The sequence below is a fragment of the Burkholderia sp. Ap-955 genome, assembly GCF_011753045.1.
In the GTDB taxonomy this organism is placed as follows: Bacteria; Pseudomonadota; Gammaproteobacteria; order Burkholderiales; family Burkholderiaceae; genus Burkholderia; species Burkholderia lata_D.
The window spans coordinates 1-55,995 of the sequence record NZ_VWWH01000011.1; the positions used below are offsets into that span (position 1 = coordinate 1).

At 66.3% G+C, this 55,995-nt stretch carries 54 protein-coding genes and 1 pseudogene (1 of these 55 only partly in view); 17 read left to right on the plus strand and 38 right to left on the minus strand.

Annotated features, from left to right (window positions below; all coding sequences use genetic code 11):
• The 6 genes from F3J15_RS08870 to F3J15_RS08895 form a co-directional block, all read right to left on the minus strand.
• The coding region (locus tag F3J15_RS08870) for a ChuX/HutX family heme-like substrate-binding protein (protein ID WP_166889854.1) at positions 1–1,084 on the minus strand (1,084 nt) is incomplete at its 3' end.
• Positions 1,085–1,133: 49 nt separating this feature from the next.
• The gene (locus F3J15_RS08875) at positions 1,134–3,401 is read right to left on the minus strand and encodes a TonB-dependent hemoglobin/transferrin/lactoferrin family receptor (protein ID WP_166889856.1); all 2,268 of its coding nucleotides are present in this window, start codon (positions 3,399–3,401) and stop codon (positions 1,134–1,136) included.
• A gap of 238 nt (positions 3,402–3,639) precedes the next feature.
• Positions 3,640–3,867 carry a hypothetical protein gene (locus tag F3J15_RS08880; protein ID WP_089448553.1) on the minus strand — a complete coding sequence of 76 codons (228 nt, stop codon included), beginning with the start codon at positions 3,865–3,867 and terminating at the stop codon, positions 3,640–3,642.
• Between the two features lie 199 nt (positions 3,868–4,066).
• Positions 4,067–4,450: a DUF6232 family protein gene (locus F3J15_RS08885; protein WP_089448552.1), complete on the minus strand. Its 384-nt coding sequence runs from the start codon at positions 4,448–4,450 to the stop codon at positions 4,067–4,069.
• Positions 4,451–4,574: 124 nt separating this feature from the next.
• Positions 4,575–4,835 (minus strand): DUF2866 domain-containing protein, encoded by a 261-nt coding sequence (locus F3J15_RS08890; RefSeq protein ID WP_011353838.1) that lies wholly within the window; start codon positions 4,833–4,835, stop codon positions 4,575–4,577.
• 212 nt (positions 4,836–5,047) lie between these two features.
• The gene (locus tag F3J15_RS08895; RefSeq protein WP_166889858.1) at positions 5,048–6,205 is read right to left on the minus strand and encodes a porin; all 1,158 of its coding nucleotides are present in this window, start codon (positions 6,203–6,205) and stop codon (positions 5,048–5,050) included.
• 307 nt (positions 6,206–6,512) lie between these two features.
• Between F3J15_RS08895 and F3J15_RS08900 the strand changes: the two genes are divergently transcribed.
• Complete coding sequence (locus tag F3J15_RS08900) at positions 6,513–7,319, plus strand: MetQ/NlpA family lipoprotein (protein ID WP_089448551.1); 807 nt, start codon at positions 6,513–6,515, stop codon at positions 7,317–7,319.
• 129 nt (positions 7,320–7,448) lie between these two features.
• On the opposite strand, the gene F3J15_RS08905 is transcribed toward F3J15_RS08900, so the two are convergent.
• From F3J15_RS08905 to F3J15_RS08920, 4 genes are all read right to left on the minus strand, one after another.
• Entirely contained in the window at positions 7,449–8,564 is a 1,116-nt protein-coding gene (locus tag F3J15_RS08905) for a succinylglutamate desuccinylase/aspartoacylase family protein (RefSeq protein WP_069252629.1), read from the minus strand.
• A 225-nt stretch (positions 8,565–8,789) separates the two neighbouring features.
• Positions 8,790–9,572: an ABC transporter substrate-binding protein gene (locus F3J15_RS08910; RefSeq protein WP_089484873.1), complete on the minus strand. Its 783-nt coding sequence runs from the start codon at positions 9,570–9,572 to the stop codon at positions 8,790–8,792.
• A gap of 226 nt (positions 9,573–9,798) precedes the next feature.
• Positions 9,799–10,719 carry a LysR substrate-binding domain-containing protein gene (locus F3J15_RS08915; RefSeq protein WP_166889860.1) on the minus strand — a complete coding sequence of 307 codons (921 nt, stop codon included), beginning with the start codon at positions 10,717–10,719 and terminating at the stop codon, positions 9,799–9,801.
• Between the two features lie 150 nt (positions 10,720–10,869).
• Entirely contained in the window at positions 10,870–11,817 is a 948-nt protein-coding gene (locus F3J15_RS08920; RefSeq protein ID WP_166889863.1) for a helix-turn-helix domain-containing protein, read from the minus strand.
• A gap of 106 nt (positions 11,818–11,923) precedes the next feature.
• On the opposite strand from F3J15_RS08920, the gene F3J15_RS08925 reads away from it, so the two are divergent.
• Both F3J15_RS08925 and F3J15_RS08930 read left to right on the plus strand, forming a co-directional pair.
• Positions 11,924–12,232: a DUF3817 domain-containing protein gene (locus tag F3J15_RS08925; RefSeq protein WP_166889866.1), complete on the plus strand. Its 309-nt coding sequence runs from the start codon at positions 11,924–11,926 to the stop codon at positions 12,230–12,232.
• The gene (locus F3J15_RS08930; RefSeq protein WP_166889869.1) at positions 12,229–12,630 is read left to right on the plus strand and encodes a CopD family protein; all 402 of its coding nucleotides are present in this window, start codon (positions 12,229–12,231) and stop codon (positions 12,628–12,630) included. Before F3J15_RS08925 ends, F3J15_RS08930 begins: the two co-directional genes overlap by 4 nt.
• A 44-nt stretch (positions 12,631–12,674) precedes the next feature.
• On the opposite strand, the gene F3J15_RS08935 is transcribed toward F3J15_RS08930, so the two are convergent.
• The 3 genes from F3J15_RS08935 to F3J15_RS08945 form a co-directional block, all read right to left on the minus strand.
• The gene (locus F3J15_RS08935) at positions 12,675–13,268 is read right to left on the minus strand and encodes a hypothetical protein (RefSeq protein WP_166889872.1); all 594 of its coding nucleotides are present in this window, start codon (positions 13,266–13,268) and stop codon (positions 12,675–12,677) included.
• A gap of 213 nt (positions 13,269–13,481) precedes the next feature.
• Positions 13,482–14,870 carry an NCS2 family permease gene (locus F3J15_RS08940; protein WP_089448547.1) on the minus strand — a complete coding sequence of 463 codons (1,389 nt, stop codon included), beginning with the start codon at positions 14,868–14,870 and terminating at the stop codon, positions 13,482–13,484.
• Between the two features lie 529 nt (positions 14,871–15,399).
• A complete protein-coding gene (locus F3J15_RS08945) occupies positions 15,400–16,077 on the minus strand; it encodes a TetR family transcriptional regulator (protein WP_166889875.1) in 678 nt (225 codons plus the stop codon).
• 48 nt (positions 16,078–16,125) lie between these two features.
• On the opposite strand from F3J15_RS08945, the gene F3J15_RS08950 reads away from it, so the two are divergent.
• The gene (locus F3J15_RS08950) at positions 16,126–16,791 is read left to right on the plus strand and encodes an O-methyltransferase (RefSeq protein WP_166889878.1); all 666 of its coding nucleotides are present in this window, start codon (positions 16,126–16,128) and stop codon (positions 16,789–16,791) included.
• Positions 16,792–16,911: 120 nt separating this feature from the next.
• Here F3J15_RS08950 and F3J15_RS08955 read toward each other — a convergent pair whose 3' ends face one another.
• From F3J15_RS08955 to F3J15_RS08985, 7 genes are all read right to left on the minus strand, one after another.
• Complete coding sequence (locus F3J15_RS08955; protein ID WP_166889880.1) at positions 16,912–17,439, minus strand: DUF3455 domain-containing protein; 528 nt, start codon at positions 17,437–17,439, stop codon at positions 16,912–16,914.
• 171 nt (positions 17,440–17,610) lie between these two features.
• Complete coding sequence (locus F3J15_RS08960) at positions 17,611–18,621, minus strand: aldo/keto reductase (protein WP_089484879.1); 1,011 nt, start codon at positions 18,619–18,621, stop codon at positions 17,611–17,613.
• 22 nt (positions 18,622–18,643) lie between these two features.
• A complete protein-coding gene (locus tag F3J15_RS08965) occupies positions 18,644–19,759 on the minus strand; it encodes an alkene reductase (RefSeq protein WP_166889883.1) in 1,116 nt (371 codons plus the stop codon).
• Positions 19,760–19,833: 74 nt separating this feature from the next.
• The gene (gene dkgB / locus F3J15_RS08970) at positions 19,834–20,640 is read right to left on the minus strand and encodes a 2,5-didehydrogluconate reductase DkgB (RefSeq protein WP_166889886.1); all 807 of its coding nucleotides are present in this window, start codon (positions 20,638–20,640) and stop codon (positions 19,834–19,836) included.
• Between the two features lie 149 nt (positions 20,641–20,789).
• Positions 20,790–21,749, minus strand: coding sequence for an LLM class oxidoreductase (locus F3J15_RS08975; protein ID WP_166889889.1), 960 nt, complete (start codon positions 21,747–21,749; stop codon positions 20,790–20,792).
• A 13-nt stretch (positions 21,750–21,762) separates the two neighbouring features.
• Positions 21,763–22,086: an adenylate cyclase gene (locus F3J15_RS08980; protein WP_166889892.1), complete on the minus strand. Its 324-nt coding sequence runs from the start codon at positions 22,084–22,086 to the stop codon at positions 21,763–21,765.
• Positions 22,087–22,115: 29 nt separating this feature from the next.
• Complete coding sequence (locus tag F3J15_RS08985; RefSeq protein ID WP_166889895.1) at positions 22,116–23,318, minus strand: MFS transporter; 1,203 nt, start codon at positions 23,316–23,318, stop codon at positions 22,116–22,118.
• 111 nt (positions 23,319–23,429) lie between these two features.
• Here F3J15_RS08985 and F3J15_RS08990 point away from each other — a divergent pair, with 111 nt between their 5' ends.
• Positions 23,430–24,365: a LysR substrate-binding domain-containing protein gene (locus tag F3J15_RS08990; protein ID WP_166889898.1), complete on the plus strand. Its 936-nt coding sequence runs from the start codon at positions 23,430–23,432 to the stop codon at positions 24,363–24,365.
• A 70-nt stretch (positions 24,366–24,435) separates the two neighbouring features.
• Here F3J15_RS08990 and zwf read toward each other — a convergent pair whose 3' ends face one another.
• On the minus strand, positions 24,436–25,911 hold the full coding sequence (gene zwf, locus F3J15_RS08995; protein WP_166889901.1) for a glucose-6-phosphate dehydrogenase: 1,476 nt from the start codon (positions 25,909–25,911) through the stop codon (positions 24,436–24,438).
• A 202-nt stretch (positions 25,912–26,113) separates the two neighbouring features.
• On the opposite strand from zwf, the gene F3J15_RS09000 reads away from it, so the two are divergent.
• Complete coding sequence (locus F3J15_RS09000) at positions 26,114–26,692, plus strand: TetR/AcrR family transcriptional regulator (RefSeq protein ID WP_166889904.1); 579 nt, start codon at positions 26,114–26,116, stop codon at positions 26,690–26,692.
• Positions 26,693–26,865: 173 nt separating this feature from the next.
• Complete coding sequence (locus F3J15_RS09005) at positions 26,866–27,741, plus strand: SDR family NAD(P)-dependent oxidoreductase (protein WP_166889907.1); 876 nt, start codon at positions 26,866–26,868, stop codon at positions 27,739–27,741.
• Between the two features lie 112 nt (positions 27,742–27,853).
• Here the strand turns inward: F3J15_RS09005 and F3J15_RS09010 are convergent, their stop codons facing one another.
• Positions 27,854–28,474, minus strand: coding sequence for an NAD(P)H-dependent oxidoreductase (locus F3J15_RS09010; RefSeq protein ID WP_166889910.1), 621 nt, complete (start codon positions 28,472–28,474; stop codon positions 27,854–27,856).
• 111 nt (positions 28,475–28,585) lie between these two features.
• On the opposite strand from F3J15_RS09010, the gene F3J15_RS09015 reads away from it, so the two are divergent.
• Entirely contained in the window at positions 28,586–29,020 is a 435-nt protein-coding gene (locus F3J15_RS09015; RefSeq protein ID WP_069252611.1) for a helix-turn-helix domain-containing protein, read from the plus strand.
• A gap of 52 nt (positions 29,021–29,072) precedes the next feature.
• Here F3J15_RS09015 and F3J15_RS09020 read toward each other — a convergent pair whose 3' ends face one another.
• The 3 genes from F3J15_RS09020 to F3J15_RS09030 form a co-directional block, all read right to left on the minus strand.
• Positions 29,073–29,651, minus strand: coding sequence for a peroxidase-related enzyme (locus F3J15_RS09020; RefSeq protein ID WP_089484888.1), 579 nt, complete (start codon positions 29,649–29,651; stop codon positions 29,073–29,075).
• 85 nt (positions 29,652–29,736) lie between these two features.
• Positions 29,737–30,720 (minus strand): MDR family oxidoreductase, encoded by a 984-nt coding sequence (locus F3J15_RS09025; RefSeq protein ID WP_166889914.1) that lies wholly within the window; start codon positions 30,718–30,720, stop codon positions 29,737–29,739.
• A 45-nt stretch (positions 30,721–30,765) separates the two neighbouring features.
• A complete protein-coding gene (locus tag F3J15_RS09030; protein ID WP_166889917.1) occupies positions 30,766–31,404 on the minus strand; it encodes a TetR/AcrR family transcriptional regulator in 639 nt (212 codons plus the stop codon).
• Between the two features lie 422 nt (positions 31,405–31,826).
• Here F3J15_RS09030 and F3J15_RS09035 point away from each other — a divergent pair, with 422 nt between their 5' ends.
• From F3J15_RS09035 to F3J15_RS09050, 4 genes are all read left to right on the plus strand, one after another.
• Positions 31,827–34,100, plus strand: coding sequence for a LamG-like jellyroll fold domain-containing protein (locus F3J15_RS09035; protein ID WP_166889920.1), 2,274 nt, complete (start codon positions 31,827–31,829; stop codon positions 34,098–34,100).
• On the plus strand, positions 34,066–36,495 hold the full coding sequence (locus F3J15_RS09040; protein WP_240158675.1) for a dockerin: 2,430 nt from the start codon (positions 34,066–34,068) through the stop codon (positions 36,493–36,495). The genes F3J15_RS09035 and F3J15_RS09040 overlap by 35 nt, the downstream gene beginning before the upstream one ends.
• A 329-nt stretch (positions 36,496–36,824) precedes the next feature.
• Positions 36,825–38,015, plus strand: a complete 1,191-nt coding sequence (locus F3J15_RS09045) for a M20 aminoacylase family protein (protein ID WP_166889922.1) — start codon at positions 36,825–36,827, stop codon at positions 38,013–38,015.
• Positions 38,016–38,070: 55 nt separating this feature from the next.
• A complete protein-coding gene (locus F3J15_RS09050) occupies positions 38,071–39,402 on the plus strand; it encodes an MFS transporter (protein ID WP_166889925.1) in 1,332 nt (443 codons plus the stop codon).
• A gap of 46 nt (positions 39,403–39,448) precedes the next feature.
• On the opposite strand, the gene F3J15_RS09055 is transcribed toward F3J15_RS09050, so the two are convergent.
• Complete coding sequence (locus tag F3J15_RS09055) at positions 39,449–40,369, minus strand: LysR substrate-binding domain-containing protein (RefSeq protein WP_166889928.1); 921 nt, start codon at positions 40,367–40,369, stop codon at positions 39,449–39,451.
• Between the two features lie 135 nt (positions 40,370–40,504).
• Here F3J15_RS09055 and F3J15_RS09060 point away from each other — a divergent pair, with 135 nt between their 5' ends.
• The 3 genes and pseudogenes from F3J15_RS09060 to F3J15_RS37740 form a co-directional block, all read left to right on the plus strand.
• Positions 40,505–41,278, plus strand: coding sequence for a transporter substrate-binding domain-containing protein (locus tag F3J15_RS09060; RefSeq protein WP_166889931.1), 774 nt, complete (start codon positions 40,505–40,507; stop codon positions 41,276–41,278).
• Between the two features lie 60 nt (positions 41,279–41,338).
• Positions 41,339–42,454 (plus strand): succinylglutamate desuccinylase/aspartoacylase family protein, encoded by a 1,116-nt coding sequence (locus F3J15_RS09065; RefSeq protein ID WP_166889934.1) that lies wholly within the window; start codon positions 41,339–41,341, stop codon positions 42,452–42,454.
• A 238-nt stretch (positions 42,455–42,692) separates the two neighbouring features.
• Positions 42,693–42,791, plus strand: a pseudogene (locus F3J15_RS37740) (DUF1016 domain-containing protein); the annotation flags it as partial.
• Between the two features lie 238 nt (positions 42,792–43,029).
• Here F3J15_RS37740 and F3J15_RS09075 read toward each other — a convergent pair.
• Positions 43,030–43,818: an IclR family transcriptional regulator gene (locus F3J15_RS09075; RefSeq protein WP_039367952.1), complete on the minus strand. Its 789-nt coding sequence runs from the start codon at positions 43,816–43,818 to the stop codon at positions 43,030–43,032.
• A 228-nt stretch (positions 43,819–44,046) separates the two neighbouring features.
• On the opposite strand from F3J15_RS09075, the gene pcaF reads away from it, so the two are divergent.
• A complete protein-coding gene (gene pcaF / locus F3J15_RS09080; RefSeq protein ID WP_166889940.1) occupies positions 44,047–45,249 on the plus strand; it encodes a 3-oxoadipyl-CoA thiolase in 1,203 nt (400 codons plus the stop codon).
• Between the two features lie 91 nt (positions 45,250–45,340).
• On the opposite strand, the gene F3J15_RS09085 is transcribed toward pcaF, so the two are convergent.
• The 3 genes from F3J15_RS09085 to F3J15_RS09095 all read right to left on the minus strand — a co-directional run bounded on the left by F3J15_RS09085 (position 45,341) and on the right by F3J15_RS09095 (position 47,365).
• Entirely contained in the window at positions 45,341–45,868 is a 528-nt protein-coding gene (locus tag F3J15_RS09085) for a DUF523 domain-containing protein (protein WP_166889943.1), read from the minus strand.
• Between the two features lie 82 nt (positions 45,869–45,950).
• Positions 45,951–46,511: an N-acetyltransferase gene (locus F3J15_RS09090; RefSeq protein WP_166889946.1), complete on the minus strand. Its 561-nt coding sequence runs from the start codon at positions 46,509–46,511 to the stop codon at positions 45,951–45,953.
• Positions 46,508–47,365 (minus strand): class I SAM-dependent methyltransferase, encoded by an 858-nt coding sequence (locus F3J15_RS09095; RefSeq protein ID WP_166889948.1) that lies wholly within the window; start codon positions 47,363–47,365, stop codon positions 46,508–46,510. The genes F3J15_RS09090 and F3J15_RS09095 overlap by 4 nt, the downstream gene beginning before the upstream one ends.
• A 324-nt stretch (positions 47,366–47,689) precedes the next feature.
• Here F3J15_RS09095 and F3J15_RS09100 point away from each other — a divergent pair, with 324 nt between their 5' ends.
• Entirely contained in the window at positions 47,690–49,234 is a 1,545-nt protein-coding gene (locus tag F3J15_RS09100; protein WP_166889951.1) for a PAS domain-containing methyl-accepting chemotaxis protein, read from the plus strand.
• A 118-nt stretch (positions 49,235–49,352) separates the two neighbouring features.
• Here F3J15_RS09100 and F3J15_RS09105 read toward each other — a convergent pair whose 3' ends face one another.
• The 8 genes from F3J15_RS09105 to F3J15_RS09140 form a co-directional block, all read right to left on the minus strand.
• Positions 49,353–49,931, minus strand: coding sequence for a TerD family protein (locus F3J15_RS09105; RefSeq protein ID WP_089448511.1), 579 nt, complete (start codon positions 49,929–49,931; stop codon positions 49,353–49,355).
• Positions 49,932–49,963: 32 nt separating this feature from the next.
• Complete coding sequence (locus F3J15_RS09110; RefSeq protein WP_069252586.1) at positions 49,964–50,539, minus strand: TerD family protein; 576 nt, start codon at positions 50,537–50,539, stop codon at positions 49,964–49,966.
• Positions 50,540–50,567: 28 nt separating this feature from the next.
• Positions 50,568–51,599 carry a TerC/Alx family metal homeostasis membrane protein gene (locus tag F3J15_RS09115; RefSeq protein ID WP_166889965.1) on the minus strand — a complete coding sequence of 344 codons (1,032 nt, stop codon included), beginning with the start codon at positions 51,597–51,599 and terminating at the stop codon, positions 50,568–50,570.
• 11 nt (positions 51,600–51,610) lie between these two features.
• Complete coding sequence (locus F3J15_RS09120) at positions 51,611–52,060, minus strand: tellurite resistance TerB family protein (RefSeq protein ID WP_166889968.1); 450 nt, start codon at positions 52,058–52,060, stop codon at positions 51,611–51,613.
• 48 nt (positions 52,061–52,108) lie between these two features.
• Positions 52,109–53,317, minus strand: coding sequence for a TerD family protein (locus tag F3J15_RS09125; RefSeq protein ID WP_166889971.1), 1,209 nt, complete (start codon positions 53,315–53,317; stop codon positions 52,109–52,111).
• Entirely contained in the window at positions 53,314–53,907 is a 594-nt protein-coding gene (locus tag F3J15_RS09130) for a TerD family protein (RefSeq protein ID WP_166889973.1), read from the minus strand. Before F3J15_RS09130 ends, F3J15_RS09125 begins: the two co-directional genes overlap by 4 nt.
• A gap of 278 nt (positions 53,908–54,185) precedes the next feature.
• Complete coding sequence (locus F3J15_RS09135; protein WP_205190749.1) at positions 54,186–55,136, minus strand: HpcH/HpaI aldolase/citrate lyase family protein; 951 nt, start codon at positions 55,134–55,136, stop codon at positions 54,186–54,188.
• Positions 55,133–55,995: the 3' portion of a cysteine protease StiP domain-containing protein gene (locus tag F3J15_RS09140; RefSeq protein ID WP_166889976.1), read on the minus strand. Its footprint extends 232 nt past the window's final position; 863 of the gene's 1,095 nt are visible here — the last part of the coding sequence; the start codon falls outside the window, past its right edge — the gene reads right to left on this strand; the stop codon is at positions 55,133–55,135. The genes F3J15_RS09135 and F3J15_RS09140 overlap by 4 nt, the downstream gene beginning before the upstream one ends.

Genomic DNA, 55,995 nt, shown 5'->3' on the forward strand with positions numbered 1-55,995 from the left:
TGCCCCCGCGTGCCGCGGCCGGCAGCGTCGCGACGAGCGTGCGCCAGTCGTCACGTTCGACCTTGCCGGGCTTGCGCTCGCCGAACAGCAGTGCGACGTGGTCGCCCTGCCGGTCGAAGAGTTCGAGCGACGTGACGATGCCGTCGCTGGTCGGCTTCTTCACGACCCACGCGGCGGCGATCAGGTCTTCGCGCACGTGCAGGTTGAAGCCCGGGTCGAGCACGTTGATCCATGCGCCGACCCCGCGCACGTTCGCGACGGGGCCCGTATGGATCTGGATCATCCCCGCGTTGCCGACGAACACCATGATCGGCTGGCCGCTCTGCGCGGCCTGCTGGAGCACGTGGCGCAGCGCATGCGCGGTTTCGACCGGATACGCGTATTGCGGATCGGCGAGCCGCAGCGCCTGCATGCGGCTTACGCCGAAGCGTTGCGTGATCCCGAAGAACTGGTGCGTGTCGGTCATCGCGTCCCACGCGGCACGGAAGCCGGCGACGTCGATCTCGGTGTCGGCGCGCTCGGGCGTTTTCGGCGCGGCGGGCGCGACGTCGAGGCCCGGCTCCTGCGACGGGGCACGCCAGCGCTCGACGAATGCGTCGTAGGCCGCGTGGTCGCTGTGCGCGCGCAGGTAGACCTTGTGGATCGCATGGCCCTGCGCGTCGAAGAACTGCAGGCTCTTCAGCGGGCCGTGCGCAGTCTCGTCGCGCACCGCGAACGCCGATACCCAGTGACGATAGAAGATGCGCAGGTCGATATCGCCGAGCGCGAGCCCGATGGGGCCGTCGTGGCTCATCTGCGCGTACTCACCATCCTTTTCGTGAACGGCCGTATCGTTGCGCGTGAGCGCCATCACGCGGCCGAGGCGCGGCATTTCCTCGAACATCGCCGGGAAGCGCGCGTCGAGCCGCACGACGTGCTCGCCGACGAACGCGGCGAGCGCCTCGCCTTCGCTGACGCCGAGTGCCTGCGCGACGTCGCGGTTGCGCAACTGGCGCTCGGTCTTGAGCTTGATGAACGCGTCGCGCAGCGCGGCGGCCGCGCGGGCCGGCGTGGCCGGTTGACCGGGAAGGGCGGATTGCATCATGTCGGACTCCTTCAAGTAACGGTTGGGGTGGCAGCGCGGGCGGCGCGCATCAGAAATCCACTTTCATGCTGACGGCGACCGTGCGTCCGGACGACGTATATGCATCGAGCACCTGCGAATCGGCTGCGATGCCGCGCACGTCCGACCAGTTCCAGTACTTCCGGTCGAACAGGTTGCGGATGCCGATCGTCGCGCTCACGTGCTTGTTGAAGCGGTAGCCGCCGCGCAGGTCGACGACGAACGACGACGGCGGCGAGAAGCACGCCTTGTTCGAGCAGTCGGACTTGTCGATGTCCTTGTCGCGTTTCGCGGCCTGGAACAGCAGGTCGGTCTGCACGTACCAGCGCTCGGTCGGCTCGTAGCGCACGCCGAACACGGCTGAGAACGGATTGACGGTATTCAGCGGCTGGCTGGCCGCGCCGTCGTTCTGCGTCGAGCCTTTCGTGAACGCCATCGCCGTCTTCAGCGTGATGCCGTTCGGCATCACCCATTCGGCGCGGCCTTCGAGGCCGTGAATGCGTGCGTCGGCGAAGTTCACGTACTGGAACACGAACGGGTCGGTTGGCCGGCCGCTGCCGGCGATCGTCGTGCGCGAGATGAAGTTGCGGTAGCGGCCCGTGAAGGCAGCGGCGCTGTAGCGCACGACGCCGTAGCCGGTGCCGGCCTTGCCGCGCAGGCCCGCTTCGAACGTGTCGCTCGTCTCGGGCTTCAGGTTCGGATTGCCGATCGACGTGTAGCCGTACACCGGGTTCGAGAAGCTGCTGTTCACCTGGTCGGGCGTCGGCGCGCGGAAGCCGTGCGCGTACTGCAGGTACGGAATGACCGCGGGCGTGATCTCGTAGAGCACGGCGACGCGCGGCGACAGTTCGTTCGCGCTCGTCGACACGGCCTTGCCGGTGAACAGCGGATCGTTTTCGGTCGGGCTCAGCCGGTACGTGTCGAAGCGCAGGCCCGGCGTGACGAGCAGGCGGCCGTAGCCGATCTGGTCCTGCACGAACGCGCCGAACAGCGTGTAGTCGGTGTCGGGGAACGCCTTGTTCGGGAATGCCTCGCCGACGCCCGGCACCGTGCCGTCGCGCATGTTCGTCACGCGCGACACACTGCCGTCGACGCCGTAAAGCAGCTTGTGCGCGAACGGACCGGTCGCGAAGCCGCTTTCGGCGAAGGCGGAGCCGCCGAACGTGCGCTCCTTGTACTGGTTGTCGCGCGAGCGCGAAGCCGCCCGGCCGCGTGTCTCGAACGCGTACTGGTCCTGCTTCGCGTCCTGGTAGTAGAACTGCACGTGCGCGGTCTGGAACCAGCGGAACGCGTCGTCGTGGAAGTCGTAGTCGACGCTGAAGCGGTTGCGCTCGAGGCGGTCGTAGGTCGTGAGGCCGAGCGTGGTCGGCGGGCTGATCGCCGACAGCACGTCGGTGCTCACGCGGCGCCGCACCGTTTCGGCGGTGAATTTGATCGTGTCGCGCGTGGTGGGCGTCAGCACGAGCTTGCCGAGCAGCGATTCCGAATAGACGTCCTGCGGGTTCGACGTGGTGCGCAGCGTGCTCGCCGAGTTGTTGCTGCCGCGCGTGTCGACCTCGTGGCCGCGCCGGCCGTCGGCGATGATCATCCCCTGCGCGCGATCGTTGCCGCCCGCGGCCGACACGGTCGCGCCGACGCTGCGGTCGGCCGAGTCGTAGCTCGGCCGGAACGAGAAGTAATAGGGCTTGTTGTAGATCGACAGCAGGTCGCGCGGATCCTTCGTGATGAAGTTCACCGCGCCGGTCAGGCCGTCGCTGCCGTACAGCGCCGAGGCCGGCCCGCGCAGGATCTCGATGCGCTTGAGCGTGTCGAGATCGGCGTAGTCGCCGCGCCCTGCTTCGAGCGGGCCGAACGAAAACGCATTCGGCAGGCGGATGCCGTCTTCCATCAGCAGCACGCGATTGCCTTCGAGGCCGCGGATGTTGATGCTCGAATCGCCGTCGCGGCCGCCGCCGAGCGCGGCGCTGCCGGGCCGGTACGCGGTGCGGCGCACGGTGACGCCCGGCTCGTAGCGCAGCGCGTCCTTGATGTTGGTGGCCTGCTGTTCTTCCAGATCCTCGTCGTTGATCACCGACACGGACGCCGCCGTGCGGCTCGCGGCCGTGGCGGTGCGGTTGGCCGTGACGGTGACGGGATCGAGCAGCGCCGCGTCGCCGCGCGTGGACGCGGCGACGAGGAGGGCGGCAGGCGGGGTGGCGCCTTGCGGCGTCGAATCGGCGTGAGCCGTGGCGGCGGACAGGCCGAACGCGCCGAACAGCGCGGCACAGATCGGCCGCCGCGCCAGCGTATAGCAATGCACAGGTGGTCTCCCATTGACGAAAACAAGCCCGAAGGCTGGCTGGGTGACGCGTTCACCTGGCTGGCCCGCCCGCGCATGGAAGGCGGCGAGCGGCGAATTGAAAGGCAACTGATAACTTTACCAGTGTAAATGAGAATTATTATCAATACAAGAACGGAGAGCAGCTCGCGTGGGTGAGCGCTCACCTGCGCGGCCCGGGCGAGCCACGACGGGAAATTCGGGAAAAAACGGGGCCTGGCTAGGCCAGCGCTTCGATGCGGATCAGCAGGTTGCGCGCATGTGTGATGAACGCGTCGTGCGTCGCGCGATCGCTGTGGCTTTCGAGGCCGGCCTGCTCGGCGAACGCGATCTGTTCGGTGTAGAGGTCGACGAGCGCACGGCGTGTGTCAGGGGGAAGCGCGCGGATCATCGACACGATCAGCAGTTCCTGCGCGCGAAGCGTGCCGGACAGCGTCTGGACGTTCATGCTGGCCTCCATGGACGATGCGGCGGCGAGCCGCTCTTTCCATACTAGGCGGTCGGCGGTCGCAGCGCAGGCGCGGTGTGGGCGACGAGGAGGCGGAATGCGATTCGACGGGGTAATCGACGCTGCCGTTGCGCGGCGCGAAACGCGCCACGCGTGGCCGGAGCACCGCGAATCGAAGCGTGCAGGGAGGCGAACGGAATCAGCCGGCCGCTTTCGCGGCCTGCGCATCGCGCACGACTTGCGCGACGCGTTCGACGAACGCGGCGTCGACGCTCGACAGCGCCTCGCGCTTGCCGTCGGGCATCTCGACCATCAGGCGATACGTGACGTCCTGCGTGGCCCATGAGAGATAGCCGACCACGACGAGCATCACGCCGACGACGAGCGCGGCGCTCGATCCGGCGATGCCGCCTGCGACGGCGGTGGCCGCGCCGATCAGCGAGATCAGCGACGGTACGAGGCGGTTCTTCGGAATCTTGACGACGTCGACCTGGCGGATGTCACGGAGTGCGAATACCTGCCCGGCGGCCGACAGGCCGTTGCGCGTGATCATCACGCCACGTTCGTTGAATGCGTTTTCCATCGTGTGTTGCGTGGACGAAAACGCGCAGCGTAGCAGGTTTCGTTGCGGCATCAAACGAGACCGACTGCCGCACGATGGGTGCGGCGCGGGTGAAACCGGGGAAGCGGATGGAGCGGGAAGGCGTTCAGAACTGCAGGCGGCCGTCGCCGTAAAGCCGGCCCGGCACGTGCGAGGCGACGACCTCGGCGATCTCTTCGTCGGTCGACTCGGCCGGCACGATCTGGCGCCGCGCGGGCGCGTCGAGATGCATCGTCCATTCGACGAGACGATATGGCCGTCCCCACGGACGCTGCATTTCGACCGATACGCGGCAGCTCTGGACCGGCATCGAGTGTTGGCACGTCAGAATCGCGTGCAGATGGCTGAAAACGGTATCTTCGATCATCATGGCCTCCGATCCTGTCTTGTCTTGTGGGCAATCGATGGCGGCGCCGTCGGCGGTTCAAAAAAAAAGCCGCCGATGTTCAGGCGGCCAACAGGGGGGGTGAGAGCATCCTCTCAGCCCAGAATTAAGCGAAACTTAAAAGCACATAAAAAAGCGCCCCGCGTGGAGCGGGGCGCTTCTTGCCGTCGTGATCCGCGAGTTAAGCGGATGCTTTAGAACTTGTGACGGATACCGATACGTGCGGCGATCTGGTTCTTCGAACCCGTGCCCGACGTGTTGAAGTAGCTCGTGCTCGAGCCGATCTGCGCTTGCACGCCCTTGCCCGATGCCTGCTGGTACACGACCAGGCCGTACACGTCCGTACGCTTGCTGAGTGCGTAGTCGGCGATACCGTTGACCTGGTTCCAGTGCCACGAATTGCCGCTCTGCGTCGCGTTCGTGTACGTGTAGCCGAGGCCGCCCGACAGCGCCGGCGTGAAGGCGTACTTCGCGCCTGCTTCATACGCGTTGTAGAACGTGCCGCCCGCGCCCGACACCGTCGAGAACTGCGTACGCGTCCACAGCAGCCATGCCGTTGCCGGGCCCCAGACGTAGCGGCCACCGACGCCGTACGTGCGCAGGTCGCGGACGTTGCCGGTCGCGATGTTCGCGATCGTCGTCGAGAACGCCGGCGTCGACTGGCTCGGGAAACGGATGTCCGTGTAGGCTGCGCCGACCGAGACCGGGCCGTTCGCGTAGTTCAGGCCGAAGCTGTATGCGCGCGACGAGCCTGCGGTCGTCGTCGTGCCCGTCGTCGTCGCCGGTGCGCCTGCGAAGTCCGTCGAGTTCGAGAAGCCGTACAACGCGCCGAACGTGAAGCCCGAGTAGTTCGCGCTCTGGAACTTCACGGCGTTGTTGATGCGGCTCGACGTGAGCTGGTCGAGGTCGTTCACGTGGTACGCGTAGTTACCCGCGACCGTGTTGCCGCCGGTCGAGTAATTCGAGCCGAGGATGTCGGTCGAGAACGAGTACTGGCGGCCGAACGTGACCGTGCCGTATTGCGACTGGCTCAGGCCGACGTAAGCCTGGCGGCCGAAGATCGCGCCGCCCTGGCCGATCGTGCCGTTACCGCTGTTGAAGCCGTTTTCGAGCACGAAGATCGCCTTCAGGCCGCCACCGAGGTCTTCGGTGCCGCGCAGGCCCCAACGGCTGCCCTGGGCAACGCCGTCGTCGTACTTGAACAGCTTGCCCGTACCGCCGTTGGCGGTCTTGCTGTGGTTCACGTAGCTGATACCGGCATCGATGACGCCGTACAGGGTCACGCTGCTTTGTGCGTGCGCCGTGCCGGCCGTTGCTGCCAGAGCGGCGATGGTCAACAGTTTCTTGTTCAAAGGGTTCTCCGAGCGAATGAATGGCGTGTCCAGTTGCGGTTCCGGCGCTCTCTCTGGGCGCTTTCACGGACCGGCGGCAACTTTATCGAGGGGCCACGTAATGAATATGACAGCGACTGTCATATGAAGAATCTGTGGCGTCGATGCGACACTGAATTCTGCCCGCTTGTATAGTCGGTGGTTATACCGATTCAGACTGAGATTCGATCGGAATCGGGAATATGCACATGAAATAAGCTTGGTTGGCGGCGTTCCGGCCCCATGCCACGATCCGTGTTCCAACAAACGACACGGGACAGAGGACACCATGCGACGTTCATTCCTGACCGGCCTCGGCGCACTCGCCGCCGCGCTGGCATTCGCGGCGCCCGGCGCGCACGCCGACCCGCAAACGCTGAAAATCGGCACGATGAGCGGCCCCGACGCCCAGATCTGGACCGAGGTGACGAAGGTCGCCGCGCGCGAAGGTCTCGCGATCAAGGTCATCGAATTCAACGACTACGTGCAGCCGAACGCGGCGCTCGATTCCGGCGATCTCGACGCGAACGGCTTCCAGCACCAGCCGTTCCTCGACAGTCAGATCAAGCAGCGCGGCTACAAGATCGTCAACGTCGGGCTCACGTACACGGCGCCGATGGGTTTCTACTCGAAAAAGCTCAAGTCGCTGAAGGACTTGCCGGTGGGGGCGAAGGTCGGGATCCAGAACGATCCGTCGAACGGCAACCGCGCGCTGTTGCTGCTGCAGAAGTACGGGGTGATCAAGCTGAAGGCGGGCGTCGGCGCGAACGGCGTGAACGCGACGCCGCTCGACATCGCCGAAAACCCGAAGAAGATCAAGATCGTCGAGCTTGATTCCGCGCAACTGCCGCGCGCGCTGCCCGACGTCGATGCCGCGTCGATCAACACCGACTACGCGGTGAAGGCCGGGCTCACGCCGGTGAAGGATGCGATTGCGATCGAGGATCTGCGCGGGCCGTACGCGAACCTGATCGCGGTGCGCGCGCAGGACAAGGACAAGCCGTGGGTGAAGAAGCTCGTCGCGGCCTATGAATCGGACGACGTGCGCAAGTTCATCGACCAGAAGTTCGGCGGCGCGATCATACCGGCGTTCTGAACGTTTTCACGTACCGGATGGCCGGACATCGACGCTCCGGAAAGCCAATCGCCCGCGCAAGCGGGCGATTTCGTTGGTGCGGGCGGGTGAGCGCGATGCGCGCCGTGCGCCGGCGCGCGGGCCGGCCGCTCAGGCCGACAGCAGTGAACCGGTGCGGATCGCGGTCGCGCCGGCAATCCGCGCGACTTCCATGCCGGCCGTCGCGAAGCGCACGATCTGGCGCGCGTACAGCACGCCCGACACGCTGCTCTTCAGCGTGACGACGCGATCGGTCAAGGGATCGACGATGTCGGCCACGGCCTGGCCGGCCTCGATCATCACGCCGACCGGCGTGCGGAACACGATCACGCCCGACACCGGCGCGACGAGCGGATCGGTGCCCGCGAGCGGCGTGGCCGGATGCGCGAGCGGCGGCAGCGGCGCCGGCGTGCCGTCGACGACCCCACGCTCGGTCAGGTATTCGACGATCGCCTGTGCGTCCTTTTCCGCGAACTCGTACGACACGTCGCGCTCGCTGCGCAGCTCGATCGTGACGGAAATCGCGCCGTTCGGGATCGGGAAGCGATCGCCGAAGCGGTTGCGCAGATCCGACCAGCAGAAGCTGTGGATCTCGTCGAACGGGTTGCCGACCGAATTCAGCGCGAGCAGCGACGCCTGCGCGTCGAGGTAGCGCGACAGCGGCTCGACGTCCGGCCACAGATCGGGATTCGTGTAGAGGTGCATCACCGCATCGCTGTCGCAGTGCAGGTCGAGCACGATATCGGCGTCGAACGACAGCTTCTGCAGCGCGAGGCGCTGCGAATCGAGCTCGGTGCGCGGCTTCTGCTCGTCGAGCGCTTCGCGCATCGCGGCACGCACGGCGACGAGGTTGTGCTGCGCGTCGTGAGTCAGGCGGTGTTCGACACGCGGCAGCACGAGCGCCGCGAGATCGTAGAAATTGCGGTTGAAGTTCTGCATCGAGCCGAGCTCGAAGCGGCCGAGGTGATCGCCGAACACGTGTTGCGACAGGCCGATCGGGTTCGGCACGGGCACGATGACGACTTCGCCGCGCAGCTTGCCGGCCGTCTCGAGCGCGGCGATCTTGCGGCGCAGCAGCGTGGCGACCAGCATGCCGGGCAGTTCGTCCGCGTGCAGCGAAGACTGGATATAGACCTTCTTGCCGCCGCGCGGGCCGTAGTGAAAGCTCGTGATCTGGCGTTCGGTACCGACGGCGGGGGAAATCAGCGGATGGGTCTGCGTTTGCATGATGGGGGAGTGCGGCGCAGCCGCGAATGTCCGGTGTGCGTGGAAGATCGATTGTACGTTGCCTTCCTCGCCGCCATCAAACCGGCGCCAGAACACGCCGTTTCTCTTTGAGAATCATCAGGTTGGGGCGGAAAAAATAACGCTGCCGGTGCGGCCCCCGCAATAAAAACGGGCTCCTTGCGGAGCCCGTTCGTGCCGAAGCGAAGCGTGCGCTTGCCAGGCGGATTACTTGCCGTAGACGTCGAAATCGAAGTACTTCTTCGCGATCTTGTCGTACGTGCCGTCCTTGCGCATGCCGGCGATCGCGCCGTCGATCTTCGCCTTCAGGTCGGTGTCTTCCTTGCGCAGGCCGATGCCGGCGCCGTTGCCGAGCGTCTTCGGATCGTCGATGTCCTTGCCGGCGAACTCGTAGTTCGCGCCGCGCGGCGTCTTCAGGAAGCCGATTTCAGCCTGCACCGCGTCCTGCAGCGCGCCGTCCAGGCGGCCCGAGATCAGGTCGGCGTAGACCTGGTCCTGGTTCTGGTAAGGCACGACGTTCACGCCCTTCGAGGCCCAGTACGTCTTCGCATAGGTTTCCTGGATCGTGCCCTGCTCGACGCCGACCGACTTGCCCTTCAGCGATTCGGCCGTCGGCATCAGGCCCGTGCCCTTCTTCGTGACGAGGCGCGTCGGCGTGTTGAACAGCTTCGCCGAGAAGGCGATCTGTTCCTGACGCGCCGGCGTCATCGACATCGACGACAGCACGCCGTCGAACTTGCGGGCCTTCAGCGCCGGGATCATCCCGTCGAAGTCGTTCTCGATCCACACGCACTTCGCGTTCATGCGGCGGCAGATTTCGTTGCCGAGATCGACGTCGAAACCCACAACCTTGCCGTCAGCGCCTTTCGATTCGAAAGGCGGGTAGCTTGCGTCGACGCCGAACCGCACGGTCGACCAGTCCTTCGCGTACGCGCCGCCGGCCGATACGGCGAGCAGGGCAACGGTCACAGCCGCAAGAATCTTTTTCACCAGGTGACTCCTCGTTTTGTTCGATGGGTGCGCGGTTGTGCCGCGCCGTAAGCCTTCGGCCCGGCGCGGCTTCGCGACAGGCTGTCCGTTTCGCCCACCCGATGCGGGCGCGCGACGTGCGGAAGATTATCAAGACAAAATACCGGCAGGGCGCCTAGGACATGCCCCGATACCGGGCCCGGCGGCGGCGCGTTGCGGGCGCAGCCGTTTCAGACACAGGAACGATTCAGCCGAGCGTTTCGTTGACCGCGCGCTGCAGGCACGTGACGAATTGCGTGACGGCGGGCGTGGGCAGCAGGTCGCGCCGCGCGATGATCGACAGGTCGAAGCGCGGCATGCTTTCGTCGAGTTCGGCCGTGCGGATGCCCAGCGGCGCGACCATCGCGGCGAGCGGGCGCGTGAAGCAGCCGATCACGTCCGAGCGCGCGACGAGCCCGAGCGTCACCGCGAACGACATCGGCGAGCGCAGCAAACGTTTGGGCAGCGGCAGCCCGTGCGCCTCGAACATCCCGACCATCACACTGTGCGGAAACTGCTCGGCGCCGACGGTGACGATCCACTCGGCATCGAGCAATTCCTCTAACCGGCGCGCATGCGCAAGCGGATGGCCTTCGCGCATCACGACGGTGAATTCGGTCGACAGCAGCGGCGATTGCGTGAAATCGCGGTCGAGCGCGGGCACATGGTGCATCGCAGCGATGTCGAGCGTTCCGTTGCGCAATTGCGCGAGCGCGTCGGGCACCGTCACTTCCTCGAGATGCAGGCTCACGTTCGGCATCGACTGGCGGAACGCCGTCACCGCGCGCGGCAGCGCGGTGAGCGCGATCGACGGCATCGTGCCGACCGCCACGCGCCCCGACATCTCGCCTTTCACCTGCTCGACGGCCTCGACCGTGCGGCGGATGTCGCCGAGCAGCTGCTCGGCGCGCGGCAGCAGCGCATGGCCGCACGCGGTCAGCTCGACGCCGCGTACGCTGCGCGCGAGCAGCTCCGCGTTCAGCGCCGTTTCGAGCTCGCGGATCGTATGCGTGATCGCGGGCTGCGTGACGCCGAGTTCGCGCGCGGCGGCGCGCAGGCTCTTGTGATGCGCGGCGGAGACGAACGCCTGGAGCTGCGCGAGGTTCAGGGGGTTGCGGATGCGGGTCATCGATGGGGTCCGGTTGGCGCGATGCTGTGGCGGGCGATGGGGTGTGGCGGCATTCGGTAGCCATCCTGACGGTTGCGTGCGCAGGTTTTTTCGCCACCGTGGCGAGGTATCGTGAGCCGGGGCGCGGTGGGGGGGGCGGTGCAGTGTGCATCATGCGCCGGACCGCGCGCGGAATGCCTGGCGATACCGCTGCGGCGTCGTGCCGACGATGCGCGCGAACCGCTCGCGAAACGCGGTGACCGAACCGAAGCCGGCCTCCGTCGCGACATGCTCGATCGACAGCGCCGTGACTTCCAGCAATTGCTGCGCATGCCTTACGCGCGCGGTCTGCAGCCATTGCCGCGGCGACGTGCCCGTCTGCTCCTGAAAGCGCCGCGTCAGCGTGCGCACGCTCGTCGACGCCTGGCGCGCCATCGCGTCGAGCGTGAGCGGCTTGCGCAGGTTGGCCTGCAGCCAGTCCATCAGGTCGTGCAGGCCGTCGATGCCGCTCGGCCATTCCGGTGCGATGAACTGCGCCTGACCGCCTTCGCGGACGCGCGGCGCCACCGCGCAGCGCGCCGCGTCGACGGCGACCGCCGCGCCGTAGTCGGCCTGGATCATGTGCAGGCACAGATCGAGGCCGGCCGCCGCGCCGGCCGACGTCAGGATCTGCCCGTTGTCGACGAACAGCACGTTCGGATCGACCGTCACGTGCGGATAGCGGCGCGCGAGTTCCGCTGCCGCGAGCCAGTGCGTCGTCGCGCGCAGGCCATCGAGCAGCCCGGCTTCCGCGAGCACGAACGCACCGCTGCAGATCGACGCGATCCGGCAACCGCGTGCGGCCGCCGCGCGCAGTGCCGCGATCACGGGGCGCGACGTGGGCGCGAGCGGCACCGACGTGCCGGGAACGACGATCGTGTCGGCATCGGCGAGCGCGTCGAGACGAAACGGGGGGCGCAGGTCGAACAGGTCGCCCGCGACACGCGCGTGCTCGCTGCACACACGCACGCGGTAGGGCTGCGCGACGGTGGGCGAACGCACGCGCGCGAACGTGTCGCACGCCATGCCCAGATCGAACGGGACGACATCGGGCAGGGCGAGAACGGCGACCGTGTGCATGGCGTTCGAGGGCTTGGCCAGAATCCGTTTAAAGATGTCATTTTAGCCAATGGCCCCGAGCGGCACCACACGCGACAATCGCCGCAGTCCAACCTGGAGGCTGCCGATGCAACAAGACGATCGCAATGCGCTGCGGACCCTGCAATACCTGTCGTTGCTGGAGGCGACCACGCTCGTCGTGCTGGTGTGCGTCGCCGTGCCGCTCAAGCACCTGGCCGGTTATCCGGCCGCGGTATCGATCATGGGCCCGGTGCACGGCATCGCGTTCGCGATGTACGTGTGGGCGGTCGTCGGCACCGCGTCGAGCGGGCTGTGGCGCAAGGCCGAGGTCGCGCGGCTCGTGCTGGCGGCCGTCGTGCCGTTCGTCGGCCTGACGAGTGCCGGATGGATCGCGCGCCGGAGGCACGCGCAATGATCTACCTGTGGCTCAAGGCCGTTCATGTCGTTGCCGTGGTCACGTTCGTCGGCGGCCTGCTGATGTTGTCCGTCGGCGTGCGCATTGCCAACCTCGCCGTGCATCGCGCCGTGCGCCGCTGGGACCGCACGGTGACGGCACCCGCGCTCGCGCTCGTCTGGATTGTAGGGATCGTGCTGGCGTTGAACGGTCACTGGTTCGGCGCGGCGTGGCTGTCGGTGAAGCTCGGGGTGGTCGCGGCGCTGTCGGCGTTGCACGGGATCCTGGCCGGCACGCTGCGGCGCATGGAACGCGACGATCTCGTCGTCGTGCCGGCGCCGTGGCTCGGGCAGGCGGCAGGTGCGGTCGTGGCCGCGACGGCGATCGTCGTCGGGCTGGTGGTGATCAAGCCGTTTTGATGCGGATGGCCCGCGCGTGCCGTCATGGCCGGCGTGGCAAGGCCCTACGCCAGCGCCATCTCCACCGCCGTCAGCGTCCGGCGCCGAATCCAGCCGCTCGCCATCCGGATCCCGAGCCAGTACGGCATGAACAGCAGCCGCGTGCGGGCGGTCGGGCAATGCACGAAGGTCTCGGTGCGCAGCATGTGCGCACCCGACGCGAGCCCGACGACTTCGAAGCGGAGCACCAGCTTCGCATCGCGCGGGTCGTCGTGCCGCACGAACGCCGCCGCGTCGGCGATCTTCAGCACGCCGAGGTCTGGGCGCCAGAAGCGGCCGATCAGGCCGAGCGACAGCGACGTTTCGTCGCGATGCAGCGGCGTGAACGCATGGAGGCCGAAGCGTTCGCGTTCGACTCGAGTGGTGCCGGGGCGCAGCGACGCGGCAACGGTAGCCGGGAATTCGCGGACGTTGAGCAGGGCGTCGACGATCGGATCCGTGCGCATGTCGAGCGTGGTGACCGTGTCGATGATGCGCGCCGGCGCGGCATCGATCGGCTTCGATTCGTGCACTTCGTGGAAGCCGAACGACGGGATGAACGGCGGCTTGCGCGCCGACGTCCGGGTGCTCGATTCGGAGACGATGCCGAGCGCGTTCATGGGGGCTCCCGAAGGCAAAGCCCGATCGTAGCACCGGGGGCGGATTCGCGCCGCGACGTTTCCGCGATGTGCGCCGCACTGCGCCCCATCAACAAAAAAAGCCTGGAAACTTGCGTTCCCAGGCCTGGAGACCATCAACGATGATGGTGGAGGAGACGATGTCGTCCCGATGCGCGCCGTCCTTCTGCCGGCGACGTCGCGCACGATTCGCGGTCAGATCGCCCAGCCGCCGAGATAGAACGTGACGAGCACGGCCGCGATGAGCACGGTGCCGACGTTGAGCTTGCGGAATTCGCCGCTGGCGATGCGGCCGATCACGAGCGTCGAGAAGCCGAGCATGATGCCCGTCACGATGTTCGCGGTCAGCACGATGAACACCGCGCACACGAGGCCCGACATCGCGTCGACCATGTCGTCCATGTGCAGCTTGCTCACGCTGCCGAGCATCAGCAGGCCGACGTACATCAGCGCCGGTGCGGTGGCGTACGACGGCACGAGGCCCGCGAGCGGCGAGAAGAACATCACGACGAGGAACAGCAGGCCGACCACGGCGGCCGCGAGGCCCGTCTTCGCACCCGCGGCCACGCCGACGCTCGACTCGATGTAGGCCGCCGCCGGCGCACCGCCGAGGAAGCCGGAGAAGATCGAGCTGAGCGAATCGGCGGTCAGCGCACGGCCGCCGTTGATGATGCGGCCGTTCTCGTCGAGCTGGCCGGCCTGGCCCGCGACCGCGCGGATCGTGCCGGTCGCGTCGAACACGGCGGTCATCACCAGCGCCAGCACGCTCGGCAGCACGGCCATCGACAGCGCGCCCTTGATGTCCATCGCGCCGATCAGCGACGCATGGCCCGGTGCGCTCAGCGACGGCAGCGCGAAGATGCCGTGGTATTTCACGCTCGGATCGAAGATCAGGCCGAAGATCGAGATCGCGATCACGACGAGCAGGATGCCGCCCGGCACGCGCCGCTTTTCGAGGCCGAAGATCGCGGCGAGGCCGATGATCGACATGATGACCGGGAACGCGGTGATCTGGCCGAGCGAGACCGGCAGGCCGGCGCCCGGGTTCTTGATCACGAGGCCGACGTCATTCGACGCGATCAGCAGCAGGAACAGGCCGATGCCGATGCCCGTGCCGTGCGCGACGCCTGCGGGCAGGTTGCGCAGGATCCACGAACGCACGCCGGTAACCGAGATGCCGGTGAACACGAGGCCCATCAGGAACACGGCGCCGAGCGCGACCGTCGGCGACAGCCCCTTGCCGAGCACGAGGCCGAACGCGGTGAACGCGGTCAGCGAGATCGCGCAGCCGATCGCGATCGGCAGCTTCGCCCACAGGCCCATCAGCAGCGAACCGAACGCGGTCGTGAGGCAGACCGCGACGAACACGGCGCTCGTGTCGAAGCCGGCCTTGCCGAACATGCCGGGAACGACGAACACGGAATAGACCATCGCGAGGAAGGTCGTGACGCCGGCAATGATCTCGCGGCGCTGCGTGCTGCCGCGCGACGAAATGCCGAAGTACCGGTCGATGACTCCCTTGGTGCCAAAGTCAGTTTCTTCCGCGCCGACGCCGACCGTCGGCTGCACCGGGGTATCACTCATGAGCTTGCTCCTTTATCAGCATGCTGAAACGGCCCGTAGCGAACCGTCGTCAGGGTGTCTCGTATCTAGTTGGGATTGTCGGCAACGTCGTGAGGACGAATGACGCGTGATCCGTGTCGTTACGTGCGAATCGAAACGATCGCGAGGGTGTCGCGTCGTGCGACGCGTTGTGGAGTCGACCCCGTCACGTGTGCTTTGCCGTAGCGAAGGTTAGGCGAACCACCCATCACGTCCCATTGGGGGAAGAGCATGCAGCGCATGTCTCAGCGCTTATATCGGCGTGCAACGGGGCTCCGTCGCGTCGACACGCGTGTATACGCCTAGTTCGAATCCGTTAAGGCGATTATTTGAATGCGGGGTCGACGGGCAAAGGGGAAGCGGGGGATGCATCGAAAATTACAAATGTCTTTCATTGTGGCCGCGCAGGCCGGTGGAGACAGGGGCCGGTGACGGGATCCGCCGCCGCGCGCAACCTGCATTCGGACGAGAGTGCCATCGCGCAGGGGCGGTTTTCGTCGTCGCCCCGGCCTCAATTGTGCGCGAGATGGTCGAGATAGGCGCGGAACATGTCGGCCATCGCGTTCGAATACGCGTCGATTTCGTCGGGCGAGCGCTCGCTTTCCGAAAACGCCTTGCCGGCCGCCATGAGCGTGGTGGTGATCAGGTCGCATGCCAGTTCGCGCGTGGCGGCCGGTGCATCGGGCAGCGCCTCGCGCATGAACGCCTGGAAGATGCGGTTGCCGGCCGCCTTCGCTTCGTGTGCCTCGGGGGCGTCGCGATAGAGCGGGGCGGCGTCGTCGAGCGCGATGCGCATCCGCGCCTCGTCGCATTCCGAACGGATGAACGCGTGAACGGCGGTGCGCAGCCGCTCGGGCGGTGTCCGGTTCACGTCCTCCAGCATCCCGCGCAGCATCTCGGCCGTCTGCCGCCATTCGTCATGCTGCAACCGGAACAGCACGGCCGCCTTGTTCGGGAAGTACTGGTACAGCGAGCCGACGCTCACGCCGGCGCGCTCGGCGACGCGCGCCATCGTGAAGCGCTGCGCGCCTTCGTTCGCCAAAACCTGAACAGCGGCCTGGAGGACGGCCTCGACGAGCTGGGTCGAGCGAGCCTGCTGAGGCTGTTTGCGCGTGGCAATCCGGGCGTTCGGGCGGTCGGTCATGAGCGGCTGGCCAATGCGAATAGTAAAACCTGAATAGTTCGTCATATTCTAATCGGGTGCAACGACGCACTCAACCTGAACCCGGAGATTCGCATGACCACCCTGACGCTCGACCCGCTGGCCTCGCTGCTCGCACGCCTGTTCGACGAAGCCGACGCCTCGTCGCCCGCGACGAGCCCGGACTTCGCCAGCCTGTCGCGCGACGAGCAAGCGCGGCTGATGCGCAGCAAGACCGGCTACACCGATTTGTATGCGCGCCTGAAGGACTATCCGCTCGCCGTGTCGCGCGAGACGGGCACGCTGCTGTACATGCTCGCGCGCAGCGGCGGCGCGCGGTCGATCGTCGAATTCGGCACGTCGTTCGGCATTTCGACGCTGCATCTCGCGGCCGCACTGCGCGACAACGGTGGCGGCCGGCTGATCACGAGCGAGTTCGAACCGTCGAAGGTCGTGCGGGCGCGGGCGAACCTGGCGGCAGCCGGGCTGGCCGATCTCGTGGAGATCCGCGAGGGCGATGCGCTGCGTACGCTGGCCGCCGATCTGCCGGATGCGGTCGACCTGCTGCTGCTCGACGGCGCGAAGGCGCTGTATCCGGAGGTGCTTGCATGCGTCGAGCAGCGGTTGCGGCCCGGCGCGTTCGTCGTGGCCGACAATGCCGATTTCAGCCCCGACTATCTCGCTTACGTGCGCGCGCCGGAGAACGGCTATCTGTCAGTGCCGTTCGGCGGCGATGTCGAGCTGTCGATGCGGATCGGCTGAGCTTCGCGGACCCTGAACGAGGGCAGGCATCCGTACATCAAGAATAGGATGACTGATCAATGTGATGCGAGAGGAGGACGCCGCCGCGACGGCACCCGGTGCTTCGGGCGCCGTCGCGCGTTACTTCAGGAACACGTAGCGCGCGAAATACGGAAAGCGGCCGACCGCATGCTCGGTCGAACACGCTGCATCCGGCGGCGTGCCGCCCGCGGTATCGAGCCGCTGCACGAAGCGCACGCCGGCGAGCGTGCCGGTCGCGCCTGTTGTGGCCGGCGTCGCGGCGAGCAGGAGTTGCGGAATGCTGCCGGCGCGCGCGCTCGGCGCTTCCGCGAGTTTCTTGCCGGTAATGCGGCTGCCGTCGAGCGCTTCCCATGACGGCCCGGCGCCGTGCCGGACGACCAGCGTGCCGCTCGCGTCGAACAGCATCGCTTCCGGGTGCTGGAACACCCACGCGAGCTTGTGTCCGGCGTCGTAGTCGCACGTGTAGACCTGTAGGCCAGCCGCAGTCGTCGACAGCACGGGCGTGGCCGGCTGGGGCGGCGCGAGGCCGGCGGGGTCGTCGGCGCGGGCGGACGACGCACAGAAGGCGAGTGCAACGCAGGCCACGGCGGCCGGTAGCATGGGGCGTTTCGGGAAGCGGCTTCGCATGGCGAGGCATCCTTTCGGGTCGGGTGACGGGTATTCGTCGACGAACCCGTAAACGCTAGACGCCAATTGCGCCGGCTGCAATGCGCAAATGGCGATCGTGGCGATAGCCGTTGCGATCGCACGCGGCCCGGGATGCGCGGCCGCTGGCTGACGCGGTCGCGCAGGCCCGATTCAACCTCGATCCGGGCCAACCGGCGTCGGCGCCTGCGCGGCAATCAGGCGTTCGGCCTTCAGCGTCTCCCACAGTTCGGCCGGGATCGACACCGCGGCAAGGCGCAGGTTGTCGTCGATGCGATCGGGCCGGCTTGCGCCGGGGATCGCGGCCGCGACGGCCGGGTGCGCGAGCGAGAATTGCAGCGCCACTGCTCGGACATCGACGCCGAATCGTTCGCAGATCTGGCGGATGCGCGCGACGCGGTCGAGCATGGCCTGCGTGGCCGGCTGATACTCGTAATGGGTGCCGCCCGCCAGCACGCCCGAGTTGTACGGGCCGCCGACGATGATGCCGAGCCCGCGCGCGGCGCTTTCCGGCATCAGCCGTTCGAGCGCGCCGGCATGATCGAGCAGCGTGTAGCGCCCGGCGAGCAGGAAGCCGTCGGGGTCCGCGCGTTCGAGCGCGAGTTCGCACGGCTCGACGCGGTTCACGCCGAGGCCCCAACCCTGGATCACCTTCTCGTCGCGCAGCCGCGTGAGCGCTCTGGCCGCGCCCGACATCGCGACGTCGAACACGTCGCGCCATGCGTCGCCGTGAAAGTCGACGGCCGGGTCGTGAATCCACACGGTGTCGAGCCGGTCGGTGCGCAGCCGCTCGAGGCTCGCGTCGATCGAGCGCAGCGTGCCGTCTTCGGTGTAGTCGTAGACGATCCGGTTTGGCAGCCCGTGGCGGAACAGGCCGCCTTTTTCGCCGAGATCGCGTTGGGATGCGTCCTCGTGTTCGTCGAGGACGAGCCGGCCGACCTTGGTGCCGAGCGAATACGCGTCGCGCGGGCGCCCCGCGAGCGCTTCGCCGAGGCGCAGCTCGGCGAGGCCGGCGCCATACAGCGGCGCGGCGTCGAAGTAGCGGATACCGCTTTCCCACGCCGCGTCGACCGTGGCCAGCGCTTCTTCGTGCGGGATGTCCCGGTACATGTTGCCCAGCGGCGCGGTGCCGAAGCCCAGGCGGGAAGGGAGCGTGATTCTCATGAGCAGTCTCGGGTATGCCGATTCAGGCCGCGGCCTGGGCCAGCGTCGGATAGTCGGTCAGCCCGCGCTCGCCGCCGCCGAACAGCGTGTTGCGGTCGTGCGGTGTGAGCGCGGCACCCGTGCGCAGCCGCTCGGGCAGGTCGGGGTTCGCGACGAACGGGCGGCCGAACGCGACGAGGTCGGCCCAGCCGGCGGCGATCGCTTCGCGTGCGCGCTCGGCGGTGTACGCGCCGGCATAGATCAGCACGCCCGGGAATGCGGCGCGCAGCAGCCGCTTGAATTCGACCGGCATCAACGGTGCGTCGTCCCAGTCGGCTTCCGCGATGTGCAGGTAGCCGACGCCGAGTTCGCCGAGCAGCTTTGCAGCGGCGAGATAGGTCGTTTCCGGATCGTCGTCGACGCAGCCGTTCAGCGTCGTCAGCGGCGCGAGGCGGATGCCGACGCGCGACGCGTCGCCCGTGCCTTCGATCAGCGCCTGCGTGACTTCGCGCAGGAAGCGCAGCCGGTTTTCGAGCGAACCGCCGTACGCGTCGGTGCGCGTGTTGGCATTCGAGTCGATGAACTGGTTCACCAGATAGCCGTTCGCGCCGTGCAGCTCGACGCCGTCGAAGCCGGCCTCGATCGCGTGGCGCGCGGCGGCGCGGTATTGATCGACGATCTCGCGGATCTCGTCGAGCGTCAGCGCGCGCGGCTCGGACGCCTGCACGAAGCCCGGCGTGCTGCCGTCTTCACCCGCGATGAACACGTTCACGCCTTTCGCCTGGAGCGGCGACGACGACACCGGCTGCCGGCCACCGAGCAGGCTCGTGTGGCTCAGCCGGCCGACGTGCCACAGCTGCGCGAAGATCCGGCCGTGCGCGGCATGCACGGCGTCCGTCACCTTGCGCCAGCCGGCGACCTGCGACGGCGTGTGAATGCCGGGCGTCCATGCGTAGCCCTTGCCGAGCGGCGCAATATAGGTGCCTTCGCTGACGATCAGGCCCGCGCTCGCGCGCTGCGCGTAATACGCGGCCATCAGTTCGTTGGCTTCGTCGCCGGGCTGGGTTGCGCGCGAGCGCGTCATCGGCGGCATCACGATGCGGTTCGGCAGCGTCAGCGCGCCGAGTCGCAGCGGTTGGAAAAGCGGGTCCTGGGTCATGGTGCTGATGTCCTGTGGGTGCCGCGGCTTTCGGGCCGCGGCGAATCAAATGTGAATGGCGGGTGGTGGCGCGGTCAGTCCCACTTCGGCGCGAGGCCGGCCGGGTCGACCTCGCGACCGTTGCGTTCGAGCGTGGCGATCTGCGCCATGTCTTCGTCGGTCAGGCGCAGCGTCTGCGCGAGCAGGTTGCTCGCGAGGTTCTCGCGCTTCGTCGACGACGGGACCACCGAGTAGCCGAGCTGCGACGCCCACGCGAGCGCGACCTGTGCGGGCGTCGCGTCGTGACGCTGCGCGATCGCGCCGATCACCGGATCGCCGAGCACCTTGCCGTATGCGAGCGTCATGTACGACGTGACGTGGATGCCTTCGGCGTTCAGGAATTCGACGAGCTTGCGGTTCTGCAGGTACGGGCTCAGCTCGATCTGGTTCGTCGCGATCGCATCCTTGCCGACGGCCGCGATCGCTTCCTTCGTCAGCGCGATGTTGAAGTTCGAGATGCCGATCCGGCGCGTGAGGCCCTGCGCCTTCGCGTCGGCGAGCGCGGTCATGAACGTGTTGAGCGCGACGCCGTTGTCGGGGGCCGGCCAGTGGATCAGCGTCAGGTCGACGTGGTCGGTGCGCAGCTTGCGCAGGCTTTCCTCGAGGCTCGGCACGAGCTTGTCCGGCGCGTAGTTGTCGACCCAGATCTTGGTCGTGAGGAACAGCTCGTCGCGGCGCACGCCCGACGCGGCGATTGCTTCGCCGACTTCGGCTTCGTTGCCGTAGATCTGCGCGGTGTCGATCGCGCGGTAGCCGACTTCGAGGCCGTTGCGGACCGAGTCGATGACGACCTGGCCTTGCAGGCGGAACGTACCGAGGCCGAATGCGGGAATCTTGCTCATCATGTGCTCCTGGGAGAGTGGAACGATTGCGATATGGAAGTCATTCTGGTGCGTTGGACTGATGAGATAAACGCCTTAAGAAGTCAAAAATATTTGATTTAAAATCAAATATTGGTCGTGCCGGGGGCGCGCGCGGGCCGTGTCCGGCCTTATGCGCCGCGCGTCTGCGGATTCGTTTTCGAATGGAACACCGGCAGCACCTCTGCCGCGATCTCGGCCATCGTCTCGTCGAGCGGACGCCGGTTGCGGCGGAAATGCAGGCCGATGTGCTGCACGCCCGCTTCGCGCATGGCCGCGAGTTCCCCGATGAGCGCGAGACGCCCCGTGCGTGCGCCGAAGCGGTGCCGCTGCAGCGGCTCGTGCGGATCTTCCGCGAGGTCGAGGTGGATGAAGCTCACGTACGGCTTGTCGCCGGCCACCGCGCGCCAGTTCGCGGCGCGGTGCCGATGGTCGTCCGGCGTGCCGGGATACGCGAGGCAGCCGTCCATGTGTTCGCCGATCCACGCGGGCGTTTGCTGCGCGAGACCCGCGACGAGTAGCGGCAGCAGCGTACGGACGGCAGGCAGCACGTCGAGGCCGGGCGGCAGGTGCCCGTGCGCGCCGTCGCGCAGCAGTGCGATCTGGTCGCGGAAATTCGCGCCGCGTGACGCGAAGTCGCGGCCGAACAGCGGATATTCGACCGGCCGGTCGCCGCTGGCGACGCCGAGCATCAGGCGGCCGCCGCTCAGTTCCTGGATCGTCGCGGCCGATTTCAGCGTGAGCAGCGGCTCGCGCAGCGGCAGCACGACGGCCGCCGTGCCGAGCAGGATGTCGTTCGTGATGCCGGCGAGGTAGCCGAGATACGAGAAGGTTTCGAACACTTGCGCGGCGTCGCCGAACGCGGGGTCGTACACCGGCACGTCGCGCACCCAGAGCGCGCGGAAGCCGAGCGTATCGGCCCGTTGCGCGAGCGTCGCGTGGAGCGCGAGGTCGGGTACGCCGGGGTAGCGACGGTCGTGCTGGCGCTTCGCGTTGCCGGCCGGCGACCAGTCGTTGTCGAGCGGCAGTTCGAGGCCGATGCTGAAGCCGCCGTCGGCGAGTTTGTCGAGTGCGGTGAGTGAAGTGGACATGGTCGGGTTCCGTTCAGATCGCGCGCAGGCTGCCTTCGAGCCGGTAGAAATCGAGCGACGACGCGGTGAAGAAAGACCGCGACGTGCCGGCGGCGAAATCGTCGATATGCACGACCGTCGCGCGGTCGGCTTCCTGCCACGAGATCGCGTAGGTTTCGCCGGCGATGTGCTGCCACGTGTATTCGATTTCACCCTTCGCGCCCGCGTACGGGCCTTCGGTGATCTCGTAGCGCATGTGGCGGCCGTCATCGTCGTACGCGTTGAGCGCGGTGAGGCCGTCGTAGCGCACTTCGAACGTCTTGCCGGCGAACGGCGGGCGTGGGGTCGATGCATTCATGTGTGCAAACTCCTGCAATACAGTGACGTTCAGTGCGCGAGCTGGACGGGTTCCGCCGTGCGTTCCGGCAGGCCCGCGCTGCGGTCGAGGCGACCGCTCAGGGCGGTGAGCGCGAATGCGCCGAGCGTGACGACGGCCGCGATCCACGGCGTATGGCCGAGGCCGACGTGTGCGACGATCACGCCGCCGAGTGCCGAGCCGCCCGCGACGCCGAGGTTGAACGCGGCGATGTTGAAGCCGGATGCGACGTCGGTCGCATCGGGCGCGAAGTGGCGCGCCTGCTTGACGACGTACACCTGCAGGCCCGGCACGTTGCCGAACGCCACCGCGCCCCATGCGAGCATCGTCAGGACAGCGAGCCATTTGACGTGGATCGTGAAGGTGAGCGCGAGCAGCACGATCGCGAGCAGCAGGAAGATCCGCTTGAGCGCCTTCACGGGGCCGACGGCGTCCGCGAGCTTGCCGCCCCACACGTTGCCGAACGCGACCGACACGCCGTAGCCGACGAGCACGAGGCTGACCTGCGACGGCGTGAAGCCGGCGATCTGCTCGAGCAGCGGGGCCATGTACGTGAACGCGATCAGCGAGCCGCCGTAGCCGACGGCCGTCATCGCATAGACCAGCAGCAGGCGCGGCTGCGCGAGCACGCGGAACTGGCGGGCGAGCGGCGCGGGCACCGTTTGGGGCAACCCGCGCGGCACGAAGGCCACCGCGCCGACGAACGCGACGAGGCCGAACAGCGCGACGACCAGAAACGTCGCGCGCCAGCCGAAATGCTGGCCGATGAAGGTGCCGAGCGGAATGCCGGCGACGAACGCGACGGTCATCCCGCTGAACATCGTCGCGATCGCGCTGGCGGCCTTCTCCTTCGGCACGAGCGTGGTCGCGATGATCGAGCCGACCGAGAAGAACACGCCGTGCGCGAGGCCGGTGAGGATGCGCGCAACGATCAGCGATTCGTAGCCGGGCGCCTGCCAGGCCACGAGGTTGCCGACGGTGAACAGCGCCATCAGCGCGGCGAGCAGGGTCTTGCGTGGCACGCGGCCGGTGAGTGCGGTGAGGAGCGGCGCGCCGATCGCGACGCTCAGTGCGTAAAGGCTGACGAGCAGGCCGGCGGACGGCAGGCTGACGCCGAGGTCGGCGCCGATCGTCGGGATCAGCCCGACGATCACGAATTCGGTGGTACCGATGGCAAATGCGCTGATGGTCAGCGCAAGCAGGGCGAGTGGCATGAGGGGTGCTCCAGGGTCCGGTGAGGATGGAGCGCAGTGTGCCGCCTTTACTTTTGCCGAAAAACAGGCTTATAAACCAAATTGTTTTGATTTGAAATCAAGAATGCAACGATGAAGATTACGCTCGACGAACTCCAGGCCTTTGCCGCCGTGGTCGACTCCGGTTCGATCACGGCGGCCGCGCAGCAGCTCGACCTCACGGTGTCGGCGACGAGCCGCACGCTCGGGCGGCTCGAGGAGAAGCTGAAGACCACGCTGCTGCGCCGGACCACGCGCCGGCTCGAACTGACCGAGGAAGGGCGCGCGTTCCTGCAGGACGCGCGCGCGATCATCGAATCGGTCGAGAGTGCGGAAGAGCAGATGCTCGCGCGGCGCGAAATGCCGTCGGGGCGGCTGCGCGTGGATGCGGCGACGCCGTTCATGCTGCACGTGATCGTGCCGCTCGTGCGCGGCTACCGCGAACGCTTCCCGAAGGTCGAGCTGGAACTGAACAGCAACGAGGGCATCACCGACCTGCTGGAGCGGCGCACCGACGTCGCGATCCGGATCGGTCGGCTGAAGGATTCGACGCTGCACAGCCGGCGGATCGGCAACAGCCGGGTGCGCATGCTTGCGAGCCCCGCGTATCTCGAAGCGCATGGTCAGCCGCGCAAGGTCGAGGATCTCGACAAGCACACGCTGCTCGGCTTCACGCAGCCCGAATCGCTGAACGTGTGGCCGATCCTCGGCGCGGACGGCGAACCGTGCCGCATCGAGCCAGACGTGTATTCGTCGAGCGGCGAAACGCTGCGGCAGCTGGCGCTGGAGGGCACGGGCATCGTCTGCCTGTCCGATTTCGTGACCGCCCGGGATCGCGAGGCGGGGCGGCTGATGCAGGTGCTCGCGCGCCAGACGCTCGATGTCCAGCAGCCGATTCACGCGGTGTACTACCGCAATACCGCGATCTCGTCGCGGATCGCGTCGTTCGTCGACTACCTGATCGAGATGCTGGGCAGCGGCAGCGATGCGCAGGCGCGGCGCAAGGCCGTGTGGATGGTGCCGCAGTAGCGATGCAGGGCAGGCGGCGCTGCCCTGCGGAGTCCGGCGTGCCGCGCGGCGGCACGCCGTCGTGCTGCGGTTACGCCTCTTCGGCCCACGACATCCCGTCGCGCGCGAGCAGCGCCGACGAAGCCGCGGGCCCGAACGTGCCGGCCGTGTATAGGCGCGGCCGGTCGCCGAGCTGCTTCCAGCCGTCGAGGATCGGTTCGACCCACGACCACGCGGCTTCGAGCTCGTCGCGGCGCATGAAGTGCGTGAGGCGGCCGCGGATCACGTCGATCAGCAAACGCTCGTACGCTTCCGCGCGCCGCTCCGGAATCGCCTGCTGCAGGTCGAGGTTCAGGCTCACGGGCACCATGTTCATCCCGCTGCCCGGTTCCTTCGCGAGCATCTGCAGCTGGATCGACTCTTCCGGCTGGAGCTGGATCACGAGACGGTTGCTGTAGTGGCGCGGGCCGGTCGGGATGATCGAGAACGGCATGTCCGCGAACTCGATCACGATTTCCGACTGGCGGCGCTGCAGCCGCTTGCCGGTGCGCAGGAAGAACGGCACGTTGGCCCAGCGCCAGTTGTTGATGTGCGCGCGCAGCGCGACGAAGGTTTCCGCGCGGCTGTCCGCCGGCACGTTGTCTTCCTCGAGATAGCCTTTCACCGGCTGGCCGTCGACCGCGCCGGCCGTGTACTGGCCGCGCACCGTGTCGCGCGCGACGTCGGCCACCGCCATCGGCCGCAGCGAGCGCAGCACCTTCAGCTTCTCGTCGCGCACCGCGTCCGGGTCGAGCGACACCGGCGGCTCCATCGCGACGATGCACAGCAGCTGCAACAGGTGGTTCTGCACCATGTCGCGCAGCGCGCCGGTATGGTCGTAGAAGCCCGCGCGACTGCCGACGCCCACCGTCTCCGCCACCGTGATCTGCACGCTGCGGATGCTCGGCGCCTGCCACAGCGGCCCGAAGATCGGGTTGCCGAAGCGCAGCACCATCAGGTTCTGCACGGTTTCCTTGCCGAGATAGTGGTCGATCCGATAGATCTGCGATTCCTCGAAGTGCTTGCCGACCGCATCGTTGATCGCCTTCGCGGACGCGAGATCGTGGCCGAGCGGCTTTTCGAGGACGACGCGCGAGTGTTTGTCGACGAGATGCGCGGCCGACAGGTTGTTGCAGATGGTGGTGAACAGCTCCGGCGACGTCGACAGGTAGAACACGCGGATCGCGTCGCCGCGTGCCGCTTCCGCGAGCCGCAGGTAGTCGTCCGGCGCGTTCACGTCGATCAGCACGTACTTGAACAGGTCGAGGAAGCGGCTCCAGGCCGCGGGATCGAACGCCTTTTCGTCGATGAACGGGCGCGACTGCTCGTCCATGAACTTGCGATAGCCGTCGATGCCCCAGTCGCGGCGGCCGACCGCGATGATGCGCGTGTCGGGCGGAAGGTTGCAGTGCAGGTGCGCCATGTACAGCGCGGGCAACAGCTTGCGGGCGGCCAGGTCGCCGCCGCCGCCGAAGATGATCATGTCGACGGGCCGGTCGGCCCCGGTCTGGGTAGGCTGATTCGTCATGGGAGGTTCGCGGTTTGAAACGGGGAACGTGAAACGAACGTCGAGGCACCGGGCGCCGATACGTGAACGCACCAGTACGTGAAAACGCTAATAGTGCACGGTTTTGATGGATTGCGTATGGGTTCCCCCGGATGTAACAGCACTTGCATTCCGTATGATCGCCCCATTATGATTGAGTGCTCACTCATTAAAGGAATCGAACGTGGCCCGACCGCGCAGTCCCGACAAGCACGAAGCCATTCTGGCCGCCGCCGCACGGGCGCTCGCCGAGGACGGTGCGACCGCGACGACCGCGCGCATCGCGCGGCTCGCCGGCGTGGCGGAAGGCACGGTGTTCACGTACTTCGAAACCAAGGACGCGTTGCTGAACGCGCTGTACGTGAGCCTGAAGGCGGACATGCGCGACGCGATGATGACCGGTTACCCGGAGCGCGCGCCGGTCGAGGAGGCGCTGCGGCACGCGTGGAACGGTTATGTGTCGTGGGGCGTCTCGAACCCGGACGGGCGGCGCGCGCTGCAGCAACTGGGCGTGAGCGGGCGCATCGACGACGCGCATCGTGCGGCTGGCGCCGAAGGCTTCGGCGGGATCAATGCGCTGTTGCGCGAGCAGGTCGCCGCGTCGGGCGCGCTGAATCCCGACGAAGCGCACACGTTCTGCGCGGCGCTGTTCGCGTCGATCGCCGAAACGGCGATGGAGTCGATCGCGCGTGATTCGGCGCGGGCCGATGCGTACCGGGAGGCCGGGTTTCGCGCGCTGTGGGCCGTGTTGCACGCGGTGTGAGGCAGGGGTTGCGGTCGTGCTGGCGTGTGCGGTTTCACGCTCACGTGCCGCGACGACGACGGGCGGCAGGTTTCAGGCAGGGCGATGAAGGTCGCGAATGACCGACACATCGCCGTTATTAATGAGTGAGTAATCATTCATTTTGTGGTTTCACTACGATCAAGGAGTGGAAAATGTCGAAAGTCTGGCTGGTAACAGGGGCCGCGCGCGGCCTGGGGCGAGCGATTTCGGAAGCCGTGCTGGCGGCGGGCGACCGGCTGGTGGCCGCCGCGCGCGATCCCGCGCGGCTGGCGGATCTGGTGGAGCGGTACGGCGATCGGTTGCTGCCGGTCGCGCTCGACGTGACCGATGAAGCGGCCGCCGAGGGCGCGGTAACGGCCGCCCGCGAAGCGTTCGGCCGCATCGACGTGCTCGTGAACAATGCCGGCTACGGTCATACGGCGCCGTTCGAGCAGATGGCCGCCGACGATTTCCGCGACCAGATCGAAACGAACCTGTTCGGCGTGATCAACCTGACGCGTGCGGTGCTGCCGACGATGCGCGCGCAGCGTGCGGGGCACATCTTCCAGGTGTCGTCGGTCGGCGGGCGCACGTCGACGCCGGGGTTGTCCGCGTATCAGGCTGCGAAGTGGGCGGTCGGCGGGTTCAGCGACGTCCTGTCGAAAGAGGTCGCGCCGTTCGGCGTGCGCGTGTGCACGCTCGAGCCGGGCGGGATGCGCACCGACTGGGCCGCGCAGGCGAAGCGTGGCGTCGATGATCTGCTGCCCGACTATCAGCCGTCGGTCGGGAAGATTCTCGAATTGCTCGGCGCGTATGGCGGCCACGAAGGCGGCGATCCTGCACGAATCGCGGCGCTGATCGTCGAGCTGTCGCGCCGCGAGGACGTGCCGATGCGCCTGCTGCTCGGCGGCGATGCGCTGTTCGTGTGCGAGCAGGCGGAGAAGCAGCGCGCGGAAGAGGCCGCGCGGTGGCGCGACACGACGCTGTCGACGCAATTTCCGGATGCGAAGCTGCCGGACGGGCTGGAGGCGCTGAAGGGGCTGGAGTGAGCGCTGACATTCGCCCGGCCGCACGGGCGAAGTGAGCGGATGACCGATGCCGGCGCGTGCACGCGGGCATCGGTCGGTAACGCCCGTGCGATCGACGGGCGCTGCCGTTGTCTCAACCGGCCTGTTCCACCAGCGCCTGCACTTCCTGCCCGGCCTTTGCGATGGCCGCTTGCACAGCATCGGCGCCCATCACGGTGCCTTCCACGCGCACTTCGCGGATGTCGGTCATCCCGATGAACCCGAGCAGATGCTTCAGATAGCCGGACTGGTAGTCGAAGGGTGCATACGGGCCTTCCGAAAAGACGCCGCCGCTGGCGGTGACCAGATAGACCTGCTTGCCTTCCAGTGTGCCGGCGACGCCGCTTTCGCCGTAGCGGAACGTGACCTGCGGCCAGATCACGCGGTCGAACCACGCGCGCAACTGCGTGGACGGGCCGAAGTTGGTCATCGCGGAGCCGATCACGACGACGTCGGCGGCGCGCAGTTCGTCGATCAGTGCTTGCGCCAGCTCGACGGCCTGCGCTTGCTCCGCGTTGCGCGCGTCCGGCGGCAGCGTGCGGCCGACGATGTATGCGTCGTCGATATGCGGCAGCGGATCGGTGGAGAGATCGCGCAAGGTGACGGCGCTGTTTGCGTCGCGCGCCGCGAGTTGCTGCGCGAGGTCGTGCGCGAAGCGCGTGGACAGGCTGTCGGTGCTGCGGGGGCTGGAGGTGATCAGCAGGATGCGGCTCATGAGCGTTCCTTTAGGGATAAGATGAGAACCCGGTAACTTTTGATGACTGAGTTACCGAAAAGCATGTGGAATGCTAGGGTTCGCGCCCGGGCCCCACAAGAACGCACAGGGTTGTGCCCCAGTCACATCGATGTTCCTGCCACCATGCCCCGACCCAGCGACAACGACTGCCAGATGACCCGCCAGATCCTCGACCGGATCGGCGACAAATGGAGCCTCTATATCATCGCGACGCTGAACGATGGTTCGCGGCGCTTCAACGAGCTGAAACGCGAGATCGAAGGGATTTCGCAGCGCATGCTGACGCTGTCATTGCGCGGACTGGAGCGCGACGGGCTGGTCACGCGGACGGTGTTCCCGACGATTCCGCCGCGCGTCGACTATGCGCTCACGCCGCTCGGCGCAACGCTGCTGGAGCCCGTGATGGCGCTCGTCAGGTGGGCGGAGAAAAACAAGCAGCCGATCGCGCAAGCGCGCGAGCGTTTCGACGAGGCGGCCAATGCGGCGCCGGAGCCGGGCGAGGGCGTCGTTTACCGGCGTCGATAGGCGAGCGACGATATCGCCGCGTCCCGTCCGCACGGCCGAACGGCGTGTGCGCTCAACGCCCCAGCGCGTAAAACTCCGCATTCGGTCGCATGTTCGTCACGTTCGCGATGCGGTTGGACATGCCGAAGAAAGCCGAGATCGCCATGATGTCCCACACGTCTTCTTCGACGAAGCCGTGCGACTTGAGCGCGTCGAAGTCCGCTTCGCCCACCTGATGCGCGGCCTGCGACACCTTCATCGCGAAGTCGAGCATCGCCTTCTGCCGGGCGGTGATGTCGGCCTTGCGGTAGTTGGCGGCGACCTGGTCGGCGATCAGCGGATCCTTCGCGCGAATGCGCAGGATCGCCCCGTGCGCGATCACGCAGTACTGGCACTGGTTCACGCTGCTGGTGGCCACGACGATCATCTCGCGCTCGGCCTTGCTCAGGTTGCCCGGCTTGTCCATCAGTGCGTCGTGGTAGGCCATGAACGCGCGAAACTCGTCGGGGCGATGCGCCAGCGTCAGGAAGACGTTCGGGATGAAGCCCGACTTTTCCTGGACGGCCGCGATGCGTTCGCGAATGTCCTCGGGCAGGTCTTCGAGCGCGGGCACGGGAAAGCGGCTGATGGGTGCGGTGTTTGCGGCGGTCATGAGGTCTCCTGGATAACGTGGCGCGGGCGCACTCGATGCGCGAGGCGTCGTCCGATCAAAGAAGCGCGGGTGGTCGTCAGCGGCGTCACGCGTTGACGTCGACGACGATGCGGCCGCGCACCTTGCCGTTGATCAATTCTCCTGCAAGCGGGATGACGTCGCCCAGGCCGACCTGGTGGCTGATCGCGCCCAGCTTCTCGACGTCGAGGTCGGACGCGAGCCGGCGCCACGCTTCCAGCCGGTCGGCGCGCGGGCACATGACGCTGTCGATCCCGACGAGCGTAACGCCGCGCAGGATGAACGGCATGACGGTCGCGGGGAAATCGAAGCCGGCGGCCAGGCCGCAGGCCGTCACGACGCCGCGGTACCGCGTGGTCGCGCACACGTTGGCGAGCACGTGGCTGCCCGCCACGTCGACCGCGCCGGCCCAGCGTTCCTTGCCCAGCGGCTTGCCGGGCTCGCTGAATTGCGACCGTTCCAGGATCTCCGCCGCGCCGAGCTGCCGCAGGTAGTCGGCATCGGCGGGGCGGCCCGTTACCGCGACGACGCGGTATCCCAGCTTGGCGAGGATAGCGGTGGCGACGCTGCCCACTCCGCCTGCCGCGCCGGTCACCACGATCTCGCCGTCGTCCGGACGCACGCCGTGCCGCTCCAGCGCCATCACGCACAGCATCGCGGTGTAGCCCGCCGTGCCGATGGCCATCGCCTGTTGCGGCGAAAAGGCGGACGGCAGCGGCACCAGCCAGTCGCCGTCGACACGGGCTTTCTGCGCGAGGCCGCCCCAATGCGTTTCGCCGACGCCCCAGCCGTTGAGCACGACCTGATCGCCGGGGCGATAGTCCGGGTGCGTGCTCGCTTCGACCTCGCCGACGAAATCGATGCCGGGCACCATCGGGAACTTGCGGACCACCGGGCTCTTGCCGGTGATCGCCAGCCCGTCCTTGTAGTTCAGCGTCGAATAGCCCACGCGCACCGTCACGTTACCCGCGGGCAACTGCGCGTCGTCCAGCGTCTGGAGCCCGGCCTGCTGCCCGGTTTCATGCCTGTCGATCACGATGCCTTGAAACATGTGTCCTCCTTTCTAGACTGATCGTCTAGTTAATGGCAAAAAAATTCAGCGGCGCGGTAGTCCATTGAAGAAAAACTGCGCGAACAGAGTCAGCGGCGTGTCGCTGCGCTCCAGCTTCGCGCGCAGCACGGCGCCTTCCCAGCCGATCCAGAAGAATGCGGCCAGCGCGGCGGGATCGGCCGAACCCGCCAGTTCGCCGGCTTGCTGCGCGGCGGCCAGGCATTCGGCGAGGCGGCGTTGCCAGTCCTCGAACGTGGCGCGCAGGCGTTCGCGGAAGCTTTCCGGCAGCGTGCCCATTTCCTGTCCGAGGTTACCGATCAGGCAGCCGCGGCTGTACGCGTAGCGGGCCATGCCGTCGCGGGCGTCGTCGATGAACGCGCGTACACGCTGCAGCGGCGAGCGTGCCGGATCGCTGAAATGCCGGTCCAGCTTGCGCGCGAAGAACTCGGCGTAGCGGTCGATCAGTTCGAGGCCGAACGCTTCCTTGCTGTCGAAGTAGTGATAGAAGGAGCCCTTCGGCACGCCGGCGCGACCGAGGATCTCGTCGAGCCCGGTGGCCGAGAAGCCCTTTTCGGTGAGCACTTCCAGCCCGGTGCGCAACAGCATGTCCCGCGTGGCGACGAGGTCCTCGTGCTGTTTCGGTGGCCTGCCGCGGCGGCGAGGCGGATCAGTTCGAACGTCCATGTGCGAATAATAGACCGTTCGTCTCAAAAATCAACGGGTGAGTGTTTCGTCACGATTGGCCCGTTCCAATTTCTTCTAGCCGCCCGCACCGTACTCTTTGGGCAGTTGCTTGGCCGTCGGAGTCGAGGTGGCGTGCTCCGCAGTGAGCGCGATACGGACAACAGATCATGCCCAGCCTCAACTTTGTTTTGTTCTTACGGCTGTGCCCAGCCGCTTCGCGCATTCCTCAATCCCTGCATCGCCGATGTGACAAGTGCGTGTCATTGGTGAATATGTTTTTTTTCGCTTGATTACATCCCTATCGAACTGGATAGAATGCTACGCGTTCCTGATGAATACGGAACAGTTCGTACATTTTTTGCCGCTTCGACTATAGCTAAAAAACTGGGGATCCAGACATGCGAGACAACGGAGCACCGACGATGCTACCCGAGGAAATCGTCCCACTCGGCGACATCGAAAATATTGCACGACGCCACTTCGTGATGGGGCTTGGCGCAACGCTTCTGGCCGGATGCGGCGGTGACGGAAGCAACGCGATGACAGGCGGTGAGCGTACATCGGTAAATGGCACCGGCCACGCGTCCGGAGTTGCTCCAGCTTCGGACGGTATCGACGCAGGGGCGACGTCGGCAGGCATTGCCCAAACCCGCGCCTTCACGCATCCCGGTTTGCTGCATACCGAGGCGGATTTCGAACGCATGCGCGCTAAAGTCGGGGCCCACGCTTCCCCGTGGATCGACAGCTGGAACGTGCTCGTCGCCAACGGTCACACGCGACTGACGAACAAGCCGAACCCGCAGGTCGGCATCTATCGCGGCAATGATCCCACGCATGGTCAGAACTACGGCGCGCTCTACAACGACATCGCCGCTGCCTATGGCGACGCGCTGCGCTGGAAGGTATCGGACGACACACGCTATGCCGACAAAGCCGTGGAGTATCTGGACCAATGGGCCGCGAAGCTGACGACGCTTGGCGGCAGCGACGTGGCGCTCGCTGCCGGCATCTACGGCTACGAGTTCGCCAACGCAGCCGAAATCATGCGCGGCTACAGCGGCTGGAGTCCGGCCGGACTCGCCGCGTTTCAGGCAATGATGCGCAATGTCTTCTACCCGGTCAGTCATGCTTTCCTGACCCGTATCGACACCGCGATGGACACGCACTACTGGGCCAACTGGGGCCTGGCCAACATCGCGTGCATCCTGGCCATTGGCGTGTTGTGCGACGATGCCGAGCTCGTCAACGAGGCCGTCACCCATTTCAAGACCGGTGGCAGTAACGGCTGTATCCGGCAAGCCGTGTACTACCTGCACCCCGGCAACCTCGGGCAATGGCAGGAAGCCGGCCGGGACCAGGGCCACAGCACGCTCGGCATTGCATTGACGGGCGCCATTTGCGAGATGGCGTGGAATCAGGGCATCGACCTGTACGGCTATGACAACAATCGTTTCCTGGCGGGCGCGGAATACGTGGCCAAGGCGAACCTGAAGCAGGCGGACGGCGCGTTCTACACGGTGCCTTTCGTCACGTACCAGAACAGCGCCGGCGTCACGCAGACGCAGTTCGCCGCCGGCGGGCAAGGCGACGCCCTGGGGCGGCCCTGCTGGGCATTGGTGGCCAACCATTACATCAACCGCAAAGGTCTGGCGGCGCCTTACACCAAGCGCGCTGCCGAACTTGTGGCACCGGAAGGCGGCGGCGGCAACTACGGCCCCAACAGTGGCGGCTTCGATCAGCTTGGCTACGGCACGCTCACCTGCACGCTCGACCCCGGCACCCCCGCCGCAACGCCGACCGGCCTGACCGGCTACGCGAGCGCGGGCAAGGTGGTGCTGTCGTGGTGGGGCAGCAGCAACGCCGTCAGCTACAACGTCAAGCGCGCCACCATTGCCGGCGGACCGTACAGCACCATCCAGAGCGGTATCACCGATCTGCTGACCTTTACCGATAGGCCAGCCGCTGCCGGCACGTATTTTTATGTCGCGACAGCGCAAACGATTGCGGGCGAATCGGCGCTCTCCAACGAAGTGAAAGTGATCACGGCGCAGCAGCTGCTCGCGCACCTCACGTTTGATGAAGGCAGCGGCATCACGGCCGCCGATAGCTCGGGCAACAGGCGCGATGGCACGCTCAACGGCGCAACGTGGGCAGCGGGGCACAGCGGCAACGCGGTCTCGCTCAACGGCTCGGGCGCGTATGTCGCGTTGCCCGACGATCTGCTGGCCGATGTGTCGGACTTCACCATCGCCAGCTGGGTATTCTGGAACGGCGCGCAAACGTGGGCACGCCTGTTCGACTTCGGCACGGGCTTCCACCGCTACATGATGTTCACGCCGCGCGGGCAGTTGCGCAACGGCTGGGCCGGCATGCGCTTCGCCATGACGGCCAACGGCCCCGGTGACGGCCCTCCGGAACAGATCATCGACGCCCCCACCGAGCTGCCGAGCAAGCGATGGGTGCATGTGGCCGTCACGCTATCGGGATCGACAGGCACGATCTACGTGGACGGCACGCCCGTCAGTACCAACACGGCGATGTTCCAGGCGCCGTTCCGCTTGGGCAGTACCACGCAGAACTGGCTGGGCAAATCGCAATACAGTGCCGACGCCACGTTCCACGGTCTGATCGACGATTTCCGCATTTATCGCGGTGCGCTCAATGCGGCGCAGATTGCCTCGCTCATGGCGAATTGATTGCGCGGGGCCCGGTGGCGGGCCCTGCGATGAACTTCTTCCTTTAAGGACTTTTCGGATGACTATGTTTTCTCAACGATGGATTGCCGCTGCGGCGATGGCGTGTACGTTATGGGGCTGTGGTGACGGATCCGATAGCACGACAGGCGTGACCAATTCGGGTGCCAATGCAGCCGCCAATCGTAGTCAGACCGGCGGAAATGGCAGCGGCAGCAACCTGCCGGCGGCCAGCTGGACCAGCGTCAAGTGGGGCGGGGGCGGCTATGTCACCGGCCTGATCTACCATCCAGCCAACGCGAGCCTGCTGTACGCACGCACCGACGTTGGCGGCGCGTACCGCTGGAACGCGACCAACTCGACGTGGACGCCTATCACCGACGGCATCGGTTTCGGCGCAGGCGAGGGCGATTTCCACGGCGTCGAAAGCGTCGCGCTCGACCCGAACAACGATCAGCTCGTCTACATGATGACCGGCATTACCGTGACGCAGGGTCACAACGGCCGCATCTACATCTCGAGCAACCGCGGCAACACCTGGACGCACTACGACCTGCCGTTCCCGGTGGGCGGCAACGACAACGGCCGCGCCACGGGCGAGCGCCTGCAGGTCGACCCGAACAATCCCTCGACACTGTTCTACGGATCGCGCACGGCCGGCCTGTGGAAGAGTGCCGATTCGGGCCGGACCTGGACGCAGGTCACGGGTCTGTCCTCCACCACGATCAGCGGCGGCAGTTCCCCGATCGGTGTCGAACAGGTGATCTTCGATACGTCGGGCAAGGGGAGTGGCCAGCCGACCTGGATCATGTGGGCCACCGTCGCACCGGACTACGCCAACGCGGCGGGCCTGACGTCGACCCTGTACAAGTCCACCAACGGCGGCTTCTCGTGGACGCCGGTGCCCGTCCCGCCGACGGTGTCCGGCTACTACATCCCGCACGTCGTGCGCACGTCCGACGGCAACTTCTATGTGGTGTTCAACGCGGGTGTCGGCCAGGGCATCGGCGGACCGAGCTATCTCTACAAGTTCGGCGGCAGTAACAACAGCAACTGGACGCTGCTCAACAGCTCCAACAGCAACGGCTTTGGCGGCCTGTCCGTCTCCGGTCTGGGCGCGTCCGCCCGCATCGCATTGGGCATGACCGGCTGGAGCGACACCAGCAAGACCATCCAGCTATCCGACGACGGCGGCAGTACGTGGCGCGAAATCGAGGCCGGCATGCCGCATACCGGCACTGCCTCGGGTGGCTGCGCCGGCTGGGTCGAGGGCGTCACCATCGACCCCGCCAATCGCGATCACGTCATGCACGTCCACGGCGGCGGCATCTGCGAAACCATGGACGCCTCGTCGCCCACGCCAACCTGGAGCCCCAAGGTCGACAACCTCGAGGAAACCGTGACGCTGGCGCTCGTCACGGCGCCGCCCGGTGCGTCGTACAAGTTCATCAACAGCGCCGGCGACATCGGCACGTGGGTCAATACGGATCTCACGACGAGGCCGACGAAAGGCCCGTTGAACTCGTGGAGCAGCGGCAATTCGGCCGATATGTCGTGGTCCGATCCGACGTACATCGCCGCCGCGGGCGTCGACAACGCCAACGGCCATGCGACCAAGGGCTTCTGGTCCGGCGACAGCGGCAATAGCTGGTCGACGTTCGCGTCGTTGCCCAACGGCGCCGCGGCAAGCCAGAGCAACGTGGGCAACCTGGTCGTCCCGTCCCGTAACAACGTGACCTGGGCACCGCCGGACTCGGTGCCGTCGTACACGACAAACAATGGCGCCAGCTGGACGGCGACCAACCTGCCGGCGTTCGGTGCCACCTGGAACGGCTTCCCGCGTGCCTATCGCCTGGCCGCGGACCGCAAGAACCCGAAGAAGGTCTACGCCTACGACTCCGGCGGCGCACCGTGGAGCTGGCAGCGCGGCAAGATCTACGTCTCGAACGACGGCGGCCGCACGTTCGCGCTGAGCCAGGGCTCGGTGAATGCGAACCTGGCCTGGAATGCGTGGGGGGATACGTCGATGGTGGTCAATCCGAACGCGGAGGGTGATCTCTGGCTGGCCGACGGCACGGCCGTGTACCACTCGGTGGACTCGGGGGCGACATGGACGAAGCTCGGCGTCTTTGCGTCGACCAACGACACGCCGGGCGCCACCGTGATCGCGTTGGGCAGGGCGCCGACCGGTTCGCCGTACTCGGCCGCGGTCTATGTGGAAGGCACATTGAACGGTGTCTGGGGCATTTACCATTCCGACGACGGTGGTGCAACGTGGGCGCGCTTCAACGATGACGCGCACCAATTCGGCGGCTCCGGCGTGATGGCCGGCGACTGGAACACGTACGGCCGGATTTACGTCAATGGCGCCGCTCGCGGTCTGATCTATAGCAATTGAGGTTGATCGACCGTAAGGGGGCCATTCTCGACGTCTACGTCACGGCGCTCTGACCAACGAGCATGGGTGTCCACCGATTGGGGAGGTGGGCACCTATGGCGGACAAAGACTCTGCGTTGATCTTTTACCCCTACGGTACGATCGCCTGTCCGTATCCGCATCTAGTCGAAAGCTACGACGGGTCGAGGATCGTCCGCACTAACCCTGATTAAAAAACCTTATCACGGTGAAAAATTTCGTATCTTATTGAACCGATATCGGCTGGATATAGTGGCTCGCTTTCCCGCACGCATCCGTTGCGTGCGCAGACAAACAGCAGGAGCCCCTTGATGTCCACCGATACCCGATTCACCGAAGTCGAGGATCTGATGCCCGCCGCCGGCGGGTTGCGCGAGATCCGTCACCACATCCATCACCACCCTGAACTCGCATACGAGGAGCACGACACGGCCGCGCTCGTCGCCGAGAAGCTCGAACAGTGGGGCTGGCAGGTGACGCGCGGGGTCGGCAAGACGGGCGTGGTCGGTACGCTGCGCGTGGGCGACGGCACGCGCAGCATCGGCATCCGCGCCGACATGGATGCGCTGCCGATCATCGAGGCGACGGGGCTGCCCTACGCGAGCGGCACGCACGGCAAGATGCACGCCTGCGGCCACGACGGCCACACGACGATGCTGCTCGGCGCTGCGCAGCACCTCGCGAAGACCCGCAACTTCTCCGGCACCGTGCACCTGTATTTCCAGCCGGCGGAAGAGCACGGCGTCGACAGCGGCGCGAAGAAGATGATCGACGATGGCCTGTTCGAACGCTTCCCGTGCGATGCCGTGTTCGGCATGCACAACCATCCGGGCGCGGCACCGGGTGTGTTCCTCACGCGGCGCGGCCCGTTCATGTCGGCCGGTGACAAGGCGATCATCTCGATCGAAGGCGTCGGCGGCCACGCGGCACGGCCGCACCTGACGGTCGATCCGGTGGTCGTCGCGGCGAGCATCGTGATGGCGCTGCAGACGATCGTCGCGCGCAACGTCGATCCGTCGCAGCCGGCGGTCGTCACGGTCGGCTCGATGCACGCGGGCACCGCGAACAACGTGATTCCTAACGGCGCGCGCCTCGAACTCAGCGTGCGCTCGTTCAGCCCGGAAGTGCGCGCGCTGCTCAAGCGCCGCATCACCGAGCTGGCCGAAACGCAGGCCGCGAGCTATGGCGCAACCGCGAACGTCGAATACATCGAAGGCTATCCGGTCGTCGTCAATTCGGATGCCGAAACGGATTTCGCCGCACAGGTGGCGCGCGAACTCGTCGGCGACGCGCACGTGGTCGAGCAAGCCGACCTGCTGATGGGCAGCGAGGATTTCGCGTTCATGCTGCAGCAGCGGCCGGGCTCGTTCGTGCGGCTCGGCAACGGCGAAGGCGAGGACGGCTGCATGGTGCACAACCCGAAATATGACTTCAACGATCGCAACCTGCCGATCGGCGCGGCGTTCTGGACGCGCCTCGTCGAGCGTTACCTCGGGCAGTGATCGCGGCGACGGCGCGCGGCCGGCGCTTCCGGCGCATTGACAGGAGAGGATAGCGATGCAGAAAGACCATCTCGCGCTGCACCCTGCGTCGACGGGCGTGGCCGAAGCCGGCGCGCCCGGCACGCCGGCCGTCACGCGGCGCGGTGCGATCGCCGCGGCCGTGATCGGCAACTGGCTGGAGTTCTTCGATTTCACCGTGTACGGCTTCTTCGCGGTGCTGATCGGCGGGCTGTTCTTCCCGTCGAGCGACCCGACCACGTCGCTGCTGCTGTCGGTCGCGACGTTCGCCGCCGGCTTCTTCACGCGGCCGCTCGGCAGCGTCGTGCTCGGCGTCTATGCGGACCGCAAGGGGCGCAAGGCCGCGCTGAACCTGACGATCATGCTGATGGCGCTCGGCACGGGCCTGATCGCGATCGCGCCGACGTATGCGCAGGTCGGCGTGGCCGCGCCGCTGCTGGTCGTGTTCGCGCGGCTGATGCAGGGCTTCTCGCAGGGCGGCGAATTCGGCGCGGCGACGTCGACGCTGCTCGAACAGGGCGGCACGTCGCGCCGTGCGTTCCGCGCGAGCTGGCAGCTCGCGACGCAGGGCGGTGCCGCGCTGATGGGCTCGGGCTTCGCGGCGCTGTTGTCGAACACGATGACGAAGGACGCGCTGGAAGGCTGGGGCTGGCGGTTACCGTTTCTCGTCGGCGTGCTGATCGCGCCGGTCGGGATGTTCTTGCGCCGGCGGCTCGCGGACGACGCGCCCGGCGACCGCCATCACGGCATCGAACGCGGCGTGCTGCACGAGCTGTTCTCGAAGCACACGCGCACGGTGCTGCTGCTGATGCTCACGGTGATGGGCGGCACGGTGTCGACCTACATCCTGACGTTCTACATGCCGACCTACGCGATCCACACGCTCGGCCTGCCGATGAAGCTGTCGATGTTCGTCGGCGTCGCATCGGGCTGCGTGATGCTGGTCACGTGTCCGCTGTTCGGCTGGCTGTCGGACAGGCTCGGCAGCCGGCGCCTGCCGATCTTCGTCGGTCGCGGCGTGCTGGTCGCGTTGCTGTTCCCGGCGTTCTGGCTGATGAATCATCACCCGACGCTGTCGGTGATCCTGCCGCTGACCGCGCTGATGCTGCTGTTCTATTCGCTCGGCTCGGCGTCGGAAATGGCGCTGATGTGCGAGTCGCTGCCGCGCCACGTGCGTGCGACCGGCATCTCGATCGCGTATGCACTCGCGGTGACGATCTTCGGCGGCACTGCGCAGCTGATCGCGACTTGGCTCGTGAAGACGACCGGCAGCAAGCTCGCGCCAGCCGGCTACGTGGCCGCATGCGTGGTGCTGTCGCTGATCGCGGTGGCGATGCTGCGCGAGACGGCGCGGGATTCGATCGACTGACGCGCGGCGCAGCGCAGCACGACGGGCGGCAAGCAGCGATACGTGCTCACCGCCCGCGCACCACCCTCAGGTACGACGCGAGCATCGTCGCGAGTTCCTGGGCGGCCGGCGTCAGCGGCACCGCCGCGCGCTGCAGCAGGCAGATGTCCTGCGATTCGGCCTGCTCGCGCACGGGCACTTTCGCGAGCGCGCCGGCAAACGGCCCGTGCCGCGTCACGGCTTCGGTTTCGAGCGACAGGCAATCGGTTTGCGTGACGAGCTGCAACGTCTCGAACATCCCTTCGACGGTGGCGAGGATTTTCGGCGGCGGCAGGCCGTGTACGTCGAAGTACGCGAGCAGCCGGTTGACGACGGGATCGGCGCTCAGGTTCGGCGAGCGCGTCGATACCCACGCGTAGTCGGCCAGTTCGGCGAGCGATTGCGCATGCATCGCCGGATGCCCGCTTCGGCACACGACCACCGGCGCGGAAGCACGCAGCGGCGTGACCGCGAGATCGGTCGTGTCGGTCTGCTTCGCGACGAGCGCGATCGCGAAATCGACCGCGCTTTCGCGCAGCCAGCCGATCATCATTCGCGACGTGCCGGTGCGCAGGTGCACGTCGACCTTGTCGAAGCGCGCGCGGAACGCGCTCAACACGGGCGCGAACGCGTCGATCAGCGGCTCGGCCACGAGGCCGAGCGTGACGGTGCCTTCGTACGCGCCGCTCAGTTGCCGGATTTCCCGCTCGACCTGTTCGCATTCGCCGAGGATCGAACCGGAGCGCGCGAGCAGCCGCTGGCCGACGGCCGTCGGCACGATCCCGCGATTGGTGCGCGTGAACAGCGTCGCGCCGAGCGTCGCCTCGAGGCTCTGCAGTTGCTGCGTGACGCCGCTCTGCGCGAGGTCGAGCGCGCGTGCGGCGGCGCGCAGGCTGCCGTGCTCGACGACGGCCTGGAAGATGCGGAGCTGGGAGAGCGTGAACGCCATGGGCAAGCGCGGGGCCGGTGATCGGGAAAAGTGATCATGATAAGGCAGCGGGCGATTCCGGCGGCGGCGCGTGCGCACTACGATCGCAGGCAGTCCGGCTCGTGCCGTTTGCCCATCGTCCCGCCTTCGTCGACCATGAAACGTACCTTCCTGCCGCTCGTTTCCCTATGCCTTGCGCTCGCGGCCGGTTCCGCGCACGCACTCGATGCGCGCCCCGTGCGCCTCGGCATCGATCCGACCTATCCGCCGATGGATTCGAAGGCGCCCGACGGCAGCCTGAAGGGCTTCGACGTCGATCTCGGCAACGAGATCTGCCGCCGTGCGCAGTTGCGCTGCCAGTGGGTCGAGCTCGAATTCTCCGGGATGATTCCCGCGCTGCAGGCGCGCAAGATCGACGCGATCCTGTCGTCGATGGCGATCACCGAGAAGCGCGAGAAGCAGATCCTGTTCTCGTCGAAGCTGTTCCGCTTCAAGTCGCGGCTCGTCGCCCGGCCCGGGAGCGGCGTCGACAGCACGACCGCGTCGCTTGCGGGCAAGCGCGTCGGCGTGCAGTCGGGCACGCAGTTCGAATCGTGGGCGCTTGCGCACTGGGCGCCGGCCGGCGTCAGCGTGGTGCCGTACAAGAGCCAGGACGACGTGTTCGCCGATCTCGTCAACGGCCGCCTCGACGCGGCATTGCTCGGCACCGTGGAAGCCGACTACGGCTTCCTGCGCACGCCGAAGGGCAAGGGCTTCGCGTTCGTCGGCGCACCGCTCGACATGGGCGATCGCGGCGTCGGCATCGGCATGCGGCAGTCGGATACGGCGCTCAAGGCGTCGATCGACGGCGCGATCGCATCGATGCTGAAGGACGGCACGTACGACCGGATCGCCAGGAAGTATTTCGACTTCAACCCGTACGGCGACTGAGTGCCGAGCCACCTCGACGTTTCACCCGCTTCTTCGTTTTCATTTCGTTCGAGACCATCGATGCAGATTCGCACCACGCCGCTCCTGTCGCCGTCGATCGGCACGCAGCGCACACTGACGAGCTTTCATTTCGGGCCGGCCGATACCGGCCGCAAGATCTACCTGCAGGCCGCGCTGCACGCGGACGAGACGCCCGCGATGCTTGCGGCGTTCGTGCTGAAGCAGCGTCTTGCACAGCTCGATGCCGACGGCCGGCTCGCGGCCGAGATCGTGCTCGTGCCGGTCGCGAACCCGGTCGGTCTCAATCATCATCTGTTCGGGCAGTTCATCGGCCGTTTCGATCTGGCGAGCGGCCGCAACTTCAATCGTGGTTTCCTGCCGCTTGCGGAAATCGCCGCGCGTGCGCGTGGCCAGCTAGGCGACGACGGCGAACGCAATCGCGCGATCGTGCGCGAATGCGTCGGCGGGGCGCTCGACGAGATCGCGCCGCGCACGGAGTTCGATGCGCTGCAGCTCGCGCTACTGAAGCTGTCGCACGACGCTGAGGTCGTGATCGACCTGCATTGTTCGCTCGAAGCGGTGATGCACGTGTACACGAGCGATACCGCATGGCCGGAAGTCGAGCCGCTCGCGCGTTATCTCGGCTCGGAGGTGTCGCTGCTTGCCGAGGATTCGGGCGGGCACGCGTTCGACGATGCGCATCACCTGCTGTGGTCGCAATTGCGGCAGCACTTGCCGGCGGGCACGCCGATGGCGGCCGGCACCGTGGCCGTGACGGTCGAGTGCCGCGGCCAGCGTGACGTGACGTACGACTATGCGGAACGCGATGCCGATGCGCTCGTCGATTATCTCGTGTGGCGCGGTGCGGTGCAGGGCGAACGCAAGCCGCTACCGCCGCTCGCCGCGCCGGCCACGCCGCTGGCCGGCAGCGAGCAGTTCTATGCGCCGGTGAGCGGGATACTCGTGCACCGTGCGGCGATCGGCGCGACGATCCGTGCGGGCGATCCGCTGTTCGACATCGTCGATCCGCTGACCGATGCGGTCACGACGATCTCGAGCGCGACCGACGGCGTGTTCTATATGCGCCGCGCGATTCGGTTCGTCACGGCCGGCGCGCCGCTCGGCCGCGTGACGGGCACGGTGCCGGTGCGAAAGGGGATGTTGCTCGGCGCGTGACGATGCCGTGTCCGACGGATTCGGAACGCAATTTCGTTCCTGTCAAATTGATCGAACGGGCGCGCGCCCGTAAATTGAGCGGCGCGGAGTTCGCTCCGTGTTGTGCAAGAAGGATGTTGCAGAGCGATTGGAGTTTGAGCGGGCGGCCTGTGCCGCCCGTTTTTTTATTTCACTGCGACGACGGTTCGGCAGCAGGCCGATGTCGGCGCCGTTGACGGAAGATGACGGCGGTGGCCTCGCCGTGAAGAATTTTCGCCGCGTGGTGCAGATTGCCGTCACCTTTCCGGACGAGCAGATTGTCGTATCGCTGATACGACAATTGAGCTGGACACATTGGGACGGTCTTGGGTTCGGTCGTCGGAACTTGCAGCAGAACCGATCATTCTTCTTAACCACGCCAATCCGCCAGACAGTGTCTGGCGAATCGTCCCCGGCACCGGTACAGTCGAGAAGGCTCGACGAACAGGCGCAGCGCTTCACGCCACCGTGGTCCGTCTATGTGCGGGCTGCTGTCGGCCCAGGACGACCAGGCGCGCGGGTTCCACGAGGCCGAAGCGTTGCGTGACGGCTCGCGCTCACCCCCGCCGCGCCACCAGCTCCGACACCGTCTGCGCGGCCTGCTGCAGCGGCCCGAGAAACTCCTTCACCATTTGCTTCGCGGTATGCCGCTGCGCGTTGCCGCTGATGTTCATCGCGGCGATGATCTGCCCACGCCGGTTGCGGATCGGCGCGGACAACGACATCAGGCCCACTTCGAGTTCCTGGTCGACCACCGCCCAGCCCTGCTGGCGCACCTGCGCGATCGCCGCCTTCAGTTCGCCGAGATCGGTGATCGTGCGCGGCGTATGCGCGCGGATGCCGCTTTGCGCGAGCGTTTCGTCGAGCTCGGCGTCGTCGAGCGCGGACAGCAGCACGCGGCCCATCGACGTGCAGTACGCGGGCAGCCGGCTGCCGATCGACAGGTTGATCGTCATGATCTTGCGGGTCGGCACGCGCAGCACGTAGACGATCTCGGTGCGGTCGAGCACGGCCGCCGAGCAGCTTTCGTGGATCTGCGCGGACAGCTGCTCCATCACGGGATCGGCGAGATTCCAGAACGGCATCGACGTGAGGTACGCGAAGCCGAGTTCGAGGATCTTCGGCGTGAGCCGGAACAGCCGGCCGTCGGCCTCGACGTAGCCGAGCGTCTGCAGCGTGAGCAGGATCCGGCGCGCGCCCGCGCGCGTGAGCCCGGTGGCCGAGGCGACCTCGGTGAGCGTCTGCTCCGGACGGGCCGCGTCGAACGCGCGGATCACCGCAAGGCCGCGCGCGAACGACTGGACATAGGAGTCGCCGGGTTTCGTCTGAGTGTCTTCGGTTGTCATGAGCGCCTGGAATATCGTGCAGCCGAGAAGATAGCGCATGGGGCCTGGCACGCCAACTGCGCGGCGGACCGCGCGCTTGACAGGTCGTCCCCGCACTCCCTATGATGCGTTGAACGTTCGATACACGATCTTATGTTCGTATATAGAACATTTAAGCGCATCCCGACGGGCAATGCAAGGGGCGCGCCCTGTTCATTCCCCCAGCCTGTCCTGGGACCGGAGACACTGATGACCGAAGCTTTTCTGTGTGATGCGATCCGTACGCCGATCGGGCGTTACGGCGGTGCCCTGTCCGGCGTGCGCGCCGACGACCTGGGCGCGGTGCCGCTCAAGGCGCTCGTCGAGCGCAACCGCGACGTCGACTGGACGGCGATCGACGACGTGATCTACGGCTGTGCGAACCAGGCCGGCGAGGACAACCGCAACGTCGCGCGCATGTCGGCGCTGCTCGCAGGGCTGCCGCAGGGCGTGCCGGGTTCGACGATCAACCGCCTGTGCGGTTCCGGGATGGATGCGGTCGGCGTGGCCGCCCGTGCGATCAAGTCCGGCGAGGCCGCGCTGATGGTCGCGGGCGGCGTCGAGAGCATGACGCGCGCGCCGTTCGTGATGGGCAAGGCCGCGAGCGCGTTCGCGCGGCAGGCCGACATCTACGATACGACGATCGGCTGGCGCTTCATCAATCCGCTGATGAAACAGCTGTATGGCGTCGATTCGATGCCCGAGACGGCCGAAAACGTCGCGGTCGACTACAACATCAGCCGCGCCGACCAGGATCTGTTCGCGCTGCGCAGCCAGCAAAAAGCCGCGCGTGCGCAGCAGGACGGTACGCTCGCCGACGAAATCGTTGCTGTCACGATTCCGCAGAAGAAAGGCGATCCGGTGGTGGTCTCGCGCGACGAGCATCCGCGCGAGACGTCGCTCGAAACGCTGGCGAAGCTGAAGGGCGTCGTGCGCCCGGACGGTTCGGTGACGGCCGGCAATGCGTCGGGCGTCAACGACGGCGCCGCCGCGCTGCTGCTCGCGAACGAGGAAACCGCGAAGCGCTACGGCCTGACGCCGCGCGCACGCGTGCTGGGTATCGCGACAGCCGGCGTCGCGCCGCGCGTGATGGGCATCGGCCCCGCGCCGGCCACGCAGAAGCTGCTTGCCCGGCTCGGGATGACGATCGACCAGTTCGACGTGATCGAGCTGAACGAGGCATTCGCGTCGCAAGGTCTCGCGGTGCTGCGCATGCTCGGTGTTGCCGACGACGATCCGCGCGTGAACCCGAACGGCGGCGCGATCGCACTGGGCCATCCGCTCGGCGCGTCGGGCGCGCGTCTCGTGACGACCGCGATGTATCAGCTGCATCGCACGAACGGCCGCTTTGCGCTGTGCACGATGTGCATCGGCGTCGGCCAGGGCATCGCGATCGCGATCGAACGCGTCTGACCTCGTCACATGGCGAAGCGGCAGCGCACGCGCCGCTTCGCGCTATCCGAATCGATGCGCGGCACGAGGGTTCTCGTGCCGCGCATCGTCGTTAACCGGCCTGCGACAACTGCTCGAGGCGCGCATCGAGTGCGTCGATCTCGGTGTCCGCGAACACTTCGATGCCATGCTCGCGCAGCAACGCCGCCGTGACACCGGCGCCCGCGTGCCGCCGGTTCTCGAAACTCCCGTCATAAATGAACGTGCTGCCGCACGACGGACTGCCGTCGGCCAGGATCGCGAAGCGGCAATCGTGCGTGAGCGCGACGGCCAGCGCGGTGTGCGCGCCGGACACGAACGGCGCCGTCACGTCGTTGCCGTTCACGTCGACGATGCGCGCGGCGCCCGACAGCACCCGCTGCCCCGATTCGCCGCCGGCGATTTCGGCGGGCGGGCGCGGCACGCTGAAGCCGCCGGCAAGCTCGGGGCAGACGGGCACGAGGCGCCCTTCGCGCTGCCACCGTTCGAGCGCCTCGTGTGCGGCGGTCCTGGCCGAGCCGTTGTAGCGGACCGGATGACCGACCACGCACATGCTGACGAGGATTTTCGGCATGGCTTGCGGCTGCGCTTCGTTCTGCAATTTCGCTCTCCGTGATGCCGCGATGGCCGATGGCGGCCGTGGCAAAGCGGGAAATTCTACGCGTCACCCGCGCGCCGGTGCGTCAGGCCGTCGGCGCTTCCAGATGAATGTCTTCCGGCTCGAGCGCGTACAGCGCCGGGTCGGGCGATGCGCTGACCGTGAAGCCGAGCCGCAGGTAGAAGTCGATCGTGTTCTGCGACGGCGTCGCCGACACATACAGGCGCGCAGCGCCCATCGCGCGCGCCTGCTCACGGGCCGCGCGGTAGAGCTGCTCGCCGAGCCCGCAGCCGCGCCAGTCGTGGCTCACGTGCAGGAACTTCAACTGCAGCATGTCGCCGTGCGGGCCGAGCGGCTGGCTGTCGACGAAGACCGCCGCGACGAGCCGCGCGCCGTCGAACATGCCGACGCACCACCCGCCGCGATCGTGGCAGTCGAGCAGGATCGGCGTGTAGTGGTCGGCTTCGCCGTCGGGCCAGCCCGCGACGTCATAAAAGTCGGGAACGAGATGCAGCGTGCCGTCGCGCAGCACATACAGGTGCTCGATGATTTCGCGCCGGTCGATGGTCCACACAAGCGGCACCTCGTCGCGTGCGAGCGGGCGTTGGCAAAGCGCGTCGCGTTCGGCGGCGGTGCGGCGCGTCATGCGGCCTCCCGATGCGCGGCGATCGCATACATCAGCGGCAGGCGCGGCATGTGATCGGGCGGCACCATCCGGCGGCCGTCCAGCTCGCGCATGCCGTCGAAGCCCTTCCAGCCGTTCGCATACGGGTATTCGGTCAGGCGGTCGATCGCGAGCCCGGCCGACACGAGCGCGTTCACGACATCGCCGATGCCCCACATGAACTCGTAGCTCGGATGCGGGTTCGCGAAATCGACGACGCCCGGATGGTCGTGCTGTGCGCCGAGCCCCGTGCCGGATACGGCAACGTAATCGCCGACACCTGCCGGCTCCTCGGTTGCGTCGGTCTGGAAATAGTCGTAGTGCGGCTTCCAGTGTTCGTCGAAATACAGCGCGAACGGATGAAACTCGACCATCGCGAAACGACTGCCCGGCGCGAGCAGCGCGGCGATCCCGCGCGCCCATGCGTTCAGGTCGGACAGCCAGTAGATGGCGCCGTACGACGTGAACACGCGATCGAAGCGTTCGCCGCGCGCCGCGGCCTCGGGCATCCAGTCGAGCACGTCGGCGCGCTCGAAGCGCGCGGGCAGGCCTGCGTCGGCCGACAGTTGCCGTGCGAAGGCGATCGCTTCGTCGGAGATGTCGACGCCCGTCGCGTCCGCGCCGTCGCGCACGAGGCTCAGCGTGTCCTGCCCCGCGTTGCACTGCAGGTGCAGGAGCCGCAGCCCGCTGACGTCGCCGAGCAGTTCGCGTTCTTCCGGAAAGAGCGTCGAGCCGCCTGCGCGAAAAAATGCGGCCTGATCGCCTTTATGGCTGTTATGCGCGACTGTCGCCGTATTCCACGACAGCCGATTCAGTTCGTGCAATTCCTTTTTCATCGAATTCGAATACCGGTTGAATGGAGCAGGATAGACGGAATCGTTTTGCCGCGTGCAACGGCCGATACGCATTGTCCTGCGCACGGGTTGGCCGGGCAGCGTGGCGTGACATGTGGATGAACACGCGCGGCGAATATTGCCGGATTATTTGATCGAAATCATGGTGGCCGCCGAATTGAATATTTTATGCGAAGAAAGGGTAAGGTTTTTCCCCAATATGCCGACAGTAAGATGAAAACCGTCGTAAAGCGATAAACCGTTTTTCGGCTACTGAGCGTGAAGTCAGCGCGACGCGGACGTCAGATCCGCTTTTCGGAGCCTTGCATGCGCAATAACCAGCCCGTTACCCAACAGGAATTCGATTTTCCCGACGACGTCACGCTGATGTCGACGACCGACGCGGACAGCATCATCACCTACGCCAACACGACGTTCGCACAGGTGAGCGGCTTCACGAACGAGGAACTCGTCGGCCAGCCGCACAACGCGGTGCGCCACCCGGACATGCCGCGTGAAGCGTTTGCCGACATGTGGGCGACGCTCAGGCGCGGCGAGCCGTGGACCGCGCTGGTGAAGAACCGCCGCAAGAACGGCGATCACTACTGGGTGCGTGCGAACGCGATTCCCGTGATGCGCAACGGCGAGCCGCAAGGCTACATGTCGGTGCGGACGAAGGCGCCGCACGACGAGTCCGAGGCCGCCGATGCGCTGTATCGCGCGTTCCGCGAAGGCAAGGCCGGCCAGCGCCGGTTCCACAAGGGGCTGGTGATCCGCACGGGGCTGCTGCGCATCGCGTCGCTGTCGCAGACGATGTCGGTGCGCGCGCGTGTCCACTCGGCACTGTGCGTGCTCGCACCGGCGGTCATCGGCGCGGGCTGGGCATGCGGGCTGGCGGGCGGCGCGCTCGCGGCGTTTGCCGGCGTGACGGTCGGCGTGGCGGCGGCGGCCGGCCTGTGGCTCGACGCGCAGATCGTGCGTCCGCTGAAGCGGCTGCACGACCAGGCGTTGAACGTCGCGACCGGCGAAAGCCGGCGCGGTGTGCGGATGAACCGTGTCGACGAGATCGGCATGACGCTGCGCACGATCAACCAGCTCGGTTTGATGTTCCGCTGGCTCGTCGACGACGTCAGCGAGCAGGTGCACAACGTGCAGCGCGCGAGCAACGAGATCGCGCAGGGCAACAACGACCTGAGCGCGCGCACCGAGCAGGCGGCGTCGAGCGTGCAGGAGACGGCCGCATCGATGGCCGAGATGACGGCGACCGTCGACAGCAACGCGGAGACCGCGCTGCAGGCGAACCGGCTCGCGATGTCGGCGAGCGAGGCGGCCGGGCGTGGCGGGCAGGCAGTGGGCGAGGTCGTCGCGACGATGAGCGACATCACGGCCAGCTCGCGCAAGATCGCCGACATCATCGGCGTGATCGACGGCATCGCGTTCCAGACCAACATCCTTGCGCTGAACGCGGCCGTGGAAGCGGCGCGCGCGGGCGAGCAGGGGCGCGGCTTCGCGGTGGTCGCCGGTGAGGTGCGGGCGCTCGCGCAGCGCAGCGCGAACGCGGCGAAGGAGATCAAGACACTGATCGGCGCGAGCGTCGAGCGCGTCGAATCGGGCGCTCGGCGCGTGGACGAGGCGGGCAAGACGATGGAGGACATCGTCACGCAGGTGAAGCGCGTGTCGGACCTGATCGCGGAGATCAGCTCGTCGACGGTCGAGCAAAGCACGGGCGTGTCGCAGGTCGACCAGGCGGTGGTGCACCTGGACAACATCACGCAGCAGAACGCGGCGCTGGTCGAGCAGAGCACGGCGGCGTCGGAAAGCCTGAAGCAGCAGGCGACGCGGCTGGTGGATGCGGTGAACGTGTTTCGGTGAGCGTGGCTTGCCTCGTTGGCCTTCACGCATTTCGACCGACCTCACGCGTGGTGTACGCCGTTCAGTTGCGAACTGAACGGCGTGATCGGTCAAACCACGGATTTTCCTGCCTTTCGGATCAGCCGATGCTCACACCGTGAGCTTCTGCCAGCGGCTTCAGGCCACCCGCGAAACCTTGTCCGATCGCCTTGAACTTGAATTCGTCGTTGTGGCGATACAGCTCGCCGAAGATCATGGCGGTTTCGGTCGATGCGTCTTCGGACAGGTCGTAGCGGGCGATTTCCTTGCCGTCGGCCTTGTTGACGACGCGGATATAGGCGTTGCTCACTTGGCCGAATGACTGCTTGCGGGCTTCGGCATCGTGAATCGTGACGGCGAAGACCAGCTTCTTCACGTCGGCCGCCAGACCGGCCAGCTTCACGTTGACCTGCTCGTCATCGCCATCGCCCTGGCCGGAACGGTTATCGCCCAGGTGCTCGATGGAACCGTCGGCGGACTTCTTGTTGTTGTAGAAGATGAAGCTGGCGTCGTTCAGGACTTTGCCGTTTTCACCGGTGACGAAGACCGAGGCGTCGAGGTCGAACTCGGTGCCGTCGGTGACGCGCGGGTCCCAGCCCAGGCCGACGACGATTTCGCTCAGGCCCGGGGCCTCTTTCGACAGGGAGACGTTACCGCCTTTGGACAGACTTACAGCCATGGTGTGATTCCTTGTTCAGGTGAGGAGACCGTTCAGAAGTTCATGCCGTAGCCGTTGGCCAGGGCACGCAGGCCGCCGGCGTAGCCTTGGCCAACGGCGCGGAATTTCCACTCGCCGTTGCTGCGGTACAACTCCGCGAAGATCATCGCGGTTTCGGTGGAGGCGTCTTCCGCCAGGTCGTAGCGGACCACTTCGGCACCGGAGATCTCGTTCACGACGCGGATGAACGAATTGCTGACCTGCCCGAAGTTCTGCTTGCGCGCTTCGGCGTCGTGGATGGTGACCGTGAAGGCGATCTTGTCGATGTCGGCCGGAACGCGGCTCAGGTCGACCTTGATGACTTCGTCATCGCCGTCGCCCGCGCCGGTACGGTTGTCGCCGGTATGTTCGACAGAGCCGTCCTGGCTGCGCAATTGGTTGTAGAAGATGAAGTCGGCTTCACCGCGGACTTTGCCGTTGGCCCCCAGCAGGAAGGCGCTGGCGTCCAGATCGAACTCGGCACCATCGGTTGCGCGCGGGTCCCAGCCCAGGCCAACCAGGATTCTGGTCAGGCTCGGGTCGGTTTTGGACAGGGAGAGGTTGCCGCCTTTTTGAAGAGTCAGTGCCATGAAAACAGCTCCTTTGGGTTGTGACGGGTTACTGATTTTCGGTTTGCGCGTCTTCCTTGTTCGGGAAGATCACGCTGGCCAGGATTCCGATTGCCAGGACCACCAGTACGATGAGCAGGCTGGTGTTCGGGGAGATGCTGATACCGTGGTGGAACAGATGGTCGGTCGCGTTCAAGCCCAGCTTCGCCGCGATGAAGAACAGCAATACGATCACTGCCTTTTCCAGATGCACCACGTAGCGCTTCAGCGCTTCCAGAACGAAATACAGCGTGCGGAGGCCAAGGATGGCGAACAGCATCGCCGAGTAGACGATCAGGGGTTCACGGCTGACTGCGATGACCGCCGGGACCGAGTCGAACGCGAACAGGACGTCGGACACTTCGATCACGACCAGGCAGAGGAACAGCGGCGTAGCGAAAAGGCCGCCTTTGGCCGCCAGGCTCATGTCCCGCTCGGCCGTCCGTACTTCCGACTCGAGCTTCTTGCGGCTCACGAAAAAGTGGTGGCCGTGCAGCCTGGGCCATACGGGGAAGAGCTTTTTCGCGAAGCGGCAAGCAAGATGCTGCGAGTAATCCTTCGCCTCGTCATCGTCGTCACCGCCCTTGAGCATCATGACGGCGGTCCACGCCACGATCAGCGCGAAGGCGATCTCGACCCAGGGCCCGAATGCCAGCAGGCCGGTACCGATGACGACGAAGACACCACGGAATACGATGGCCCCGATGATGCCCCAGTGCAGGATGCGGTGACGCAAGCCGTCCGGGACCTTGAACCAGGCGAAGATCGCCATGAAGACGAACAGGTTGTCGACGGAGAGGACCTTCTCCAGTGCATAACCGGTCAGGAACAGGCTGGCCACTTCCGCGCCGTGCTGCACGTACAGGAAGCCGGCGAATGCAAGGGAGATGGCCACCCAGAATACCGACCAGATGGACGCCCGGGCGAGGGTGACCGGCTTGTCGTCGCGGTGGGTAACCATGTCCAGCAGCAGGGCGGCCAGCGCCAGGCCGACGAATACCGCCATGGTCAACGGCGGGAAGCCAATGTGTGTCGTTTCCACGTTTCGGTTTCCTACAGTTCGAAGTCAACCGGGTTCAAGCCGAGCTCCAGGCAGATCAGGCGGCAAGCCGCTTTTTCCTTGTCGTCGAAATGGCCGTCGGATGCGCCGATGGCACAGGCCACGCGCACCAGCAAGCGTGCTTCGCCGTCCTTGCCCTTGATCTTGCCGATGGCCTTCAGCGCCTCGGCCTGGCCGATCTGGAAATCGAATTCGAACTTGCCGCAGGCGTCGCTGAACACCGTGATCACGTCGTTCAGGTTGAAGACCTTCAATTCCGGGGAGTTGTTGATGAAGCCGACCATCTTCAGCTTCTCTTCGGATTTGATCTCGCCATCCGCGGCGGAGATCAGCGCGCAAGCATTGGCGGTCGCCTCCATGAACGTTCGGTTCTTGAATTTGGCGACTTCGATGGTCAAGGTTTCGCGGGCTTTGGCCGCGTTGGTTTTCAGCCAGTCGAGCATGTGTTTCCTCTCAGTGAGCGGGGCCGGACGGCCCCGCCGGGTCATGGGTTACTTGGAGCCTGCTTTCCAGCGCATCCCCCAGCCGTAGGCACGATCCATTTCCTCGTGTCCGGGGTGGAAGTCGACTCGACGAGAGACCTTGACGGCCCCGTTCACGTTTTCAAGCAGGGCAATCGCGCACATGCCGTGGCGGCCGCCTTCCTCATTCATGCGAACTTCGATTTCGGACTGGCCAGGCACGAAAATGGTTACAACGCCGTCAGTTGCCTTCCAGTTCGGCGCGCCGTCGTAGATGAACGCGAAAATCAGGATGCGTTCGATCTTGTTCCACTGTTGCCCATTGATGCGAAGCCACTCGCCATCGGCAACGGAGCCGGTACGGTCATCTCCCATCAGCTGGATGTAGGGTTCCGCCCGCAGATCGCCGAAACGCTTGCCGAGCGCCTGCACGGCCCCTTTGAGTCCGTCCTGCATTTCAAACAGGCAACCCAGGTCCAGATCGATGGCACCGCGTTTTCCCAGGAAGCCGCCGAGCAGGCCGCTCGTACCCTGGTTCCAGTTCAGGTTCACCTTGATTTCACCGAAGCCGGCAGCGGTCTTCTCCAGATTGATGCTGGGGCGTGATTTGTCGAGCGTGACCTTGCTGAGTCGGATCGTGGACGCCGGTGCGCCAGGCGGGACCGGCGCGAGCGCCGGCGCCGGTACGGGCGAAGGGGGCGGCGCGGGAGGGCTCTGCGTCGGGCTACCGGAAGGCGCGGCAACGTCGACTCCGAAGTGCTTGGCCAGCGGCTCCAGGCCGCCCGCAAAGCCTTGTGCGACACAGCGGAACTTCCATGCGTCCTGACGGCGGTAAAACTCCCCGAGGATCAGCGCAGTCTCATTCATCCCGGCAGTCGGGATCTGCGCCTCGATCCCTCCCGTCACGGCCAGTGCCAGCATCGAAACGCGATCGAAGGTCGCCTTGTTCTCGTGGATGGTCGCGGTGAGCGCGACTTTCTCGACGGCAGGGTCGATTCGAGCGAGATCCACGGTGAACGTTGCCCGGCCGGCCGTCGTGGCGGTCAACTGAACCGCGCCGCCCAGGACGCTTGTTTGGCCGTAGAAGCACATGTCGCCATCGCCTCGGACTTTCGCGGCAGCGGTGAGCGCGAATGCAGAGATATCGATCTCGGCGCCGGGAATCGGCGCGTAATTGATGTCCACACGCAATTGACCGGTGGCCACCGGCGCATTGCCGCCAGGTACCAGTGTCGTCATGCTCGCACCGCCTGAATCGCCAGATTGACGAGATCGTCCGCGGTGCGGCCGTGGGTGGACTGGCCGATCGCCTTGAATTCCCAGCCGCCGCCGCCACGGCTGAGGCTGGCCATGACAACACCGGTGTGGCGACCTTTCTCCGCCAGGTTGAAGCGCGCCAGCTCCTGGTTGTTCGAGTCGTCGAGGATGCGGCAGTAGGCGTTTTCGACCTGGTCGAACGTCTGACCGCGAAAGCTGTTCACGGTGAACACCAGGTGCTGGATGGTGCCCGGCAGGCGCTGCAGGTCGACGTGGATGGTTTCATCGTCGCCGTCACCTTCGCCCGTCAGGTTGTCGCCGGAGTGCTCGATGGCGCCGTCCCTGGATTCCAGTTGTCGGAACCAGACCAGGTCGACGGATTTCATGTCGCCGTCCAGCAGGATGCAGGAAGCATCGAGGTCGATGTCGTTGCTGCCGCCGCCCAGCATCTTGGAGAAGAAGCCGCCGGACTTTACCGGGTCCCAACCCAGGCCCAGACTAATCGAGGTCAAGCCACGGCCCGCGGTTTTTTCCAGAGAGATGCTCTGATTCTTGCTCAGGGTGAGTGCCATCTTTACGCTCCTTGTTGATCTTCAGTGTTCAGTGTTCAGTGTTCGGTGTTCAGTGTTCGTGTGAGGGATCGGACGGAGTCACATTCCAGAGTCCCCGGCTTTGCTAAACCGCGAGCGGGATTGCCGCCACACGGGGAAGGCGTCGCCATGAATCGTGTTGCGCGGCAGCCGCTCACTCGCGGTCCGGATGCGGATCGCTGCTGCTGCTCGGCCGACATCGAGCCGGCGGACAGTAGACCGTGCGCCTTTGAGGGCAGCCTCACGCATTTCCACGCTCATCAGCCGGCCTCCGCCAGTCGGACGCCGTGCTCGCCATGACTCGGGGCGGTGGGCTTCACCCCGTGCCACTTGGCGCGTTCGAGGATGTTGACCGCCCACTTGTAGTGGGTTGCCGGCTCGCACATCGCGTCGTTGTGCTTGAAAACGGCAGGGGCCGCCTCGTTGACGATCAGCGTGGCGCAGTTGAAGTCCTCGAGGCTGACGCGCAGCGCCTCCTGGATGATGCGGATCTGGCTCGGGTGAATGGCCGTCTTCCCTACCAGGCCATGCGCGATGTCCAGTTCCAGCTCCTCGTTCAGGAGATGGGGCGTGGCGAGTTGCTCGAAGACGGGCGCGGTCAGGGCAAAGCCCTGAGCCCCCATGATTCCGGCAAGCATGGGAATCACGTAGCTGAGGGGCGTGCTGTAGAGCGTGGTGGACGGATTGCGCCGCAGACCAAGACAGCCCATCAGGTCGTTGCCGCCGATTCGCAGCGCGATGATGCGTCGGTTCAGGTTCGCCTTCAGGGCCGAGCCAAGCTCTACCATTGCGCCCGGGTCGTAAACGTCGGCCGTCTCCAGTGTCGGCATGAGGTACAGGTCTGGATGACTGACCGCGTTCTCCCACGATGAAAGGGATTGCAGGGTCAACTTGGGTACGACGAACCCATCGACGTGCTTCATCAGCGGCCAGTCGTTCAGTACCGCCGCCATCGCGGCGTCACGTGGCCGAACGAACAGCAAGGGACCGGATTCGGCGCGCCCTCCCCGGGCATCGATATTCATGAGGAGCGCCCGCAGGTTCGCCAGCGCGCTGTCGACGTCGATTGCCGCCACCGCGTCTTCCAGGCAGACCACCAGCGAGCGCAGCTCCGGGAGCCTGGTGCCGGAAACCACATCCAGAATGTCGCTGCGGGTGGCCGGCATGTACAGCGTCGCGCCGAGGGCGAACGGAGAGATGGTTTTAATCAATTCGCGCTCCGAATGATTGTGACCGCGCAGTACGGACCCAGATCGGCGCCCGCTTCCTCGACGGTCACGCCCGCGCGTTCGGTGAGGTGCAGCAGCAACTGAACGTCGCTGTCATTGCGGTCACGTACCAGCACGCGATCCGGCACACGGCGCAGGACCGCTCGGGTTGCCTCGGCGATACCCGGTTTCACGCGGTTCAGGTTGCCGATGTCGAAGCGGGTTGCCAACGCGGACACCACGCCGTCCGCGGACGCCTGGAGCGTCAGTCGCTGATCGTTGGTCCATGGAGCGGCAGGTCGGGCGTCTGCCAGGGCCCGACGTTCGGCGTCGATCCCGTCGATGAACTCGCGCGTGACATCGTGTTCGCGCAGGTGTTCGTAGACCACGCAACCATGCAGGCCGCCTTGAGTCGGCCAGATGGAGCGGGACACCAGCCCGGAAACGGTTGCGCCGAGAATGCCGGACGGAATGGTCCAGTCTTGCGCGGAGGCCGCCAGCCACGCGCGGCCGCAAGGATCGGCCAGAACCACGAGGCGCGGACCTTCGGGGAAGCGCGTGTCGTCCGCGAGGGTCCGTGCGAGCTCGCCTGAAATGGCGCCCTTGCCGGTCCAGCCATCGACGAAGACGATGTTTTCGGCGCCATGCAGCCGGATGATGGCTTCCAGCGCAACCATGTCGATCCCGCGATCGCGAATGATGCTGATCCCGTAGTGGCGGGCGTCGCGCCCCATCTCCACGAGTGCCCGGCGCAGCAGCACGCCAAGCGGCAGGCCGGCGCGAACAAACGAGACCAGGGCGATGTCCGGCCCGGTGTAGGCGGCACTCAGCGCGATCGCCAGGGACTGCACATCCGAAGCCA

Bases quoted from the DNA above. Each gene is read 5' to 3' on its own strand.
- F3J15_RS08880 (WP_089448553.1), bottom strand. From the start codon at position 3,867: ATGAACGTCCAGACGCTGTCCGGCACGCTTCGCGCGCAGGAACTGCTG.
- F3J15_RS08885 (WP_089448552.1), bottom strand. From the start codon at position 4,450: ATGGAAAACGCATTCAACGAACGTGGCGTGATGATCACGCGCAACGGC.
- F3J15_RS08890 (WP_011353838.1), bottom strand. From the start codon at position 4,835: ATGATCGAAGATACCGTTTTCAGCCATCTGCACGCGATTCTGACGTGC.
- F3J15_RS08900 (WP_089448551.1), top strand. From the start codon at position 6,513: ATGCGACGTTCATTCCTGACCGGCCTCGGCGCACTCGCCGCCGCGCTG.
- F3J15_RS08905 (WP_069252629.1), bottom strand. From the start codon at position 8,564: ATGCAAACGCAGACCCATCCGCTGATTTCCCCCGCCGTCGGTACCGAA.
- F3J15_RS08915 (WP_166889860.1), bottom strand. From the start codon at position 10,719: ATGACCCGCATCCGCAACCCCCTGAACCTCGCGCAGCTCCAGGCGTTC.
- F3J15_RS08920 (WP_166889863.1), bottom strand. From the start codon at position 11,817: ATGCACACGGTCGCCGTTCTCGCCCTGCCCGATGTCGTCCCGTTCGAT.
- F3J15_RS08925 (WP_166889866.1), top strand. From the start codon at position 11,924: ATGCAACAAGACGATCGCAATGCGCTGCGGACCCTGCAATACCTGTCG.
- F3J15_RS08930 (WP_166889869.1), top strand. From the start codon at position 12,229: ATGATCTACCTGTGGCTCAAGGCCGTTCATGTCGTTGCCGTGGTCACG.
- F3J15_RS08935 (WP_166889872.1), bottom strand. From the start codon at position 13,268: ATGAACGCGCTCGGCATCGTCTCCGAATCGAGCACCCGGACGTCGGCG.
- F3J15_RS08940 (WP_089448547.1), bottom strand. From the start codon at position 14,870: ATGAGTGATACCCCGGTGCAGCCGACGGTCGGCGTCGGCGCGGAAGAA.
- F3J15_RS08945 (WP_166889875.1), bottom strand. From the start codon at position 16,077: ATGACGAACTATTCAGGTTTTACTATTCGCATTGGCCAGCCGCTCATG.
- F3J15_RS08950 (WP_166889878.1), top strand. From the start codon at position 16,126: ATGACCACCCTGACGCTCGACCCGCTGGCCTCGCTGCTCGCACGCCTG.
- F3J15_RS08955 (WP_166889880.1), bottom strand. From the start codon at position 17,439: ATGCGAAGCCGCTTCCCGAAACGCCCCATGCTACCGGCCGCCGTGGCC.
- F3J15_RS08960 (WP_089484879.1), bottom strand. From the start codon at position 18,621: ATGAGAATCACGCTCCCTTCCCGCCTGGGCTTCGGCACCGCGCCGCTG.
- F3J15_RS08965 (WP_166889883.1), bottom strand. From the start codon at position 19,759: ATGACCCAGGACCCGCTTTTCCAACCGCTGCGACTCGGCGCGCTGACG.
- dkgB (WP_166889886.1), bottom strand. From the start codon at position 20,640: ATGAGCAAGATTCCCGCATTCGGCCTCGGTACGTTCCGCCTGCAAGGC.
- F3J15_RS08975 (WP_166889889.1), bottom strand. From the start codon at position 21,749: ATGTCCACTTCACTCACCGCACTCGACAAACTCGCCGACGGCGGCTTC.
- F3J15_RS08980 (WP_166889892.1), bottom strand. From the start codon at position 22,086: ATGAATGCATCGACCCCACGCCCGCCGTTCGCCGGCAAGACGTTCGAA.
- F3J15_RS08985 (WP_166889895.1), bottom strand. From the start codon at position 23,318: ATGCCACTCGCCCTGCTTGCGCTGACCATCAGCGCATTTGCCATCGGT.
- F3J15_RS08990 (WP_166889898.1), top strand. From the start codon at position 23,430: ATGAAGATTACGCTCGACGAACTCCAGGCCTTTGCCGCCGTGGTCGAC.
- zwf (WP_166889901.1), bottom strand. From the start codon at position 25,911: ATGACGAATCAGCCTACCCAGACCGGGGCCGACCGGCCCGTCGACATG.
- F3J15_RS09005 (WP_166889907.1), top strand. From the start codon at position 26,866: ATGTCGAAAGTCTGGCTGGTAACAGGGGCCGCGCGCGGCCTGGGGCGA.
- F3J15_RS09010 (WP_166889910.1), bottom strand. From the start codon at position 28,474: ATGAGCCGCATCCTGCTGATCACCTCCAGCCCCCGCAGCACCGACAGC.
- F3J15_RS09020 (WP_089484888.1), bottom strand. From the start codon at position 29,651: ATGACCGCCGCAAACACCGCACCCATCAGCCGCTTTCCCGTGCCCGCG.
- F3J15_RS09025 (WP_166889914.1), bottom strand. From the start codon at position 30,720: ATGTTTCAAGGCATCGTGATCGACAGGCATGAAACCGGGCAGCAGGCC.
- F3J15_RS09030 (WP_166889917.1), bottom strand. From the start codon at position 31,404: ATGGACGTTCGAACTGATCCGCCTCGCCGCCGCGGCAGGCCACCGAAA.
- F3J15_RS09035 (WP_166889920.1), top strand. From the start codon at position 31,827: ATGCTACCCGAGGAAATCGTCCCACTCGGCGACATCGAAAATATTGCA.
- F3J15_RS09040 (WP_240158675.1), top strand. From the start codon at position 34,066: ATGCGGCGCAGATTGCCTCGCTCATGGCGAATTGATTGCGCGGGGCCC.
- F3J15_RS09045 (WP_166889922.1), top strand. From the start codon at position 36,825: ATGTCCACCGATACCCGATTCACCGAAGTCGAGGATCTGATGCCCGCC.
- F3J15_RS09050 (WP_166889925.1), top strand. From the start codon at position 38,071: ATGCAGAAAGACCATCTCGCGCTGCACCCTGCGTCGACGGGCGTGGCC.
- F3J15_RS09055 (WP_166889928.1), bottom strand. From the start codon at position 40,369: ATGGCGTTCACGCTCTCCCAGCTCCGCATCTTCCAGGCCGTCGTCGAG.
- F3J15_RS09060 (WP_166889931.1), top strand. From the start codon at position 40,505: ATGAAACGTACCTTCCTGCCGCTCGTTTCCCTATGCCTTGCGCTCGCG.
- F3J15_RS09065 (WP_166889934.1), top strand. From the start codon at position 41,339: ATGCAGATTCGCACCACGCCGCTCCTGTCGCCGTCGATCGGCACGCAG.
- F3J15_RS09075 (WP_039367952.1), bottom strand. From the start codon at position 43,818: ATGACAACCGAAGACACTCAGACGAAACCCGGCGACTCCTATGTCCAG.
- pcaF (WP_166889940.1), top strand. From the start codon at position 44,047: ATGACCGAAGCTTTTCTGTGTGATGCGATCCGTACGCCGATCGGGCGT.
- F3J15_RS09090 (WP_166889946.1), bottom strand. From the start codon at position 46,511: ATGACGCGCCGCACCGCCGCCGAACGCGACGCGCTTTGCCAACGCCCG.
- F3J15_RS09095 (WP_166889948.1), bottom strand. From the start codon at position 47,365: ATGAAAAAGGAATTGCACGAACTGAATCGGCTGTCGTGGAATACGGCG.
- F3J15_RS09100 (WP_166889951.1), top strand. From the start codon at position 47,690: ATGCGCAATAACCAGCCCGTTACCCAACAGGAATTCGATTTTCCCGAC.
- F3J15_RS09105 (WP_089448511.1), bottom strand. From the start codon at position 49,931: ATGGCTGTAAGTCTGTCCAAAGGCGGTAACGTCTCCCTGTCGAAAGAG.
- F3J15_RS09110 (WP_069252586.1), bottom strand. From the start codon at position 50,539: ATGGCACTGACTCTTCAAAAAGGCGGCAACCTCTCCCTGTCCAAAACC.
- F3J15_RS09120 (WP_166889968.1), bottom strand. From the start codon at position 52,060: ATGCTCGACTGGCTGAAAACCAACGCGGCCAAAGCCCGCGAAACCTTG.
- F3J15_RS09125 (WP_166889971.1), bottom strand. From the start codon at position 53,317: ATGACGACACTGGTACCTGGCGGCAATGCGCCGGTGGCCACCGGTCAA.
- F3J15_RS09130 (WP_166889973.1), bottom strand. From the start codon at position 53,907: ATGGCACTCACCCTGAGCAAGAATCAGAGCATCTCTCTGGAAAAAACC.